This window comes from Gluconacetobacter sacchari (genome assembly GCF_014174255.1).
GTDB classification, from domain to species: domain Bacteria; phylum Pseudomonadota; class Alphaproteobacteria; order Acetobacterales; family Acetobacteraceae; genus Gluconacetobacter; species Gluconacetobacter sacchari.
Map to the genome: position 1 here is coordinate 114,183 of NZ_JABEQJ010000002.1, position 57,235 is coordinate 171,417.

The 57,235-nt window shown below is 67.0% G+C and carries 49 protein-coding genes and 2 tRNA genes (2 of these 51 only partly in view); 37 read left to right on the plus strand and 14 right to left on the minus strand.

Features of this window, described 5'->3' with window-relative positions; genetic code table 11:
- Positions 1-446, plus strand: partial view of a glycosyltransferase family 32 protein gene (locus HLH48_RS02245; protein WP_182995874.1) — the end only. 487 nt of this gene lie to the left of the window's left edge; the window shows 446 of its 933 coding nt (coding positions 488-933); the start codon falls outside the window, past its left edge; the stop codon is at positions 444-446.
- A 125-nt stretch (positions 447-571) separates the two neighbouring features.
- Here HLH48_RS02245 and HLH48_RS02250 read toward each other — a convergent pair whose 3' ends face one another.
- Positions 572-1,843, minus strand: coding sequence for a lipopolysaccharide biosynthesis protein (locus HLH48_RS02250; RefSeq protein ID WP_182995875.1), 1,272 nt, complete (start codon positions 1,841-1,843; stop codon positions 572-574).
- A 779-nt stretch (positions 1,844-2,622) separates the two neighbouring features.
- Here HLH48_RS02250 and HLH48_RS02255 point away from each other — a divergent pair.
- The 3 genes from HLH48_RS02255 (at position 2,623) to HLH48_RS02265 (ending at position 5,724) form a co-directional block, all read left to right on the plus strand.
- On the plus strand, positions 2,623-3,699 hold the full coding sequence (locus HLH48_RS02255; protein ID WP_182995876.1) for an acyltransferase family protein: 1,077 nt from the start codon (positions 2,623-2,625) through the stop codon (positions 3,697-3,699).
- 92 nt (positions 3,700-3,791) lie between these two features.
- Entirely contained in the window at positions 3,792-4,637 is an 846-nt protein-coding gene (locus tag HLH48_RS02260; RefSeq protein ID WP_182995877.1) for a WecB/TagA/CpsF family glycosyltransferase, read from the plus strand.
- Entirely contained in the window at positions 4,630-5,724 is a 1,095-nt protein-coding gene (locus HLH48_RS02265; protein WP_182995878.1) for an exopolysaccharide biosynthesis polyprenyl glycosylphosphotransferase, read from the plus strand. The genes HLH48_RS02260 and HLH48_RS02265 overlap by 8 nt, the downstream gene beginning before the upstream one ends.
- Before the next feature lie 58 nt (positions 5,725-5,782).
- Here HLH48_RS02265 and HLH48_RS02270 read toward each other — a convergent pair.
- Positions 5,783-5,856, minus strand: a tRNA-Cys gene (locus HLH48_RS02270).
- Positions 5,857-6,034: 178 nt separating this feature from the next.
- Here HLH48_RS02270 and HLH48_RS02275 point away from each other — a divergent pair.
- The 5 genes from HLH48_RS02275 to msrA all read left to right on the plus strand — a co-directional run bounded on the left by HLH48_RS02275 (position 6,035) and on the right by msrA (position 12,196).
- Positions 6,035-6,715, plus strand: coding sequence for a protein-L-isoaspartate O-methyltransferase family protein (locus tag HLH48_RS02275; RefSeq protein ID WP_182995879.1), 681 nt, complete (start codon positions 6,035-6,037; stop codon positions 6,713-6,715).
- 77 nt (positions 6,716-6,792) lie between these two features.
- Complete coding sequence (locus HLH48_RS02280; protein WP_182995880.1) at positions 6,793-8,226, plus strand: TolC family outer membrane protein; 1,434 nt, start codon at positions 6,793-6,795, stop codon at positions 8,224-8,226.
- A gap of 55 nt (positions 8,227-8,281) precedes the next feature.
- Positions 8,282-8,677, plus strand: a complete 396-nt coding sequence (locus tag HLH48_RS02285) for a hypothetical protein (protein ID WP_182995881.1) — start codon at positions 8,282-8,284, stop codon at positions 8,675-8,677.
- A gap of 115 nt (positions 8,678-8,792) precedes the next feature.
- A complete protein-coding gene (locus HLH48_RS02290; RefSeq protein ID WP_182995882.1) occupies positions 8,793-11,489 on the plus strand; it encodes a valine--tRNA ligase in 2,697 nt (898 codons plus the stop codon).
- Between the two features lie 146 nt (positions 11,490-11,635).
- Entirely contained in the window at positions 11,636-12,196 is a 561-nt protein-coding gene (msrA, locus tag HLH48_RS02295; RefSeq protein WP_182995883.1) for a peptide-methionine (S)-S-oxide reductase MsrA, read from the plus strand.
- 10 nt (positions 12,197-12,206) lie between these two features.
- On the opposite strand, the gene HLH48_RS02300 is transcribed toward msrA, so the two are convergent.
- The 5 genes from HLH48_RS02300 to HLH48_RS02320 are packed head-to-tail and all read right to left on the minus strand — an operon-like array spanning position 12,207 to position 17,840.
- A complete protein-coding gene (locus HLH48_RS02300; protein WP_182995884.1) occupies positions 12,207-13,553 on the minus strand; it encodes an ABC transporter ATP-binding protein in 1,347 nt (448 codons plus the stop codon).
- Between the two features lie 20 nt (positions 13,554-13,573).
- On the minus strand, positions 13,574-15,301 hold the full coding sequence (locus HLH48_RS02305) for an ABC transporter permease (RefSeq protein ID WP_182995885.1): 1,728 nt from the start codon (positions 15,299-15,301) through the stop codon (positions 13,574-13,576).
- 48 nt (positions 15,302-15,349) lie between these two features.
- Entirely contained in the window at positions 15,350-15,808 is a 459-nt protein-coding gene (gene dut, locus HLH48_RS02310) for a dUTP diphosphatase (protein ID WP_182995886.1), read from the minus strand.
- Positions 15,805-17,043 carry a bifunctional phosphopantothenoylcysteine decarboxylase/phosphopantothenate--cysteine ligase CoaBC gene (coaBC, locus tag HLH48_RS02315; RefSeq protein WP_182995887.1) on the minus strand — a complete coding sequence of 413 codons (1,239 nt, stop codon included), beginning with the start codon at positions 17,041-17,043 and terminating at the stop codon, positions 15,805-15,807. Before coaBC ends, dut begins: the two co-directional genes overlap by 4 nt.
- A 2-nt stretch (positions 17,044-17,045) precedes the next feature.
- Positions 17,046-17,840, minus strand: coding sequence for a class I SAM-dependent methyltransferase (locus tag HLH48_RS02320; protein WP_182995888.1), 795 nt, complete (start codon positions 17,838-17,840; stop codon positions 17,046-17,048).
- A 29-nt stretch (positions 17,841-17,869) separates the two neighbouring features.
- Between HLH48_RS02320 and mutM the strand changes: the two genes are divergently transcribed.
- From mutM to HLH48_RS02355, 7 genes are all read left to right on the plus strand, one after another.
- Positions 17,870-18,742: a bifunctional DNA-formamidopyrimidine glycosylase/DNA-(apurinic or apyrimidinic site) lyase gene (mutM, locus tag HLH48_RS02325; protein WP_182995889.1), complete on the plus strand. Its 873-nt coding sequence runs from the start codon at positions 17,870-17,872 to the stop codon at positions 18,740-18,742.
- Between the two features lie 140 nt (positions 18,743-18,882).
- Positions 18,883-19,152 carry a 30S ribosomal protein S20 gene (gene rpsT, locus HLH48_RS02330; protein WP_182995890.1) on the plus strand — a complete coding sequence of 90 codons (270 nt, stop codon included), beginning with the start codon at positions 18,883-18,885 and terminating at the stop codon, positions 19,150-19,152.
- Between the two features lie 431 nt (positions 19,153-19,583).
- Positions 19,584-21,020 carry a chromosomal replication initiator protein DnaA gene (dnaA, locus tag HLH48_RS02335; protein ID WP_182996044.1) on the plus strand — a complete coding sequence of 479 codons (1,437 nt, stop codon included), beginning with the start codon at positions 19,584-19,586 and terminating at the stop codon, positions 21,018-21,020.
- 128 nt (positions 21,021-21,148) lie between these two features.
- On the plus strand, positions 21,149-22,273 hold the full coding sequence (dnaN, locus tag HLH48_RS02340) for a DNA polymerase III subunit beta (protein ID WP_182995891.1): 1,125 nt from the start codon (positions 21,149-21,151) through the stop codon (positions 22,271-22,273).
- A gap of 23 nt (positions 22,274-22,296) precedes the next feature.
- Positions 22,297-23,460 carry a DNA replication/repair protein RecF gene (gene recF / locus HLH48_RS02345; protein WP_182995892.1) on the plus strand — a complete coding sequence of 388 codons (1,164 nt, stop codon included), beginning with the start codon at positions 22,297-22,299 and terminating at the stop codon, positions 23,458-23,460.
- An 86-nt stretch (positions 23,461-23,546) separates the two neighbouring features.
- Positions 23,547-25,976, plus strand: a complete 2,430-nt coding sequence (gene gyrB / locus HLH48_RS02350; protein ID WP_182996045.1) for a DNA topoisomerase (ATP-hydrolyzing) subunit B — start codon at positions 23,547-23,549, stop codon at positions 25,974-25,976.
- 8 nt (positions 25,977-25,984) lie between these two features.
- The gene (locus tag HLH48_RS02355; protein WP_182995893.1) at positions 25,985-26,794 is read left to right on the plus strand and encodes a DUF3108 domain-containing protein; all 810 of its coding nucleotides are present in this window, start codon (positions 25,985-25,987) and stop codon (positions 26,792-26,794) included.
- 15 nt (positions 26,795-26,809) lie between these two features.
- Here HLH48_RS02355 and gph read toward each other — a convergent pair whose 3' ends face one another.
- The gene (gph, locus tag HLH48_RS02360; protein ID WP_182996046.1) at positions 26,810-27,490 is read right to left on the minus strand and encodes a phosphoglycolate phosphatase; all 681 of its coding nucleotides are present in this window, start codon (positions 27,488-27,490) and stop codon (positions 26,810-26,812) included.
- 116 nt (positions 27,491-27,606) lie between these two features.
- Between gph and glmU the strand changes: the two genes are divergently transcribed.
- The 10 genes from glmU to HLH48_RS02410 all read left to right on the plus strand — a co-directional run bounded on the left by glmU (position 27,607) and on the right by HLH48_RS02410 (position 40,267).
- Positions 27,607-28,983: a bifunctional UDP-N-acetylglucosamine diphosphorylase/glucosamine-1-phosphate N-acetyltransferase GlmU gene (glmU, locus tag HLH48_RS02365; protein ID WP_182995894.1), complete on the plus strand. Its 1,377-nt coding sequence runs from the start codon at positions 27,607-27,609 to the stop codon at positions 28,981-28,983.
- Positions 28,983-30,806 carry a glutamine--fructose-6-phosphate transaminase (isomerizing) gene (glmS, locus tag HLH48_RS02370; protein ID WP_182995895.1) on the plus strand — a complete coding sequence of 608 codons (1,824 nt, stop codon included), beginning with the start codon at positions 28,983-28,985 and terminating at the stop codon, positions 30,804-30,806. The genes glmU and glmS overlap by 1 nt, the downstream gene beginning before the upstream one ends.
- A gap of 31 nt (positions 30,807-30,837) precedes the next feature.
- Positions 30,838-31,854: an FAD-dependent oxidoreductase gene (locus tag HLH48_RS02375; protein ID WP_246386729.1), complete on the plus strand. Its 1,017-nt coding sequence runs from the start codon at positions 30,838-30,840 to the stop codon at positions 31,852-31,854.
- Positions 31,855-31,898: 44 nt separating this feature from the next.
- Entirely contained in the window at positions 31,899-32,096 is a 198-nt protein-coding gene (thiS, locus tag HLH48_RS02380; protein ID WP_182995896.1) for a sulfur carrier protein ThiS, read from the plus strand.
- Between the two features lie 4 nt (positions 32,097-32,100).
- A complete protein-coding gene (locus HLH48_RS02385) occupies positions 32,101-32,871 on the plus strand; it encodes a thiazole synthase (protein ID WP_182995897.1) in 771 nt (256 codons plus the stop codon).
- Positions 32,868-33,500 carry a thiamine phosphate synthase gene (locus tag HLH48_RS02390; RefSeq protein ID WP_182995898.1) on the plus strand — a complete coding sequence of 211 codons (633 nt, stop codon included), beginning with the start codon at positions 32,868-32,870 and terminating at the stop codon, positions 33,498-33,500. Before HLH48_RS02385 ends, HLH48_RS02390 begins: the two co-directional genes overlap by 4 nt.
- A gap of 162 nt (positions 33,501-33,662) precedes the next feature.
- Positions 33,663-36,326 (plus strand): cation:proton antiporter, encoded by a 2,664-nt coding sequence (locus tag HLH48_RS02395; protein WP_182995899.1) that lies wholly within the window; start codon positions 33,663-33,665, stop codon positions 36,324-36,326.
- Between the two features lie 79 nt (positions 36,327-36,405).
- Complete coding sequence (locus HLH48_RS02400; RefSeq protein ID WP_182995900.1) at positions 36,406-36,861, plus strand: (2Fe-2S)-binding protein; 456 nt, start codon at positions 36,406-36,408, stop codon at positions 36,859-36,861.
- Complete coding sequence (locus HLH48_RS02405) at positions 36,861-39,011, plus strand: xanthine dehydrogenase family protein molybdopterin-binding subunit (protein WP_182995901.1); 2,151 nt, start codon at positions 36,861-36,863, stop codon at positions 39,009-39,011. The genes HLH48_RS02400 and HLH48_RS02405 overlap by 1 nt, the downstream gene beginning before the upstream one ends.
- Positions 39,008-40,267 carry a c-type cytochrome gene (locus HLH48_RS02410; RefSeq protein WP_182995902.1) on the plus strand — a complete coding sequence of 420 codons (1,260 nt, stop codon included), beginning with the start codon at positions 39,008-39,010 and terminating at the stop codon, positions 40,265-40,267. Before HLH48_RS02405 ends, HLH48_RS02410 begins: the two co-directional genes overlap by 4 nt.
- Before the next feature lie 54 nt (positions 40,268-40,321).
- On the opposite strand, the gene HLH48_RS02415 is transcribed toward HLH48_RS02410, so the two are convergent.
- Positions 40,322-40,396 (minus strand) — tRNA-Met (locus HLH48_RS02415).
- Between the two features lie 174 nt (positions 40,397-40,570).
- Here HLH48_RS02415 and HLH48_RS02420 point away from each other — a divergent pair.
- Complete coding sequence (locus tag HLH48_RS02420) at positions 40,571-41,740, plus strand: mechanosensitive ion channel family protein (protein WP_182995903.1); 1,170 nt, start codon at positions 40,571-40,573, stop codon at positions 41,738-41,740.
- Positions 41,741-41,746: 6 nt separating this feature from the next.
- Here HLH48_RS02420 and HLH48_RS02425 read toward each other — a convergent pair whose 3' ends face one another.
- From HLH48_RS02425 to HLH48_RS02435, 3 genes are all read right to left on the minus strand, one after another.
- On the minus strand, positions 41,747-43,282 hold the full coding sequence (locus HLH48_RS02425; protein WP_182995904.1) for an APC family permease: 1,536 nt from the start codon (positions 43,280-43,282) through the stop codon (positions 41,747-41,749).
- Between the two features lie 90 nt (positions 43,283-43,372).
- Positions 43,373-44,164: a GDSL-type esterase/lipase family protein gene (locus HLH48_RS02430; protein ID WP_182995905.1), complete on the minus strand. Its 792-nt coding sequence runs from the start codon at positions 44,162-44,164 to the stop codon at positions 43,373-43,375.
- 14 nt (positions 44,165-44,178) lie between these two features.
- A complete protein-coding gene (locus HLH48_RS02435) occupies positions 44,179-45,021 on the minus strand; it encodes an undecaprenyl-diphosphate phosphatase (RefSeq protein ID WP_182995906.1) in 843 nt (280 codons plus the stop codon).
- A gap of 116 nt (positions 45,022-45,137) precedes the next feature.
- Here HLH48_RS02435 and HLH48_RS02440 point away from each other — a divergent pair, with 116 nt between their 5' ends.
- Complete coding sequence (locus HLH48_RS02440) at positions 45,138-45,605, plus strand: MlaD family protein (protein WP_182996048.1); 468 nt, start codon at positions 45,138-45,140, stop codon at positions 45,603-45,605.
- Between the two features lie 23 nt (positions 45,606-45,628).
- On the opposite strand, the gene HLH48_RS02445 is transcribed toward HLH48_RS02440, so the two are convergent.
- Positions 45,629-46,729, minus strand: coding sequence for a D-alanine--D-alanine ligase (locus HLH48_RS02445; protein ID WP_182995907.1), 1,101 nt, complete (start codon positions 46,727-46,729; stop codon positions 45,629-45,631).
- The gene (locus HLH48_RS02450) at positions 46,726-47,301 is read right to left on the minus strand and encodes a DedA family protein (protein ID WP_182995908.1); all 576 of its coding nucleotides are present in this window, start codon (positions 47,299-47,301) and stop codon (positions 46,726-46,728) included. Before HLH48_RS02450 ends, HLH48_RS02445 begins: the two co-directional genes overlap by 4 nt.
- A gap of 228 nt (positions 47,302-47,529) precedes the next feature.
- On the opposite strand from HLH48_RS02450, the gene HLH48_RS02455 reads away from it, so the two are divergent.
- The 9 genes from HLH48_RS02455 to HLH48_RS02495 form a co-directional block, all read left to right on the plus strand.
- Positions 47,530-48,501, plus strand: coding sequence for a lytic murein transglycosylase (locus HLH48_RS02455; protein WP_182995909.1), 972 nt, complete (start codon positions 47,530-47,532; stop codon positions 48,499-48,501).
- Positions 48,498-49,364 (plus strand): RlpA-like double-psi beta-barrel domain-containing protein, encoded by an 867-nt coding sequence (locus HLH48_RS02460; protein ID WP_264813364.1) that lies wholly within the window; start codon positions 48,498-48,500, stop codon positions 49,362-49,364. Before HLH48_RS02455 ends, HLH48_RS02460 begins: the two co-directional genes overlap by 4 nt.
- Positions 49,365-49,366: 2 nt before the next feature.
- A complete protein-coding gene (locus tag HLH48_RS02465) occupies positions 49,367-50,623 on the plus strand; it encodes a D-alanyl-D-alanine carboxypeptidase family protein (protein ID WP_182995910.1) in 1,257 nt (418 codons plus the stop codon).
- A 5-nt stretch (positions 50,624-50,628) separates the two neighbouring features.
- Complete coding sequence (gene tmk, locus HLH48_RS02470) at positions 50,629-51,264, plus strand: dTMP kinase (protein WP_182995911.1); 636 nt, start codon at positions 50,629-50,631, stop codon at positions 51,262-51,264.
- A complete protein-coding gene (locus HLH48_RS02475; RefSeq protein ID WP_182995912.1) occupies positions 51,265-52,233 on the plus strand; it encodes a DNA polymerase III subunit delta' in 969 nt (322 codons plus the stop codon). It abuts the gene before it with no gap.
- A complete protein-coding gene (metG, locus tag HLH48_RS02480; RefSeq protein ID WP_182995913.1) occupies positions 52,230-53,768 on the plus strand; it encodes a methionine--tRNA ligase in 1,539 nt (512 codons plus the stop codon). The genes HLH48_RS02475 and metG overlap by 4 nt, the downstream gene beginning before the upstream one ends.
- A complete protein-coding gene (locus tag HLH48_RS02485) occupies positions 53,765-54,556 on the plus strand; it encodes a TatD family hydrolase (RefSeq protein WP_182995914.1) in 792 nt (263 codons plus the stop codon). Before metG ends, HLH48_RS02485 begins: the two co-directional genes overlap by 4 nt.
- 3 nt (positions 54,557-54,559) lie before the next feature.
- On the plus strand, positions 54,560-55,351 hold the full coding sequence (locus HLH48_RS02490; RefSeq protein ID WP_182995915.1) for an MBL fold metallo-hydrolase: 792 nt from the start codon (positions 54,560-54,562) through the stop codon (positions 55,349-55,351).
- A 385-nt stretch (positions 55,352-55,736) separates the two neighbouring features.
- Positions 55,737-57,235, plus strand: the 5' portion of a protein-coding gene (locus HLH48_RS02495) for a PrkA family serine protein kinase (RefSeq protein ID WP_182995916.1). It continues 448 nt past the right edge of the window; only the first 1,499 of its 1,947 coding nucleotides appear in the window; it begins with the start codon at positions 55,737-55,739; the stop codon falls past the right edge of the window.

The window sequence follows — 57,235 nt, forward strand, 5'->3', positions numbered from 1 at the left end:
AGCGCTTCCCTGTTTTTGAAAGCTGGTTGATCGCATCCCTGCCGGACGATCCATTTATTCGGGCATGGCGGGATGAGTTCAGGAAAGTCATTCCGGGTGTCGACTCGTATTTTTTGAGTTTACAAAACCGACCCGACTATAAAGAACTTCTTCAGGCTATCGAGAACCCCAGATATCTTCTGGTTTATCTGGCAGCGCAGGTGGCGATGCGTCGGATTCAATCCTGCTCCTTTCATCTCAGGGCCGCCGGGACGTCGGCGTTTCTCTATCATGAATTGTCTCGATGGGTTCCCTACAAGATCGCCTTGAAGCTATGTGCGAATAAAATGCCGCCGAATCCGCCTGCCATTATAAAAATAACGCATGCGGAACGCTATTTGATCAATACTATATGGAAATATAGTTTATTCAGTAAAAAAAGTTACTTATCTCTTTTGAAGAAGTGAATCGGTAACCTGTGCCGGCGCGCAGGAAGCGCGGCCGGGATGTTCCTGTATATTGGGGCGGGCATGGCGGCGGCTGGTGACTTTTCGAAGGAGTGAGTGGGTCGCTTCCGATGGTGCCGCTGCTTTCATGTATCCTTGCGCGGGGCGGACAGAATGCGCCGAACGACGTGTATCATGAAGAAGCATTGAACGGTCTGGCCGGCAACGGTTCCGACGATGACCATGGCCGGGTGGGAGTTCATGGCGATGAGCACCATGCATGAGGTCGTCGTCAGCGCGGCGGCCACATCGGTCAGTGCAAGGATGCGATATTGGCGCATGGACAGCAGGGTTATGGTTCCGACGGCGGACAGGCCGCCGAGGATGACATTTGCACCCCACAGGAGGACCAGCGTGCTGTTCTGCTGATAATGTCCTTTATACAGCAGATGGGACAATTCCGGCCAGCTTAACGCGATGCCGCCCGTCCAGAGGATGCTGCCGACCAGTGGCAGCGCCAGACCCGCGACGATTGTCGTCATGAAAGGATGACGATCGCGATGCGCCCACATGCGCGAAAGCTGCGGCAGGCTGATGGATGCCCATGCCGCGCTGAGCATCCACGCCGGCCTGATGACGACCTGTGTGGCCGTCAGTTCCGCGAGGGCGAGCGCCCCGTAGCGCCAGGCGCCGACAAAGTTGAACATCCGGCTTGTCAGTTCGGCCGACGCCGCGCCAAGCAGGATCCAGCCCGAACTGCCCAGATAATGGAGATGCGGGCGCATCTCGCGCCAGCGCAGCAGGGGGCGTTGCCCCTTGGTCCGGGTCAGGAGCCAGGTGAATGCCGCAGTACCATACGAACCGCCGGCCAGGAGCAGTCCGATATCGGGTGTCGGCGTATCCCCGGCCAGGGAACAGGTGGAGGCGGCGACAATAAAGAGGAACAGGGATGTCGCCGTCAGGGCCGTGGCGAAATCTGCCCGGTGATGGGCGAAGAACAGGGCGCGCGTATATTGGTAGACAAGGAACATCGGGACAAAAACGATCGCGCCCGCGGCATGGAACTTGCTGTGATGCTGACCGAGGATCGCCATGACGAGGGCTGTCGCCAGGAAGGCGGCCAGGACGAAAAGGATCTGGATCGTCAGCAGGAAACGCTCGGCCGTCGCTCTTTCTTCCCCGTCGAGCGCGGTCAGCCCCGAAAGGTGGCAGGTAATCAATGTCGACTGGGCTGTTCCCGTGATCCAGGCGACCGCAAGCCACAAGGCATAGACGCCATAGGAGTTGGGCAGCCCTTCGCGTGCCATCCACAGGTTCACGGTGAAGTTCAGCAGGGCGCCGAGTGCCTGATCGGACAGGGAAATCAGAAAGGGCAGCGGCGGAAAGGACACATGACGGAACAGGGGCGCGCGGGGCATGAAAGAAGATATAGCCTTTCGACGTCCTTTGATGAAGCGTCAAAATAGGAATTGGAAGGGCGGGGGATCCGGGTTAGAGAAAAGAGCGGCTTATTGGTTGAATGTACCCATGGACGAGCAATCGCGTTTACGTCTGTTCGATTTGTTTCGCTGTTTTTCGGGCTGCAATCCAGGTTCGACGGCTCGCGACCGATGACGTGTCGTTTCGGGCGCGCCGGCCTGTTGGTGATCGCGACCATCCTGGCCGTTCCGCTGGATGCCGGAAGAGCGTTGGCTCAGAGGGAGATCGAGCAGAATGTTGGCCGGCATCTGTGTAAGTGGAGTTGGAATTGTACGCAGGGGCGATGCAAGCATGTCGCCCAATGCGCTGACTCCTATGATCTGGTACCGCCCGAACCGCAGGAGCTTCCGCCCCTTTCTCCGGTAGATAGCGGACCATACATGGTCCCCGACACGCTTCCGACCGGAGGCAGCCATTGCCCGCCCACGAGAACGTGCGACCAGATGGGCGAATGTGTCTGGGAAGTCAAATGCGGATAGGCTCGGGCATCTGGCCGACGGCTAGTGGTGCGCATGTGCTTATGGTAGTATTGCTTTTGTCTGTTCGCCCGTGGCGAATGACGTGAACTTGCGTTATTTCATGCTCATCCGAGCCATGTTCGGCTTGGAGGTCCATTGCCGCTGTTGCGTATCAATGGAAAATCGGCAGATCATAATGTCGAAGCCGGCTTTTTTTTCAACCTCCCGGGTCGGGCACATAAGTAAGAACGAGAACAAAGATGCTCGGAACAGACGTTGCTTACTCACAAACCGTTTCCGCGCCACCGAGACCGGTTCTAAGAGGATATTATCCCTGGGTGGATTATGCCAAGGGCATGGGAATCATTCTGGTCGTCTTCGGTCATGTGCTCAGAGGCATAGAAAAGGCCGGGATCGCGCGGGGAAACGATGCTCTGGTTATTCTGGACAGCGTCATATACAGTTTCCATATGCCTTTGTTTTTCTTTGTGTCGGGATTGTTTTTTTACAATTCTCTGGAAAAGCGGCGTAGCGATGGACTTATAAGAAATAAATTTGATACGATCGTCTATCCATATATTGTATGGTCGACGATACAGGGTGTTGTTGAGATCGTATTGTCGAGCCATACAAATGGCCACTTCAGTTCCGGGGAATTGGTTTCCATTCTCTGGGCGCCGCGCGATCAGTTTTGGTTTCTGTATATATTGATGATGTGTTTTGTTGTTTTCATCATATTCGAGGTGTCATTCTCAAAAATAAACTATTTGTTTATGTCGGTCATTCTTTCATTTTTCTGTGTTTTTCGCGGCAAGCTTGATGCCCCATTTATATTTGATTTGTTTCTTGCGAATGCTGTGTTTTTTTCTGTTGGTATATTGTGCGGCAGATACATGTCCTTCTTTGAGGAAGTGTGCCGAAAATACATCATTCTGCTTCTGGTCGTCGCCGGCTGCTCGCAATATATATTTCATTTTACGTATCATTTCATTTACACGAGAATGGGATTCTCGACGCTGTTTCTGGCCATGGCGTCAATTCTGTTTTTCATCGGTGTGAGTTTGAATTTGGAAGGGAAATTGAATATAATAAAAATTATCGGCAAGTATTCCATGCCGATCTATCTTATCCATGTCATTACCGGAAGCGGTACGCGCATTGTATTGCACGGTGTCTTTCATGTGGATGACCCATACGTCCATGTGGCGTTGGGCACGGCGATGGGCGTCTTCTGTCCGATCGCACTATACAAATATGCCAATGCTCACGGGATGGGGGCGCTCTTTACCATGCCGCGCGGAAGGAAATCTCTTCTTTCGCCCTCTTCTGCCAATTGAGCGCGCGTTCGGCACGCGTGCCGATTGATCGATCGGTCAGTGATATTGCAAACCAGAGCCGCGCCTGTGGAATGCGAATAAATGAATCATAATTGGCTGTTCATTTTTCCGTAGATCGGCGATACCTTGTTTTAAACTATATTATGGTCAAGGGCTCGGACGCCATGTCGGCACGTGTGTCTCGTTTAGCTATCATGTTATTCGGCCTGCCTTTCAGCCCTTTATCCGCCGCTGATATTTCGAAACTCATTGCGGATCACATCCGAGCGCCCGACGAAAATGTGGGCCTTCTGATTACGCCCAATATCCAGCATATCGCATTGATGCGGACGAATGAGGAGTTTCGGCGGGCCTGCGAGCAGGCCGAGATTCTCACATGTGACGGTTTTCCGCTTTATTACTATGGCCGTTGCCGTGGCTTGCCATTACCCGGACGGGTGACGGGGCGCGAGATCACGGAGGATCTGATGTCGATGCCATCGGCATTGCGGAAACATCGGATTTTCGCTGTGGTCGATAGTGAACGAACGGGGAAGGCCGTTGTCGAATGGGCGCGTGCCCATGGGCTGGATGACCGATTTTCCTTTTACGTGCCGGCGGTTGGTTTTGAAAACGATCCGACCGAGGCGCGGCATCTGGCGCGACTGATCCGCGACCACGCGACAAGCTTGCTTTTCATGGGTGTCGGAGCGCCGCGAAGCGAACTGTTTGTCAGCCGGTATAAAGACGATCTGCCGCCGTGCTGGGCGCTGTGCATCGGGCAGTCGCTGATTGTGGCTCTGGGGCTGTTGCCCAAGCCTCCGGTGCTCGTCCAGCGTCTCAACCTGGAATGGCTCTGGCGGATCGCGCTGGAGCCCAGGCGCCTCGCGAAGCGATACGTTTGGGCATTGTCCGAGTTCTTGATTGCATTGTTCAAGGATCTTTCGCGCGTTGGCTGATATATCCGATCTTCATACGGAGGCGTCGTATCTCGCCGCACGTATTTCGGCGTCGCGGGCCAGAAGGACCGCGTCGTTTCTTGGTGGCGGCTTGCCGAAGCAGCGAAAGCGCGTGGTGATCGTCGGGGCCGGCGCGGATGGAGAGAAGGTGGCGCGCTGGCTCCGGCAGGCGCCGGATCGGTATGAGATCCTGGGAATCTTCGATGATCGGACCCGGGGTCTGAATGAAGTCAGGCCGTCGGCCCAGTATCTGGGAAATCTCGATGATTTGCTGGCGTTCTGTCGGCGGAGTTTGCCCGACATCATTATCCTGTCCATATTCTCCCTGAGTCGCGAGCGGTTCCTTGGGATCTTTCAAAAGATTCGGGTCTTGCCCGTCGATATTGATATCGCATTGAAAAAATCGGATTTCGATGACGAAAACGGAGCGTCGGGACCAGAGTTTTCCATCGTCCTTATAGAAAAACAGCCGCTCTCCGGATTTGATTATGTTGTCAAATTTCTGGAAGACAAAATAATTTCGATTTTACTGCTTTTATTTTTGTCTCCGATTTTTGCTCTTATTGCGATTCTGATCAAATGCGACAGTAAGGGGCCGATTTTTTTTGAACAGATGCGTTATGGGTTTAATTCGAACCCGATTCCGGTACTCAAATTCCGGACGATGTATACGACCATGTCGGATCCGACCGGCGTGCAGAAAACGGTACGGGACGATCCACGCGTCACGCGGATCGGCCGCTATCTGCGCCGCTACTCCCTGGATGAACTGCCACAGTTATGGAATGTGCTGGCGGGACAGATGTCCATTGTCGGTCCGCGCGCGCATGTCGCCTCCATGCGTGTGGGAGAGGGGATATATGAAGATGTCGTTAAGAACTACCTGCTTCGACACAAACTGCATCCGGGAATTACAGGGCTTGCGCAGGTAAAAGGGTTTCGTGGTGAAATAAAGGCAATAAAAGATGCCAGAAGACGGCTGAGTTATGATATTTTCTATATAAACCATTGGTCTTTGTGGCTTGATTTGAAAATCATTATCGAAACAGTACGTATTGTCCTCTTCAAGAACGAAGATACGTATTGAATGGAAATCGGGGTGGCCAATGCTTTGGCCGCCGGGGCCCGCTGTCGGGATTTTCGGGTGGAGGTCCGGGCGGGAATCGAACCCACATACGCGGATTTGCAGTCCGCTGCATCACCATTCTGCCACCGGACCCGACATGGTGCGTTGGCTATATCCACGCTCTGGTGGCGCTGGTCAAGCCGTTGTGTGCAACCGGCCTGCTAGGCAGATGCCGCGCGGGGACATAAAACGGGCAGGACAGTAGCGAACCGCCCCGGAGGCCCCTCCATGATGGGGTGCGTGCCGTGGGTTACAGTGCGAAGGGAACGCCATGGACCAGTCCGCGCCTGGAGAGGCCATCCTCGATTACGATGCCGCGCGGCAGCGGATGGTGGATGCCCAGATCCGCCCCGTGCAGATCAATGATCCGCGAATCGTCGCCGTGATGCGCGAACTGCCGCGCGAATGCTGCGTGCCGGCGGCGCTGCGGGCCATTGCCTATGCCGACCAGAGCCTGGAACTGGGCCGGGGACGCGTGCTGACCGAACCGCGCATCGCGGGCCGCATGGTCCAGATCGCGGAGCCCGCGGCCGGGCAGCGCGCGCTGGTGGTGGGGGCGGGGACCGGGTACATCGCGGCCTTGTTGGCGCGCCTGGGCGTGGCGGTCGTGGCGCTGGAATCGGATTCCGCCCTGAGCGCGATCGGCAAGGCCTTCTGTGCCGCGGAGGCGCCGGCCGTGGTGTGGCGCGATGGCGCGCTGGCGGCCGGCGCGGCGCCCGATTCGCCGTTCGACCTGATTTTGATCGACGGCGCCGTGCGCGCCGTGCCGCCGGCGCTGGTGGACCAGCTTGCGCCGCATGGCAGGATTGTCTGCGTGATCTGGCCCGAAGGCGGCGTGGCGGCGGCCAGCATCGGGGAAGCGTCCGAGAACGGGCTGGCGACGCGGCCCGTGTTCGATGTGGCGCTCCCGTTGCTGCCCGAACTGGAACCGGCCCCGGCCTTCGCGTTCTGAGGCCCGACATCGTTTGATATATTCTTTACCCGCGCATGCGATACCCAGTCCCGGACAGTATTTCCGGGGAGGGGCGAATGAGACGCGGACGCGGGGTTGGAGTGGGTGTGGCCGCGCTGTTATGCAGCTCGGCCGCGTGGGCCCAGCGCTATGACGGCAGCGGGTCGCCGAGCTTCGTCCCCCATACGTTGCAGGAGGCCCTGGCGGCGGCCTATCTGACCAATCCCACCTTGCAGAAGGAACGCGCGACCCTGCGCGCGACCGACGAGCAGGTGCCGACGGCGCTGGCCGGCTGGCGGCCCACCATTACCAGTTCCGTCGGCTTGACCTATTATTCCGGCGTCAGCAGCGTGGCGCGGCAGCAGGGATATGCCGGCTACGACCGCAAGTTCGAAGTGCCGGGCTATACCGGTGGCGTCACGATCTCGGAGCCGCTTTATGCGGGCGGGCGGACCACGGCCAGCACCCACAAGGCGGTCAATGCCGTCATGGCCGAGCGGGCGCAACTGATTGCGACCGAACAGCAGGTCTTCAGCGATGTCGTCAGCGCCTATGTCGGTGTGATCGAGGACGAGCAATTGCTGCAACTCAACATCAACAACGAGAAAGTGTTGCAGGAACAGCTTCGTGCGACTTCGGAGCGATTCCATGTCGGCGAGATTACACGGACCGACGTGGCCCAGGCCGAGGCCGCCCTGGCCAGCGCCCGCGCGGCCAGGCAGGAGGCGGAGGGGACGTTGCAGACCGCCCAGGCGACCTATGCCCAGGTGGTCGGCATGTCGCCGCCGCCCAACCTGGTGCCGCCGCAGCCGCTGGTGCTGCCGGCGCGGTCGCAGAACGAGGCGATCGCCCGGGCCGTGCAGAACAATCCGAACGTCATCGGCGCCCTGTTTACCGAGGCGTCGCAGAAGGACGCGGTCGGCGTGGCCATGGCGGCGATCATGCCCAAGGTCTCGGCGGAGGCGAGCTATGTGCATGATCTCAACCAGAGCAGCGGCCGTTCGCTGACGGACGAGAAATACGCCATGCTGAACGTCCAGTTTCCGCTCTACCAGGGAGGGTCGGAATATGCCGCCGTGCGCCAGGCGCGCCAGCAGGCGGCAGAGGCCCACCGCGCGGTGGATATCGCGCGCCGGGCGGCGATGCAGCTTGCCTCGTCGAACTGGCAGCAACTGGTGGCCTATACGGCGGCGATCAAGAGCGACCGGGTGGCCATCGCGTCGAACATCGTCGCGCTGGACGGGGTGGAGCGCCAGGCGATCGTCGGCACCAGTACGACGCTGGAAGTGCTGCAACAGCAACAGACGCTGTTGCAGGCGCAGGTGGCGCTGGTGCAGAGTCTGAGCAACCTCGTGACCGCGTCCTACGGGGTTGCAGCCGCCATCGGCCGGCTGACGGCGCAGGATCTGAAGCTGGACGTGCCGCGCTATGACGAGACCGCCTATTACAAGGCGGTGAAGGACCGGCTATGGGGAATCAGCGATCAGGCGGAGAACCAGCCGGGACGGTGAGGGGTGCCTGATCCGGCGGGGGCCGGACAGCGCGGCGAAGGACGGAATGGCGAAAATGGCGCGCCGAGGCATGGTGATGCTGTTGCCGGCGATGCTGGTGGCCCCCGGCGCGATTGGCGCCGGGCCCGCGCATCGGCCGATCGATACCAGTCTCCCGGTCGCCCTCTCCGCGCAGGCCACGCCGCCGCCAGCGACCGCCACGCGGTCGCTGGACGGGGGGACGGAGCGGCTGGAGGTCGTGGCGAGGCGGACGGTCTATGCCGAGGCGCCGGTGCCGGACCATCGGGTCCGGCCGCCGCCGGGGGATGACGACCTGGGACTTCCGCTGGGCCCCTTGGGGAAATTCCGCCTTGGCGGAAGCCCGGACCCGGATCATGACCCGGTGACCGGCACCTATCTGGCGCCGTTTGGCGCGGCGTACGAAGGATCGAGCCCCCTGATGACCCGCTGAGAGCCGTTGCCGCCCGCGTGGCGTTTCTTTCGGGAGGAAGTCCGCTATAAGCGGCGGACCGGTGGGGGTGGCCCTGTCCGGCCGGTCTTCCTTCATGATCAGGTCTGGTTTTGCGATGCTGAACAAGTCTTTCTCGCCCGGCGAGATCGAACCCGCCCTCTATGCGGAATGGGAGCGCGCGGGCGCGTTCTCGGCCGCGCCGGGCAGCAACGCGCAGCCTTATACGATCATGATTCCGCCGCCCAACGTAACCGGTACGCTGCATGTCGGGCACGCGCTGACCATGACGTTGCAGGACACGCTGATCCGCTGGCGGCGGATGCAGGGCCGCGACACCCTTTGGCAGCCGGGCACCGACCATGCGGGCATCGCCACCCAGATGGTGGTCGAGCGCACGTTGCAGAAGGAAGGGACCAGCCGCCAGGCGCTGGGGCGCGAGGCCTTCGAAGAACGGGTGTGGCAGTGGAAGGCGGAATCCGGTGGCGGCATCACCACCCAGCTTCGCCGTCTGGGCGCCTCGCTGGACTGGCCGCGCGAGCGGTTTACCATGGATGACGGCCTGTCCAAGGCGGTGCTGGAGGTGTTCGTCACCCTGTATCGCGAGGGGCTGATCTATCGCGATCGGCGGCTGGTGAACTGGGACCCGGCCTTCCGTTCGGCGATTTCGGACCTGGAGGTCGATAATCGCGAGGTCCAGGGCAGCCTGTGGTATATTCGCTACCCCGTCGCCGACGACGCGGAAGGCCGCACCATCACGGTTGCGACCACGCGCCCCGAGACGCTGCTGGGCGACATGGCGGTGGCGGTGCATCCCGAGGACGAGCGCTATGCCGGGCTGGTGGGGCGCTTCGTCGTGCTGCCGCTGACCGGGCGGCGGATCCCGATCGTGGCCGACAGCCATTCCGACCCCGAGAAGGGCAGCGGCGCGGTCAAGATCACGCCCGCCCATGATTTCAACGATTTCGAGGTCGGCCGCCGGCACGATCTGGCGATGCCGAGCGTGCTGGACGAAGATGCCCGGGTGACCCTGGTCGAGATCGCCGACGACCTGCGCGCGGTGGAGGGGCTGGCCGACCCGGTCTTTACGCGCGGACTGGAAGGGCTGGGGCGCGACGAGGCGCGCAAGGCGGTGGTGGCCGAGCTGGAGCGGCTGGGCTGGCTGGAGAAGATCGAGCCGCATCGCAACCAGGTGCCGCATGCCGAGCGGAGCGGGGCGGTGGTCGAGCCGCGCCTGACCACGCAATGGTATTGCGACGCCGCGACCCTGGCCGGACCGGCCATCGCGGCGGTGGAGACCGGACAGGTGCGTTTCGTGCCCCAGCAGTGGGAGAACACGTTCTTCGCCTGGATGCGCGATATCCAGCCCTGGTGCATCAGCCGGCAGCTCTGGTGGGGGCACCGTATTCCGGCCTGGTACGGGCCGGACGGGCATGTCTTCGTGGCGCATGACGAGGCGCGGGCGCATGCGGAGGCACGGGCGCATTACGGGCGGGACGAGGTGCTGACGCGCGACGAGGATGTGCTGGATACCTGGTTCTCATCCGCGCTGTGGCCCTTCTCGACGCTCGGCTGGCCGGAAAAGACGGACGACCTGGCGCGCTATTATCCGACCGACGTGCTGGTGACGGGTTTCGACATCATTTTCTTCTGGGTGGCCCGGATGATGATGATGGGGCTGCATTTCATGAAGGATGTGCCCTTCCGCACCGTCTTCATCCACGGGCTGGTCCGCGACGAGCGCGGGCAGAAGATGTCCAAGAGCAAGGGCAACGGCATCGACCCGCTGGACATGGTCGATCAGTACGGCGCCGATGCGCTGCGCTTTACCGTCTGCGCGCTGACCGGGCTGGGGCGGGACCTCAAGCTGGGGCAGAAGCGGATCGAGGAATATCGGTCGTTCGTGACCAAGATCTGGAATGCCGCGCGGTTCTGCGAGATGAACGGCGTGGCGCCGGTCGCGGATTTCCGGATCGAAAGCGTGACCTCGCCGCTGGGGCGCTGGCTGCTGGACGAGGCCGCGCGAGCGGTGGCCGATGCCGATGCGGCGCTGGAAGCCTATCGGTTCGATGAGTATGCGGCCGTCTGCTATCGGTTTGTCTGGAACTGTTTCTGCGACTGGTTTCTGGAATTCGCCAAGCCGATCTTCACCGGGTCCGACGATGCCCTGGCGGTGGAGATCCGGGCGGTGGCGGCGCATGTGCTGGGGCTGATCCTGCGCCTGGTGCAGCCGGTGATGCCGTTCGTGACCGACGAATTGTGGGTGCAGTTCGGCTTTGGCGCGCCGGGTAGCCTGATGACCGCGCCCTGGCCGATGCCCGAGCGCCCGGCGGATGCGGCCGGGGCGGTGGCGGAACTGGACTGGGTGGTGCGCTTCATCTCCGCGATCCGGACTGTGCGGGCGGAAATGAACGTGCCGCCGTCGCGCCTGGCGCCGGTGCTGCTGCGCGAGGCCGACGACCGGACCGTCGAGCGTGCCGGCCGGTGGGCGGAGGCGATCGGCCGTATGGCGCGCGTCTCGGCGGTCGAGCGCCTGAGCGGGGAAATGCCGCGCGGGGCTGCGCAACTGGTGGTGGACGAGGCGACGCTGGTGATTCCGCTGGCCGGCATCATCGATCTGGACCAGGAGCGGCAGCGGCTGGAGAAGGAGCGCGCGCGGCTGGACGGCGAGATCGCGAAGGTCGAGCGCAAGCTGGGCAACGCGGATTTCGTCGCCCGCGCCAAGCCGGAGGTGGTCGAGGAAAATCGCGAGCGCCTGGCGCAGTTCCGCGACGAGCGGGTGCGTGTGGCGGCGGCGCTTGGATATCTCGCCTGAGCGCCGGGCCGGCATCCGGACCGGGAGGAGCCGGGAGCGGTCACGTTCGCTCCATCATGATCGCTTCTCTTTTCAATTCGTGTCCGGACACCACATTCTTGCGACAGAGGGTGCGAATCCGACGCGGGGTGATGATGACGAACGGGATGAAGGGGCGTGACCCATCGTGGCAGACCGCCTATCTGGGTGGTGGCTGCTTCTGGTGTACCGAGGCGGCGCTGCGGGAATTGGCTGGCATCAAGGATGTGGTGCCCGGCTATGCCGGCGGGGATGTGGCCGATCCGACCTATGAGCAGGTCTGTACCGGACGGACCGGCCATGCCGAACTTGTCCGCGTGACGTTCGACCCGGGAATTCTATCCTATGCCGATCTGTTGCGGATCTTCTTCTCCATCCACGACCCGACGACGCCGGACCGGCAGGGAGGGGATGTCGGCACGCAATATCGATCGGTCATCTTCTACGCCTCGCCGGAGCAGGAGCGGGTGGCGCATGAGGTGCGGGACGAGATCGCGGCGGCGGGGCTGTGGCCCGATCCGATCGTGACCGAGATCCAGCCGCTGACGGCGTTTTACGAGGCCGAGGCGTATCACCACGATTATTTCGCCAAGCACCCGGAGCGCGGCTATTGCGCGGCGGTGATCGCGCCCAAGGTGGCGAAGGTGCGGCGGCTGTTCTACGACCGACTGGCGCTGGCGCGCTCGTGAACGCGGGAGGTCACTCGGTTTCGTCGTCCAGGAAAAGCTGGTCCGCGTCTTCGTCGTAATCGAACAGTTCGGCGTAGCGGGCCCAGCCGATCAGGGTTTGCAGGGTCTGCTTGGCATAGTCGGGGGACATGCTGTCCTCCAGTTCCTCGCGGAACCGCTCGGCGCTGGCGCGATGGTTCGGTCGCTCGTCCAGCACCGCGCGGATCACGCGGACCAGGGGCACGTTATGCAGCAGGCTGTGCCAGAGGATCTGGCGCCGTTCGTCGTGGCTGCTTTGGACGAAGCGCGAGCCTTCGGCCGTCAGCAGGATGTCGCCATCCTCCAGTTCGGCGAATTCCAGCAATTGCAGCGATTCGCCCAGCGGGAACAGGTCGTCCAGCGCCATTTGCAGGCGTGAGGCCAGGAGCGGCAGGTCGGCGCGGCCGTCCAGCGGATCGGCGGCCAGGGTTTCCATCATGCCCACCATCGTATTCATCGGCAGGTCGGGCAGGGCGATCTGGACGGGGGCCGCGGGCTGCGGCGGGGTCTCGCCGAGGGGAAGCTCGGCTTCGGACACGATCGGGGCCCGGCGCGTCATCAGCGCGTAGATCTGGTCGACCAGTTGCCGGAAGGCCGGGTCCTCGCGGTTGCGGGGATGGGCGAAGGGGACCGCCAGTTCATGCGCCACCCGGCCCGGATTGGAGGAAAAGACCAGGATGCGGTCGCACATCAGGACCGCCTCCTCGATATTGTGGGTGACCAGCAGCATCGATTTGACCGGCAGCCTGCGCTCGGCCCACAGCTCGATCAGGTCGGTGCGCAGATTTTCCGCCGTCAGCACGTCCAGGGCCGAGAACGGCTCGTCCATCAGCAGCAGGTCGGGCTGGACCACCAGGGCCCGCGCCAGGCCCACGCGCTGGCGCATGCCGCCCGACAATTCCTTGGGGTAGGCGTTTTCGTAGCCGCCGAGGCCGATCAGGTCGATCGCGCCCTCGGCCAGCCGGTCGCGCTCGGCGGCGGCGATGCCCTTGGCCTCCAGCCCCAACTCCACGTTCTTCTGCACCGTCAGCCACGGGAACAGGGCGAAGGACTGGAAGACCATCGCGATGCCGGGGACCGGGCCGGCGACGGGGCGGCCTTTCCACAGGATGCTGCCCTCGGTGGGGGGGAGCAGGCCGGCCACGATGCGTAGCAGGGTCGATTTGCCCGATCCCGACCGCCCCAGAAGGCCGACGATCTCTCCCGACCGCAGGGTCAGGTTCACGTCGTCGAGCACGACCAGGTCGGCGGCGCCGCCCTTGTGATAGGCCTGGCGGCAGCCGACGACGCGGATCAGGTCCTCGTCATCCGCGACCTGGAGGGGGGGCGAGAGGGTCATGGCGCGGTCCCGAACGGTGATCAGACGAAGGCGAAGTGGCGGCGGGCGTAATCGGCCAGCGGGCGCCACACCGCGCGATTGAACAGCAGCACGAACATCGCCATGACCGTCATGCCCAGCCCGACATGGGCAGTGTCGCCCGCGACCGTGGCGTGGGCGATATAGGCCCCCAGCCCGTGGGCGGACAGATGGTCGTCGCCCCAGCTTGCCACCTCGGCGGCGATGGCGGCGTTCCACGCGCCACCGGAGGCGGTGATCGCCCCGGTGATGTAGTGCGGCAGGATGCCCGGCAGGGCGACCCGCAGCCACCAGAGCGGGCCGCGCACTTGCAGGCTGCGCGCGACCTCAAGCAGGTCGGCCGGGAAAGACGACGCGGCGGCGACCACGTTGAACAGGATATACCATTGCGTGCCCAGGATCATCAGCGGGGTCAGCCAGATATCGCTGCTGAGGCGGAAATGGACGATCAGGACGACGAAGATCGGGAAGAACAGATTGGCCGGGAAGGCGGCCATGAACTGGGCCACGAACTGCGTGCGCCGGGCGCGGACCGGGTCGAGCCCCAGCCAGATCCCGGCCGGCACCCAGACCAGCGAGGCCAGCAGCACCATGGCCACGACCCTGAGCAGCGTCAGCCCGCCCAGCCCCACGACATGCAGCAGTTCGGACAGCGAGAAGGTGGCGCGCGCATAGAGCCACACCTGCCACAGCGCGAGCAGGCTCGCCACCGCCAGCAGGGCGCTCCATCCCAGATCGAGCAGGCGGGGCGGGAGGGCGTGCCGCTGCCGTGCCTCGTGCGGGCGGCGGCCCAGGGGCAGGCCGCCGATGGCGGTCAGGCCCTCGCCGATCGCATCGGTGACGCGGCGGAGCAGGGCCGTGCGGCGCAGCAGCACCAGCATCCAGGGGTCGGAGGCCGGCGTGCTGTCCGACGACGCGGTGCCGAAGCGCGCGGACCAGGCGACCAACGGGCGGAAGAGCAGCTGGTCATAGGCCAGGATGACCACCAGCATGGCCAGGATGGCGTACAGCACGGCCCACAGGTCGCGCTGGGCGATCGCGGTGCCGACATAGGAGCCGATGCCGGGCAGCAGGATATCGGTGTTCCCGACCGTGATCGTCTCGGAATAGACCACCATGAACCAGCCGCCGGACATCGAGACCATGGCGTTCCAGACCAGGCCGGGCACGGCGAAGGGCACGTCCAGCCGCCAGAATTTCTGCCACGCGGTGAGGCCGAAGCCGCGCGCCACTTCCTCCAGGTCCGGCGGGACGGCGCGCAGCGACTGGTACATGCTGAAGGCCATGTTCCAGGCCTGGCTGGTGAAGATGGTGAAGATCGCCGCCAGTTCCGCCCCCAGGATGCGCCCGGGGAACAGGCCCATGAAGAACACGACCGTGAAGGTCAGGAAGCCCAGGATCGGCACCGATTGCAGCACGTCCAGCACCGGCACCAGGATCAGCGCGGCGCGGCGGCTCTTGGCGGCCCAGACCGCGTAGGTGAAGGTGAACAGCAGCGACGCGCCCAGGGCGGCGAACATGCGCAGGGTGGTACGCACCGCGTAGCCGGGCAGCCAGGCGGGATCGAGATGGATCACGGCGGCATTGGGCGCCGTGACGGGGGCCAGCATGTGGCGCCCGGCGGAGGCCAGCAGCACGGCCAGCCCCAGCATGCACAGCAGGGCCGCCAGATCGAACATGTTGGGCCGGCTGTCGCGGGAGAGCAGGGCGGGAAGCGAACGCGCCGTCATGGACCTCATTTCCTGTCTGCCCGGTCCTCCCGGGCCCTTGGCGGGACGTCAGGCGGTGCCGGTGCTGCCGAAGCCGCCCGTGGCGCGGGCGGTCTGGTCCAGGCTTTCCGTTTCCTGCCACGCGACGCGGACCACCGGGGCCAGCACGGCCTGCGCGATGCGCATGCCGCGCGTGATCGCCAGCGGCGCATCGCCCGTGTTCAGCAGGATGACGCCGATTTCGCCGCGATAATCCTCGTCGATCGTGCCGGGCGTGTTGGGCAGGGTGATCCCGTGTTTCAGCGCCAGCCCGGACCGGGGGCGGATCTGCAATTCGTAGCCGGGGGGGAGCGCGACGCACAGGCCGGTGGGCACCAGCAGCCGCCCGCCGGGCGGCAGGTCGACCGGATCGCGCACCGCCGCCAGCAGGTCCATGCCCGCGGCGCCCGCCGTGGCGTAGCCGGGCAGGGGCAGGTCGGCCGCGTGGGGCAGGCGGCGGACGGCGACGGAAACGATGGGGGCAGTCATGCAATGCTCCGCTGGGCGGTGAAGAAGGCGGCGATCCGTCCGGCCAGATGCGTGGCCACGGCCCGCTTGTCCATGCGGGGCCACTGCTCGGCGCCATCGGCGGTGATCAGGATGACTTCGTTTTCCATCCCGCCCATGATGCCGGTCTCGGGTCGGACGTCATTGGCGACGATCCAGTCGCAGCCCTTGCGCGCGCGCTTGGCCGCCGCGTGCTGGGCGACCGAGTCGGTCTCGGCGGCGAAGCCGACCACCAGGGCGGGGCGATCGGGGCCGGGAGTGGAGAGTTCGGCCAGGATATCGGGGTTGGGCACCAGCGCCAGCACCGGAGGCGGGGCACCCTGGGCCTTCTTGATCTTGCGCGTGGCTTCCTGCGCCACGCGCCAGTCGGCGACGGCGGCGGCGCAGACGGCGATGTCGGCCGGCAGGGCGTCGCGGCAGGCCGCCAGCATCTGGCTGGCCGTCTCCACGCGCCGCAGGGCGACGCCGGGCGGGGCGGGCAGGTCCACCGGGCCGCTGACCAGCGTCACCCGGGCGCCGAGAGCGGCGAGCGCGCCCGCGATCTCGTAGCCCTGGCGGCCGGAGGAGCGGTTGGCCAGATAGCGCACCGGATCGATCGGCTCGTGGGTCGGGCCGGCGGTGACCAGCGCATGCCGGCCGGCGAGCGGCGTGGCGCGGGGGGCAAGATGGCGGAAGATCGCCTCGGCGATCGCCGGGGGCTCGGCGAGGCGGCCGGGACCGGTCTCGTTGCAGGCCATCAGCCCGATCTCCGGCCCGACCATCGCGACGCCGCGGGCGCGCAGGGTGGCCAGGTTGGCCTGGGTGGCCGGATGGTCCCACATGCGGACATTCATCGCCGGCGCGACCAGCACCGGCTTGTCGGTGGCCAGCAGCAGCGTGCTGGCCAGGTCGTCGGCCAGTCCGACGGCCATGCGGGCCATGATGTCGGCGGTGGCGGGGCAGACCACCAGCAGGTCGCCCGACCGCGAGAGGGCGATATGGCCCATCTCGTTCTCGTCGGTCAGGGAAAACAGGTCCTCGTATACCTTTTCGCCGGTCAGGGCCTGGAGGCTGAGCGGGGTGACGAACTGCCGCCCGGCCGCCGTGAGGACCGTGCGGACGCGCACGCCCGCGCCGGTGAGCAGGCGGATCAGTTCCAGGGTTTTGTAGGCGGCGATTCCCCCGCAGACGATCAGCAGGACCGTGCGGCCGCCGGCCGGGGCGGGCGCGGCGGCCATCGTCAGATCCGCCAGCCGGAATGGATGGCCGCGATGCCGCCCGACAGGTTGCGGACCGTCACATGCTCCAGCCCCGCGTCGCGCATCATGGCGGCCAGGGTTTCCTGGTCGGGGAACATGCGGATGCTTTCGGCCAGGTACTGGTAGCTCTCGCGGTCGCCGGCGATGGCCGCCCCCATGCGCGGCAGGACGTGGAACGACCAGGCGTCATAGATCGGCGACAGGGCCGCGACCCGCACCCGGGAAAATTCGAGGCACAGGAAGCGCCCGCCGGGGCGCAGCACGCGCCTGGCCTCGCGCAGCACCGCGTCCTTGTCGGTGCAGTTGCGCAGGCCGAAGGCGATCGACACCCGGTCCACCGAGCGGTCGGGCAGGGGAATCGCCTCGGCATCCACCACCGCGAAGGCCAGGCTGGAAATCAGCCCGCGCTCCAGCGCCCGGCCGCGCCCGACCGACAGCATGCTGGCATTGATGTCGGACAGGATGGCCCGGCCGCCGCCGGCACGCAGCCAGCCGAACGAAATGTCGCCCGTGCCGCCCGCGAGGTCCAGCAGCGTCAGGTCGGGATGCGCGCCCAGTTCGGCGACGAAAATCTTCTTCCAGGCCCGGTGGATGCCGAGCGACATCACGTCGTTCATGATGTCGTAGCGGGTGGCGACGCTGTCGAACACGGCGCGCACCATCGGCTTCTTTTCGGCGCGGGGCACGTCGCGGAAGCCGAAATCGGCCGTCTCCCCGCCGGAGGAAGGGGCGAACGCGGCGGCGTCGAAGGCGGGGGGCGTGGTATTGTCGGTCATGGTTCACGGATATAACCTCAGATCCACTCATGCCGGAACTCCCTGAAGTCGAAACAGTGATGCGTGGGATGCGGTTGCATCTCGATGGCAAGACGATCGCCCGGGTCACGGTGCGTCGGGACGGCATGCGCGCGCCCTTTCCGCCCGACCTGGCGAAGCGGCTGGACGGCGCGCGGATCAGCGGTTTCGCCCGCCGCGGGAAATATATCCTGATGCGGCTGGACCGCGGCGAGACCATGCTCCTGCACCTGGGCATGTCCGGGCGCGTGCGGCTGTCCCCGCCCGGCCGGGCCCCCGAGACCGACCGGCACGAGCACCTGTCGTTCGAAACCACCGACGGTACCCATTTCGGCCTGATCGATCCGCGGCGCTTCGGCACCGTGGACCTGATGGCGACGGCGGACGAGGCGAAGCATCGCCTGCTGGCCCGACTCGGGCCGGAGCCGCTTGGCAACGGTTTTTCGCCCGATTGGCTGCATCGGGCGATCGGGCGGCGGCGGACATCGGTCAAGGCGGCGTTGATGGACCAGTCGGTGGTGGCGGGAATCGGGAACATCTACGCCTCGGAGGCGCTGTTCCGGGCCGGGATTCATCCCGCGCGGATGGCGTGCGGGCTGGACGCGGCCGAGATGGGGCGGCTGGTCGCGGCGATCCGCGCCGTGCTGGAGGACGCGATCGCGGCCGGCGGGTCGAGCCTGCGCGACTACGTTCAGCCCGACGGGGAACTGGGCTACTTCCAGCATGCCTGGCGCGTGTATGGCCGCGCGGGGCAGATGTGCCCGGATTGCCCCGGCGGCACGGCCTGCGGCGGAGTGGTGCGGATCGAGCAGGCCGGGCGGTCGACCTTCTTCTGCCCCTTGCGGCAGGTCCTTCCGCCCGGCGCGCCCGTGGCGGCGGGTTGATCGGCGTGGGGGTATTTGCTGCCGTGCGGAAGAGTTGTCTTGACGGCGGTGGAAGGCTTGGACTAGATCGCCACCCTGATCTGGATGTCCGAGGCCTGCTGGCGACGGACCTCGCAACCGTAATTTTTGAACTGAGAACAATGGCGAACACTGCTTCCGCGCGCAAGCGCATCCGACAGAACGAGCGCCGCAACGCGCGCAACACGGCGCGCGTTTCGCGCATGCGGACCTTTGTGAAGAAGGTCGAGGCGGCGATCGCCTCCGGCAACAAGGAAGAGGCGACCGTCGCCCTGCGCGCGGCGCAGCCGGAAATGCAGCGCGCGTCGGGCAAGGGTGTGGTGCATGCCAACACCGTTTCCCGCAAGATCTCGCGTCTGTCGGCCCGTATCAAGGCCCTCGTCGCGGCGTGATCTGGGTGTCGTTGGCCGGTATTGTTTAAGTTTCGGCAAATAGACGCGCAGAACTAGGTAAAAGGCCGCCTCTTTCCTTTAAGGAAAGGGGCGGCCTTTGCTTTTGTCGTGAAGGTTCCGGCAGACTGCTTCAGGTTTCGGTGACTGGTCGTGTTGGGCGTGATGCGGGATTTTCCCGTCGGGCCGACCCAGTTTTCCGTTGCCTCGGTCGGGCTGGTGACCTATCTTCAGCTTCTTCATTTCGTGACGACTGAGCAGGACATGGTGGCCGCGCCTTTTTCGGTGTCGGGCAAGGGGAGATCTGTTTTCCTTGCGTGGCGGGCGGGCGGTGGCTGCGTTGCGCGGGCGGATCGGCATGAGGGGGACGGAAAACGCAGGGACGGATCTTCCGCATGCCGGAAGGGTACCGTCTCCAGGGGCCGGGATTGAACATGACGGGCGAATTGAGTGGATATGATGCCGTCGCGGAAGCCCGGTCTGTCCGGCACGTCCTGGACATCCACTGGTCGCGGATCTGTTCACGTCTTCAGACCGAGGTCGGCGAGGTCGAGTATCGGACCTGGCTGAAGCAGATCAGCATCGGTCCGGTCGATGGCGACGAAATCACGCTGAACCTGCCCACGCGCTTTCTGCGCGACTGGGTGCGCACCCAATATGGCGACCGGCTGAGCGCGCTGTGGAATGCCGAGCTGCCGGCGATCCGCCGCGTGGAATTGCAGGTCGGCAGGCCCGATCCGGTCGCGGAACCGGCGGGTGACGAGGCCGGAGCGGCCGAGGCCGCGCCCGCCGCCGCGCCGGTCGAGGAACGGGTGGCCGAGGCGCGCGGCGAGCTGAGCCGCCACGACATGGCCGCGCCGCTGGACCCGCGCTTCACCTTCGATACGTTCGTGGTCGGCAAGCCGAACGAGTTCGCCTATGCCTGCGCCCGGCGGGTGGCGGAGCGGCCGTCCAGCCCCGGGTTCAATCCGCTGTTCCTGTATGGCGGGGTCGGGCTGGGCAAGACGCATCTGATGCATGCCATCGGGTCGGAACTGACGCGGGGCGGTCAGGTCTCGGTCGCCTATATGTCGGCCGAGAAATTCATGTACCGTTTCATCGCCGCCATCCGCTCGCAATCGACGATGGAATTCAAGGAGCAGCTCCGGTCGGTCGACGTGCTGATGATCGACGATCTGCAGTTCCTGATCGGCAAGGACAATACGCAGGAAGAATTCTTCCATACCTTCAACGCGCTGGTCGATGCCGGGCGGCAGATCGTGGTGTCGGCCGACAAGTCGCCGTCCGACCTGTCGGGGCTGGAGGACCGGCTGCGCACGCGGCTGGGATGCGGCATGGTGGCCGATATCCATGCCACCACCTTCGAACTGCGGATTTCGATCCTGGAATCGAAGGCGGCGGCCTCGGGGGTCGCGGTGCCGGCCAAGGTGCTGGAATTCCTGGCGCACAAGATCACCTCGAACGTGCGGGAACTGGAGGGCGCGCTGAACCGCCTGATCGCCCATGCCAACCTGTTCGGCCGGCCGGTCACGCTGGAAGCGACGCAGGACGTGCTGCACGATATCCTCAAGGCCCATGACCGGCGGGTGACGATCGAGGAAATCCAGCGCAAGGTGGCGGAGCACTGGAATATCCGCCTGACCGACATGTCGTCGGCCCGGCGCGCGCGCGCCGTGGCGCGGCCCCGGCAGGTCGCGATGTATCTGGCCAAGCAGTTGACCAGCCGCTCGCTGCCGGAAATCGGCCGCAAGTTCGGCAATCGCGACCATACCACCGTCATGCATGCCGTGGCGCGGGTCACCGAGCTGATGGAGCGGGACAGCGCGTTCGCCGAGGATGTCGAGCTGCTTCGCCGCATGCTCGAAAGCTGACGGGCCTTTGCGCCCCCGCCGGGGGCTGCTAGAATCGCGGGACCGAAGGTCATATCCGGCGATCCGGGCGCATGGCCGGGGCGGCCATGATCCCGGTGTCACATGCCGGGCAAGGAGAGACTGTACCCATGAAGCTGAAGGCTGACCGCGCGACGTTGCTGAAAGCTCTGGCGCATATCCAGAGCGTCGCCGAGAAGCGGAATACCATTCCGATTCTGGCCAATGTCCTGATCGATGTCGCGGATGGTCGGCTGACGCTGACGGCGACCGACATGGAAATCGCGGTGGTCGAGGAAATCGGTGCCGAAACCGTCCGCAACGGCGCCGTGACCGCCCCCGCCGCCGTGCTGCATGAAATCGTCCGCAAGCTGCCCGACGGGGTGACGGTCGAACTGGACCATGCGGGTGGCGACGCACCGCTGGCGCTGCGGGCCGGGCGCTATACCACCAGCCTGAACGTGCTGGACGTGGACGATTTCCCGTCGATGACGGCGGGCGCGCTGCCCAGCCGCTTCACCGTTCCGGTGTCGGTGCTGCGGGGGCTGATCGACCGCACGCGCTTCGCGATCTCGACCGAGGAGACGCGCTACTACCTCAACGGCATCTATCTGCATGTCGCCGCCGGCGATGCCGGCCCGATGCTGCGCGCGGCGGCGACCGACGGGCATCGTCTGGCGCGGGTCGAGACCGAGCTTCCGTCGGGCGCCGAGGAGATGCCGGGCGTGATCGTGCCGCGCAAGACCATCGCCGAACTGCGCAAGCTGCTCGACGAGGGGGCCGATGACGTGGTGGTCGGGCTGTCGGATACCCGCATCCAGTTCTCGGTCGGTCCCGTCACGCTGACGTCGAAACTGATCGACGGCACGTTCCCCGAATATGAGCGAGTGATCCCGCGCGGCAACGACCGGGTCCTGCGCGTGGGCAAGCGCGATTTCTCCGATGCCGTCGCGCGTGTCGCGGCCATCAGCCAGGAGCGCTCGCGCCCCATCAAGCTGTCGCTGGGCCGGAACCTGCTGACGCTTTCGGCCATCAGCCCCGACCAGGGAACGGCGAAGGAGGAGCTGGACGAGAACCATGTGACCTACGACGCCGAACCGATGGAGATCGGCTTCCAGGCCCGCTATCTGAACGACATCACCGACCAGATCGAGCGCGACGTGGAATTCCTGTTTTCGGACAGTTCCGCCCCGACCATCGTGCGTGATGTCGCCAGCCCGTCGGCGCTTTACGTGCTGATGCCGATGCGGGTCTGATCGCGCGGGATTCCATCCGTGTCATGGCGCGTCTGGAGCGGCTGGCGCTGACGGATTTCAGGAACTACGCGCGTCTGGTCTGGCGGCCGGAGGCCCCGGTCAACGTCATGACCGGCGAGAACGGCACCGGGAAGACCAACCTGCTGGAGGCGCTGTCGCTTCTCGTGCCCGGGCGCGGGCTGCGCGGCGCGCGGGGCGCCGAGATGGCGCGGCACGGGGCGGGGTCGTGGGGGGTTGCCGCGCGCTTCGTCGCGCCGGATGGCGTGGCCTCCGACCTGTCTACCGGCAGCGACCCCGCGCGGCCCGAGCGCCGGGCCTTTCGGCGCGACGGGGACGTCGTGCGGGGCCGGGACGCGCTGGCCGATTCGCTGTCGGCCGTCTGGCTGACGCCGCAGATGGACCGGCTGTTCCTCGACGGCCTGCCCGGGCGCAGGCGGTTTCTGGACCGGCTGGTCCTGGCGCTGGAGCCCGGCCATGCGCGGGAGCTTGCGGCGCATGACCAGGCCATGACCCAGCGCAACCGGCTGCTGGCCGGCGGGGGCGCCGACCCGGCGTGGCTCGCGGCGCTGGAGGATTCGATGGCGCGCCATGCCGTGGCCGCCACGGCGGCGCGTCTGGTCCTGACGGACCGGCTGAACGACGAGGGGGCGCGGGAGGCGCCCGAGGGGTTTCCGTCCGCGCGGCTGGAGCTGCTCTGTCCGATCGCGGAGCAGGTGCGCGCCCGCCCGGCGCTGGCGGCCGAGGACTGGCTGCGTGACCGGCTGGCGGCGGGACGGGGCGCGGATGCGGCGCGCGGCGGCGCCGGCATGGGCGCGCATCGGGCCGACATGGCGCTGTCGGACCTGGCCAGCGGCCGGCCGGCCGCGCAGGCCAGCACCGGCCAGCAGAAGGCGCTGCTGCTGGGGGTGGTGCTGGCCCATGCGGCGCTGATGACCCGGCATCGGGGCGAGGCGCCGATGATCCTGCTGGACGAGCCGCTGGTGCATCTGGACGAGCGGCGGCGGGCGGCGCTGTTTCGCAGCCTGGCGGGATTCGATGCCACGGTCCTGATGACCGGGACCGACGCCGACCTGTTCCACCCGCTGCGCGGTCGCGCGGCGTTCCATACGCTGTCGGACGGAGCGCTTCGGCCCGCGGGGGGAATTCCCCCGGGCGACGCTGGTTCGATGGACCCGAAGCCTGTATGATCGCGGCGTTCGACCACGATCCCTGTCTGGAGACTCTGTCCGGTATGTCCGATCCATCCAATCCCGTTCAGAAGCCCGATGTGGAGATGAGCGGGACCCTGCCCGACGATTCGGACTATGATGCCGCCTCCATCTCCGTCCTGAAGGGGCTGGATGCCGTCCGCAAGCGGCCCGGCATGTATATCGGCGATACCGATGACGGGTCGGGCCTGCATCACATGGCCTTCGAGATCATCGACAATGCCGTCGACGAGGCCCAGGCGGGATTCGCCAGCAGTTGCGTCGTGACGCTGAATGGCGACGGCAGCGTGACGGTGCGCGACAACGGGCGCGGCATCCCGACCGACATGCATGCCGAGGAAGGGGTCAGCGCGGCCGAAGTGGTGCTGACGAAGCTGCATGCCGGCGGCAAGTTCAACCAGAATTCCTACAAGGTGTCGGGCGGCCTGCACGGCGTGGGCGCCGCCGTGGTCAATGCCCTGTCCGAGTGGATGGAGGTGCGGATCTGGCGCGGCGGGCATGAGCATGTGATCCGCTTCCAGCATGGCGAGCGCGACGCCCCGTTGGCCGTGGTCGGGCCGAGCGACGAGCCGCGCGGTACCCAGGTGACCTTCAAGCCCAGCACCGGGACGTTCAAGCTGGTCGAGTTCGACTTCGCCATTCTGGAACGCCGGATGCGCGAACTCGCCTTCCTGAATTCCGGGCTGGAGATCATCCTGCGCGACGAGCGCCATACGCCGACGCGCGAGGAGAATTTCCATTACGAGGGCGGCCTGTCGGCCTTCGTGTCGTGGCTGGATCGCGGCAAGACGGCGATCGTCGATCCGCCGATCACCGGCAGCCTGCAAAACGAGGATAACGGCATCAAGGTCGAGTTCGCCCTGTCGTGGAACGACAGCTTCCACGAGACCATGCTGTGCTTCACCAACAACATCCCGCAGCGGGATGGCGGATCGCATCTCGCCGGTTTCCGGCAGGCGCTGACCCGGGTGGTGGGCAAATATGCCGAAAGCAACGCCAGCAAGAAGGACAACCAGTCCCTGGTGGGCGAGGACATGCGCGAGGGCATGACGGCCGTGCTGTCGGTCAAGGTGCCGGACCCGAAATTCTCGTCGCAGACCAAGGACAAGCTGGTTTCCTCCGAAGTGCAGCCGGTGGTGCATGCGGCGGCGGCGGATATGATCGCCCACTGGTTCGAGACCCATCCGAAAGAGGCGAGGAGCATCGTCGCGAAGGTGATGGATGCGGCGGCGGCGCGCGAGGCGGCGCGGCGCGCGCGCGAGCTGACCCGGCGCAAGGGGGTTTTGGATGTCTCGTCGCTGCCGGGCAAGCTGGCGGACTGCCAGGAGCGCGATCCGGCGAAGTCGGAACTGTTCATCGTCGAGGGCGATTCGGCGGGCGGCACCGCCAAGCAGGGGCGCGACCGGCGTTTCCAGGCGATCCTGCCGCTGAAGGGCAAGATCCTGAACGTGGAGCGCGCGCGCTTCGACCGCATGCTGGGCTCGGCCGAGGTCGGCACGCTGATTACCGCGCTGGGGACCGGGATCGGGCGTGGCGAGGTCGACCAGGGCGGGTTTTCGATCGACAAGCTGCGCTATCACCGCGTCGTCATCATGACCGACGCGGATGTCGACGGCTCGCATATCCGCACGCTGCTGCTGACCTTCTTCTTCCGCCAGATGCCCGAGTTGATCGAGCGCGGGCATCTGTATATCGCCCAGCCGCCGCTGTACCGCGCCAAGCGCGGCAATGACGAGCGCTATCTGAAGGATGACGCGGCGCTGGAGCAGTATCTGCTGGACAAGGCGCTGGCCAACGCCGCGCTGCGCTATGACGACGGGCGCGTGCTCCAGGGGGCGGAGCTGGCGGCCGAGGTGATCTTTATCCGTGACGTGACGCGGGCGATCCAGCGCCTGTCGGTTCGCGCGCCGATCTGGATCCTGGAGCAGGCGGCGGTGACGGGGGCGCTGAGCGCCGATACGCGGATCGTCCAGGGGCGGGTCCCTGCCTTGCAGGCGCGGCTGGATACGGTCTCGCTGCCCAACGAACGGGGCTGGAAGGTGACCGCCACCGCCGAATCCGGGTTGGAAATGGCGCGCAGCGTGCGCGGGGTGGGCGAGATCTATCGCCTGGATCCGGCGGCGCTGCGCAGCGCCGAAGTCCGCTGGCTGGCCGAGCGCGCGGAGCGGCTGGGGGCCGATTTCCCGGGCCCGGCCGAGCTGACTCTGGACGGGACGGTTCGTTCCGCCGCGGGCCCCGCGTCGCTGTACGAGCGGATCCTGGCGCAGGGACGGCGTGGCCTGTCGATCAATCGCTTCAAGGGACTGGGCGAGATGAACGACGCCCAGCTCTGGGAAACGACGCTGGACCCGGCCATGCGGACGCTGTTGCAGGTGAAGGTGGGGGATGTCGAGAGTGCCGAACAGGTCTTTTCGACCCTGATGGGCGATGTCGTCGAGCCGCGCCGCGATTTCATCGTCGGCAACGCGCTCAAGGTCGCGAACCTGGACGTCTGAGGGGCTGCATGGGTCTGACACGCAAGGGTTTCGCGCGCGGATTGGCGGCGCTCGCGCTGGCGGCCACGCTTGGAGCCCCGGTGCCTGGGGCGCGGGCGGCTGACGATCCCGCGCAGATCGTCCATGTCTATGGCGTGTACAATCACGGGTTCCGCGCGCTGACGATTGCCGCGCGGTACGCGGTGACGCCGGATGGCTACGCGGTGCGGTCGACCACCCGTAGCGGAGGGCTGCTGGGGCTGCTGGTGCGGATGAACATCACGGCCCAGGCCACCGGGCGGTTCGTGCCGGACGGGGTTCAGCCGCTGACCTTCGACAGCGCGGGCTATTCGCGCGGGGCGGACCGGCATGTCGTGCTGGATTACAGCGGCGGGCAGACCCGCATCGCGCTCCAAACCCCGCCGGAGCCCAGTCGCGACCCGATTCCCGCCACCGACCTGGCGCCGGCGATGGATTCGCTGAGCGCGTTGATGCGCTTGCAGCAGACGGTGCGGGCGCACCATCAATGCGACGGTTCGGCCACCGTGTTCGACGGGGCGCGCCTGCTGCGGATGAGCGCCCATACGATCGGCACCCAGGACATGGATGCCGACTCCCGCCAGCCCTACAAGGGGCCGGCCCTGCGCTGCGATTTCAATGACCTTCAGATCGCCGGATTCCGCAAGAGCGATGGTCCGGATGCGGCGGCGCGCAAGCCGGTCAACGGCTCGGTCTGGTTTCAGGACGTGCCGGGCGACGGGCTGACGATCGTGCGCATCGCCTTCGACCATCCGAAGCTCGGACACATGACGGTGCTGTTGCTGCCGGACGCGGCATAAGGCGCCGGCCGCGTGTCAGGCGGGAAGCAACTGGTCGGCAAGATGGGGGATTTCGGTCATCGAATCCCCGCCGGCGGTGGCGCCGGCCTCCATGTCCGGGCGGCCGTAGCCCCAGCGGGCGAAGATGGCGCGGACGCCGGCGCCTTCGGCCGCCGCGATGTCGTTGTGATGGTCGCCGACCATGACGGCGCGGGGCGGCGTGCCGTGCGCCTGCCGGATCGTGCCGAGCAGGTGGATGGGGTCGGGCTTGCGCGCGGGGAAACTGTCGCCGCCGCCGATCGCGTCGAACACGCCCTCCAGCCCCAGCGCGTCGATGATGCGCCGGGCGGCGGCGACCGGCTTGTTGGTGCAGACAGCCAGACGCCAGCCCCGCGCCCGCAGGGTCTCAAGCGCATGATCGGTGCCGGGGAACAGGCGGGATTGTTCGGTAGAGCGGGGCGTGTAGTCCGCCATGTAGCGCGCCACGGCCTGCTGCGCGTCGATATGCGCCGCCGCCGGGCCGGCATGGTCTAGCAGCCGGCGCACCAGGGCCGCCACGCCGTCGCCGACCATGGCGCGCACCAGGTCCGGCGCGATGCCGGGCAGGCCGTAGCCCGTCAGCAGCCGGTCGGCGCTGGCGGCAAGGTCCGGCAGGCTGTCGAGAAGCGTGCCGTCCATGTCGAAAACGGCGAGGCGGGGGAGGGTCTCTGTGGGCATGGGCATCTCGTGGGGCCTTTCCTGTCGGGGCGGGTGCAGTAATTGGTAAACCTAAGTGATGGCCTGCGATCACCCTTTATTTGACAGGGCCGATCCCCGCCCGCTACCCGCATGACATGAATGCCCCGCCTCTGTCCGCCGCGCCGGCGGACCCGCTCGCCCCGCGCCCCAGCACCGCCGTCATCCTGGCGGCGGGGATGGGGACGCGCATGAAATCCGACCAGCCGAAGGTGATGCATCCGTTGGCCGGGCGGCCGATGCTGCGCTACCTGCTGGATCATGCGGCCACGGTCTTCGACCGCATCGTCGTCGTCGTCGGGCCCGGCATGGAGCAGGTTGCCGCCCTGGCCGCGCCGCACCAGGTGGTGGTGCAGACGGAACGGCTGGGCACCGCGCATGCCGCCGCCCAGGCGGCCGACCTGTTCGGCTCCGGCGATGTCGCGGTCCTGTATGGCGACAATCCGCTGATCACTCCCGAAAGCATGCGCGACCTGCTGGCCTGCCGGGCGATGCCGGATGTCGGACTGGCGTTGATGGCGATGCGGCCGCGCGACCCCGGCCGCTATGGCCGGATCGTCAGCGAGGGCGGGCTGGTGCGCCGGATCGTGGAATGGGCGGATGCGAGCGAGCAGGAGCGTGCGATCGGGCTGTGCAATGCCGGCGTGCTGTGCGCCGATGCAGCCAGCTTCCGCCGTTGGCTGTCGATGGTGCGCAACGACAACGCGCAGGGCGAATATTATCTGGGCGACGTGGTGGCCCTGGCGGTCGCCGAGGGGCGGCAGGTCCGCGCGGTGGAAGCGCCCGAGGACGAATTGCGCGGCATCAATTCCCGTGCCGAACTGGCGGACGCCGAGGCGTGCGTGCAGTGGCGGCTGCGCAGGGCGGCGATGGAGGCGGGGGTGACGCTGGTGGCGCCGGAGACGGTCTTTCTCTCCGCCGATACCGTCTTCGCGCCCGATGTGGTGGTCCAGCCTCATGTGGTGTTCGGGCCCGGGGTGAGCGTGCATCGCGGGGCGGAGATCCGCGCGTTCAGTCATCTCGAAGGCTGCGTGGTGGGGGTGGGGGCGTTGATCGGCCCCTATGCGCGGCTACGGCCGGGCAGCGATGTCGGGTCGGGGGCCCATGTCGGCAATTTCGTCGAATTGAAGGCCACCACGCTTGGCACCGGAGCCAAGGCCAACCATTTGACCTATCTGGGGGATGCGGCGATCGGGGCCGGAACGAATATCGGTGCCGGCACCATCACCTGCAATTACGACGGTGTGTTCAAGCATCGGACGGAGATCGGCAGCGACTGTTTCATCGGTTCGGACGCGATCCTGGTGGCGCCGGTGGCGATTGGCGACGCGGCGCTGGTGGCGGCGGGCAGCGTGATTACCGAGGACGTGCCGGCTGGCGCGCTGGCCTTCGGTCGCGCCCGCCAGGACAACAAGGACGGACGGGGGGTGGCGATGCGCGAGGCCCTGCGCCGCAAGAAGAAGGAGCAGGGGTGATGTGCGGCATAGTCGGCGTCGTCGGCGGCAGGGATGCCACTCCGATCATCTTCGATGCCTTGCGGCGGCTGGAATATCGCGGATACGATTCCGCCGGCATCGCGACGCTGGTGGACGGGCGGATCGAACGGCGCCGCGCCGCCGGCAAGCTGGACAATCTGGCCGCCCTGCTGGCGCGCGCCCCGCTGCCCGGGGTGACGGGGATCGGGCATACGCGCTGGGCCACCCACGGCGCGCCGACCGAGAACAACGCCCACCCGCACGGCACCGACCGCGTGTCGGTGGTGCATAACGGCATCATCGAGAATTTCGAGACATTGCGGCGGGAGTTGGAGCAGGCCGGCCACGTCTTCGTGACCGAGACCGACACCGAGACCGTGGCGCAACTGGTCGATTACCACATGGCGCGGGGCCTGCCGCCGCGCGAGGCGGCGTTCGCGACGCTGCGCCGCCTGGAAGGCGCCTATGCGCTGGCAATGATCTTTGCCGGGCATGACGATCTGATGATCGGCGCGCGGCATGGGGCGCCGCTGGTGGTGGGCTATGGCGAGAACGAGATGTTCCTCGGCTCCGACAGTCTGGCCCTGGCGCCGCTGACGCGGCGCATCGCCTATCTGGACGATGGCGACTGGGTGATGGTGACGCCGGAGGGCGCGGAATTCTTCGACGCGTCGGGCGAGCGGGTGGAGCGCGCGGTGCGCACCACCGCGCTGATTGCCGGTTCGGTCGGCAAGGACGGCTATCGCCATTACATGGACAAGGAACTGCACGAGCACCCGGTGGTGATCGGGCAGACCCTTCAGCGGCTAATCGATCCCGCGACCAGGCGGGTGGTGATGCCGGACCTGCCGTTCGACCTGGCCGCGCTGCCGCGCGCGGTGATCACGGCATGCGGGTCGGCCTTCTATGCCGGGCTGATCGGCCGCTACTGGCTGGAAGCGGTGGCGGGGCTGCCGGTCGATATCGATGTGGCGAGCGAACTGCGCTATCGCGACCCGCCGCTGACGCCGGGGGGGCTGGGGCTGCTGATCTCGCAATCCGGCGAGACGGCGGATACGCTGGCGGCCCTGCGCGGCATGCGGGCGCGCGGACAGCATATCCTGTCGGTCCTGAACGTGGAACAGAGCACGATGGCGCGCGAGAGCGATGTCGTGCTGGGGACGGTGGCCGGTCCGGAGATCTCGGTGGCGAGCACCAAGGCCTTCACCGCGCAGCTTTCGGTGCTGGCATGCCTGACGATCGCGATCGGGCGGGCGCGCGGCACGGTGTCGCGCGCGCTGGAACAGGAACTGGTGGCCGAACTGCTGGACCTGCCCAGCCGCGCGAACGAGGTCTTCGACCAGGCGCCGGCGATCCGCGCGATGGCGGCGATCGTCGCGGAGGCGCGCGACGTGCTGTATCTGGGGCGCGGATCGTCCTTTCCGGTGGCCATGGAAGGGGCGCTGAAGCTGAAGGAGGTCTCGTATATCCATGCCGAGGCCTATGCGGCGGGGGAGATGAAGCATGGACCGATCTCGCTGATCGACAGCACCGTGCCGATCGTGGCCACGCTGCCGTCCGGCCGGCTGTTCGAGAAGACGCTCTCCAACCTCCAGGAAGCGCGAGCGCGGGGCGGGCGCCTGCTGGTCTTTACCGACACGGCGGGAGCGGACCGCCTGCGCGACCTGGCCGAAATCGTGGTCGTGCTGCCGACGGTGAGCGAATTCACCGCCCCGGTCCTCCAGACGATTCCGGTGCAGATGCTGGCCTATGAAGTGGCCCTGCTGAAGGGGACGGACGTGGACCAGCCGCGCAACCTGGCCAAGTCCGTTACCGTCGAATAGCCACCAGGTTCCCGGCTGCGGGAAGGGAGCGATGTCCATGATGAAGGGAGAGGGCGATGCGCGGCCCCGCGTGCTGGTGCGCGGTGCCGGCGTGGCGGGCCTGACCAGCGCGGTGACGCTGGCCGAGCGCGGCGCCGACGTGGTCCTGCAGGAGATCGGCAACCGGGAAGGGGCCGGCGCGTCATGGATGGCGGGCGGCATGCTCGCGTCGTGGTGCGAGGCTGAATCCGCGCCGCCCGAGGTCACGCGCGATTCGCTCGAATCGGTCGATTGGTGGGCGGGCCATGTGCCGGATGTCGCGCGCAACGGCACGCTGGTGCTGGCGCCGCCGCGCGATGGCGCCGAGATCGCGCGATTCGCCCGGCGGACCAGCCATTTCCAGACCGTGGACGGCGCGGGGATCGGCGCGTTGGAACCCGATCTGGAGGGACGGTTCGACAAGGGGCTGTTCTTTCCCGAAGAGGGGCATCTGGACCCGCGCAAGGCGCTGGGGGCGTTGCGCGACCGGCTGGTCGCATTGGGGGGGACGATGAGCGTCCACGCGCCGGCCGATGGCGTACAGGGCGATCCATGGCATGGCGCGCGGCCGGACTGGGTGGTGGATTGCACCGGGATCGCCGCTGAAAACCAGTTGACCGGCCTGCGGGGGGTGCGGGGCGAGATGGTGCTGCTGCGCTGCCACGAGGTGACGCTGAGCCGCCCGGTGCGCATGCTGCATCCGCGCATCCCGGTTTACATCGTGCCGCGGGAGGACCATCTGTTCATGGTGGGGGCGACGATGGTCGAGAGCGAAAGCCTCGCCAGCATGACCCTGCGGTCGATGGTGGAATTGCTGACCGCCGCCTACGTGCTGCATCCGGCCTTCGGCGAGGCGGAGATCGTCGAGACCGGCGTGGGCGTGCGGCCGGCTTATCCGGACAATGTGCCGGCCGTGACGGTTCACGGGCGCACGGTCTATGTGAACGGAATGTATCGCCATGGCTTCCTGCTGTCGCCGTCGCGGGCGCGACGGGTCGGCGAGATCGTGTTCGGCGGCCCCGCCGCCTGACGCCCCGCGCGGGCCATGTGCCGCACGGGGCTGGGAGGAATGACGTGAGGGTACTGGTGAACGAGGAGCCGCGCGAGGTCGCGACGGCGACGCTGGCCGCGCTGCTGGACGAGTTGGGCTATGGCGATGCCAGGGTGGCGACGGCGGTGGACGGCGCGTTTGTCCCGGCATCGCGTCGTGCGTCGTGGACGCTGGACGAGGGGGCGCGGATCGAGATCCTGGCGCCGATGCAGGGAGGATAGGCCGATGCTGTTCTATGGTACCGAACTGTCGTCCCGCCTGATGCTGGGCACCGCCCAGTATCCGTCGCCCGAGATCCTGGCCGATGCCGTGCGCGAAGCCCGGGCGGGCGTGGTGACGGTGTCGCTGCGCCGCGAATCGATCGGCAGCCGGGCGGGGCAGGCCTTCTGGTCGCTGATCCGCGAGTTGCGCGTGCCCGTGCTGCCCAATACCGCCGGCTGCCACACGGTGAAGGAGGCGGTGACGACCGCCCACATGGCGCGCGAGGTGTTCGAGACCGACTGGATCAAGCTGGAGGTCATCGGGGAATCGGACACGTTGCAGCCCGACATGTTCGCGCTGGTCGAGGCGGCGCGGATCCTGACCGACGACGGGTTCAAGGTCTTTCCCTACATGACCGAGGACCTGGTCGGGGCCGAGCGCCTGCTGCGGGCCGGGTGCCGGGTGCTGATGCCCTGGGGGGCGCCGATCGGGTCCGGCCGGGGGTTGAACAACCTGTTCGGCCTGCGGGCGCTGCGCGCGCATTTTCCCGACGTGCCGCTGGTGGTGGATGCGGGAATCGGCCTGCCGTCGCACGCGGCGCAGGCTATGGAACTGGGCTATGACGCGGTGCTGATCAATACCGCCGTGGCGCAGGCCGGCGATCCGGCCCGGATGGCGGCCGCATTCCGCCTGGCGGTGGAGGCCGGGCTGATCGCCCGCGCCGCCGACCCGATGGAGCAGCGCGACATGGCCGCGCCCTCGACCCCCGTCCTTGGCCGGGCGGTGCTGGCATGAGGCTGCCGTCGCGGATCTATCCGGTCGTCGATCGGGCCGCCTGGGTCGATCGCCTGGGCGGGGCCGGGGCGCGGCTGATCCAGTTACGGGTCAAGGATCTGGAAGGGGCCTCGCTTCTGGCCGAGATCCGGGCCGCGCGTGACCATGCCGCGCGGCATGGCGTGTGCCTGGTGGTGAACGATTACTGGCGCCTGGCGCTGGATGAGGGGATCGATTTCGTTCATCTGGGGCAGGAGGATCTGGACGATGCCGACCTGGGGGCGATTCGGGCGGGCGGGGTGCGCCTGGGGGTCAGCACCCATTCGCCGGGCGAACTCGACCGGGCGCTGTCGGTCGGCCCCGATTATGTGGCCCTTGGCCCGGTCTGGCCGACCAAGCTGAAGAAAATGCCCTGGGGACCGCAGGGGGTGGAACGGCTGGGGGAATGGAAGCGTCTGGTCGGGGCGGTTCCGCTGGTCGCCATCGGCGGAATCACGCTGGCGCGCGCGGCGTCCTGCATCGCGGCGGGGGCCGACTGCGTTTCCGCCGTATCCGACTTCATCGGCCAGCCGGCCCCCGAGGCCCAGGTCCGGGCCTGGCTGGCGGCGACCGCGGACGGCGCCGTATTTCAGCGCGGCAGCATAACGTGACCGGCCGGAGCCGTTGCCGGTAACCGGCCGGTATGCTTTTTCGGGGCACGAACGGGGGAAGGGAGCCGGCGCCGCGTCGCCGGGCCGAACGGCCATGGGAATGTCATACTCCCATGTCATGATAAGAGGGCTGGATGTGGGGCGACAGGGAGGCGTTGAGGAATGGCGGTGACAGGTCTGGCTGCGGTTCTTCTGGCGATCGCCGCTCTTCTGGTGGTCGTCAGCGCGGTACAGCCGGTCGCCCGGCGCCTGGAAATCTCCGAGACCGTCTTGCTGGCGCTGGCGGGAATCGTGCTGGGCGGCAGCGCCGACCTGATCCTGCGTTCGTCCTATACCGAACTGTTCAACGGCGCCGCCGAGACGCTGCTGGATTTTCCGCTGAACAGCGAGGCGTTCCTGCTGATCTTCCTGCCGGCGCTGGTGTTCCAGGGGGCGCTGGCGATCGATGTCCGCCGCCTGGCGCACGAGACGGCGACCGTGCTGCTGCTGGCCGTGGTGGCGGTCGTGGTGTCGACCGCGACCATCGGCCTGGCGCTGTTTCCCTTTGCCGGGCTGCCGCTTTCGGTCTGCCTGCTGCTGGGGGCGATCGTTGCGACCACCGATCCGTCGGCGGTGGCGGGGATCTTCCGCGATATCGGGGCCAGCAGCCGGCTGACCCGGCTGGTCGAGGGCGAAGCGCTGCTGAACGACGCGGCGGCGATTTCGATCTTCTCGCTGCTGCTGGCCGCGGTGACGTCGCATCATCGCATCGCGCCGGGCAGCGCGCTGGTGGAGTTTCTGGTCTCGTTCATCGGGGCCATCGTCATGGGCGTGCTGTTCGGCCGGCTGACGCTGCTGATGATCACCACCATCGGCGCGGCGCCGGCGGCCGAAATCACCCTGACCGTGGCGCTGCCCTATATCGTCTATATCCTGTGCGATGAATTCCTGGGCTTTTCCGGCGTCGTCGCCGCCGCGTCGGCGGGGCTGACGCTGTCGGTCTATGGTCCGTCGACCTTTCGGCCGCAGACATGGCGCTTTCTCAACGAACTGTGGCAGCAACTGGTCTTCTGGGCGGGGTCGCTGGTGTTCGTGCTGGCTTCCATGCTGGTGCCCCGGCTGCTGGTGGGCATGACGCGCTGGGATTGCGTGCTGATCCTGCTGGCCACCGGCGCCGGGCTGCTGGCGCGCGGCGCGGTGGTCTTCGGCCTGCTGCCGCTGCTGGCGGCCACCCGCCTGTCGCCGCCGGTGCCCACGCCCTTCAAGATCACGATGGTCTGGGGCGGCCTGCGGGGCGCGATCACCCTCGCGCTGGCGCTGGCGGTGACCGAGAACGAGCGTGTCTCGACCCCGGTCGCGCACTTCATCGGCATCATCGCCACCGGGTTCGTCCTGATTACCCTGTTCGTCAACGGCACGACGCTGCGGTATCTGGTGCTGTTCCTGAAGCTCGACCAGCTTTCGCCGATCGACCAGGCGCTGCGGCACCAGGTGCTGGGCCTGGGGCTGGGAGAGGTGCGCGACCGCACCCGCGAGGTCGCCGAGGAACTGGGCTTCTCCCCCGGCGTGTCGGACACCGTCATCACCCAGCTGGGGCGCCAGGTGGAGGAGGAGGAACAGGCCAATACGTTCGACACCGCGCTGGGCGACCGGCAGCGGGTGACCCTGGCGCTGATCGTGATCGCGAATCGCGAGCGGTCGATCCTGCTGGACCTGTTCCGCATCCAGGGCCTGTCACGGCCGGTGATGGAGACGCTGCTGCGCTCGGCCGAGGCGATGGTCGACGGCGCCCGGCTGGAAGGCCGCTTCGGCTATGTCCGCGCCCTGCGCCGCCGCCTGCGGCCGTCGCTGCGGTTCCGGCTGGCGCAGGCGATCCATCATCGCTTTCATTTCGACCAGCCGCTGATGTCGTGCATGACCGAGCGCTTCGAGATGCTGATGATCAGCTACTTCGTCTCGCTGTCGCTGATCCGCTTCATGCGTACCCGCATGGAGCCGACGCTGGGCGCGCGCATCGGCGAGATCGTGGGCGAGGTGCTGGACCGGCAGCGCAAGCTGCTGAACGAGGCGTTGCAAACTCTGCGGCTGCATTACCAGGGCTATTCGGAAGCGCTGGAGATCCGCCTGCTGCAACAGGTCTCGCTGCGGCTGGAGGGGGAGGAATATGACTCCCTGCTGTCGGAATCGCTGATCAGCGAGGAGCTGCATCGGGAATTGCACCGCGATGTCGAACGGCGGCGCGGGCATCTGGGCGCGCCGCTGATCTTCAACATCAAGGCCGGGATCGAGGCCCGGATGCGGGCGCTGCCGGTGTTCCGTGGCCTGTCGGACGAGGTGCTGCATGCGCTGGTGCCGCAATTGTCGATCCATTTCACCTCGCCGGGCGAGCGGCTGTACCGGCGCGGACGCCGGGTCCGGAGCGTCTATTTCATCAGCGCGGGCCTGGCGGAGACCCATTTTCCCGAACATGACGTCCGCTTCGGGGCTGGGGATGTGATCGGCGCCGAGGAGGCGTTGTCGCGCATGCCGGCGCGGGCGGTCACGCGGTCGTTGCAGTTCGGCCAGTTCCTGAGCATGAGCACGCGCCGTTTCCGCCGGCTGGTGGCGGATTATCCGGAAATCCTGGCCAATATCGACGAGCTGACGCGCACGCGGCATATGGCGGAGCGGTCGGGCGTGACGCTTCTGCCGGGCGACAGTGCGGTCCTGGCCCCGTCGGACGATGCGATCGCGCTGGCGACGGCCGATCTGAGCGACGCGCTGCCGACATCGGCCGAGGACCAGGACCAGGACCAGGACCAGGACCAGGACCAGGGTAGGGGCCAGGAGCCCGCGCGGTCTTCCTGACCGTGGGGATGGCGGGGGCGTGGTCGGTTCGATCCTGTTCTGATATCGGTCATACCGGAGTGTGGCCCGGAGGATTTCTATGCTGACATTGCAGGTCAACGGCGCGGCGCATCAGGTGGATGTTCCCGATGACATGCCGCTATTGTGGGTCCTGCGGGATGTCCTGGGGCTGCCGGGCACGAAATTCGGCTGCGGGATCGGCGAATGCGGAGCCTGTACGGTCCATGTCGATGGCCGCGCCGTGCGGGCCTGTTCGCTGCCCGTCGTGCTGGTGGGCGACCGGCCGGTCACGACGATCGAGGGGCTGGCCGACGACCAGGTGGCGACCGAGGTCAGCAAGGCCTGGCTGGAGATCGATGTCGTGCAATGCGGCTATTGCCAGCCGGGGCAGATCATGGCGGCCGTGGCGCTGCTGAAGAGCAACCTTCACCCGTCGGACGACGAGGTAGACCAGGCGATGGCGGGCAATATCTGCCGCTGCGGCACCTATCGGCGCATTCGCGCGGCCATCCGCAACGTGGCCGGAGCGGTCTGATGGAGATCGGGAGGATCGCGCTGTCGCGCCGCCATGCGCTGGCCGGGGCTGGCGGCCTGCTGCTGGCGGCGATGCTGCCGCGCGGACCGGCGCGGGCCGGCACGCGCATCGTCGAGGACCAGACCGGCCCCTTCGCCCCCAACGCCTTCGTGCGGATCGCGCCGGATGACGGTATCACGCTGATCCTGCCGAATGTCGAGATGGGGCAGGGGATCTATACCGGCGAGGCGATGCTGATCGCCGAGGAACTGGATGTCGGGCTGGAGCAGATCCAGATCGAGGCCGCGCCGCCGGACGACGCCTATGTGACCAAGTTGATCGGGATCCAGGCCACCGGAGGCTCGACCTCGACGATCGCGACCTGGACCAGCCTGCGCGAGGCCGGCGCCGTGGCCCGGACCTTGCTGGTTCGCGCGGCCGCCGACCGGTGGCAGGTCGATCCGGCATCGTGCCAGACCGAGGCCGGCATGGTGCGTCATGTACCCACCGGGCGGACCCTGTCGTATGGCGAGCTGGCGGTGGAGGCCGCCGCCCTGCCGCTTCCCGCCGGGCCGGTCGCCTTGCGCGACCCGTCGACGTTCCGCCTGATCGGTCATGCCCAGCATCGGCTGGACGGACCGGCCAAGGTCGACGGGACGGCGGTTTTCGGTATCGATATCCAGCAGCCGGGCATGAAGATCGGCACCGTCGCGGCCTGTCCGGTCATGGGGGGTGTGCTGCTGCATGTCGATGACAGCGCGGCGCGGCGGGTGCCCGGTGTGCGGGACGTGCTGACGATCGGCAACGCGGTCTGCGTGGTGGGCGACCATTACTGGGCCGCGCGCAAGGGGCTGGAGGCCCTGACGATCACCTGGGACGAGGGCGTGAATGCCACCGTGTCCACGGGGACGGTCTACAACCAGTTGCATGAGGCGCTGCAAGGGCCGGCGGTCGTCGCGCATGCCAAGGGCGACGCCAAGGGGGCAATCGCCCGGGCGGCGATCCGGGTCGAGGCGGTGTACCAGCAGCCGCTGCTGGCGCATGCGACGATGGAGCCGATCAACTGCACGATCCATGTGACGCCGGAGCGGTGCGACATCTGGGTAGGGACGCAGGTGCCGATGCGGGCCCGCGATTCGGCGGCCGAGGTGACGGGCCTGCCGAAGGAAAAGGTCTTCCTGCACAACCAGTATATCGGCGGTGGCTTCGGCCGGCGGCTGGAGCATGAATATGTGACGCAGGCGGCGCAGTTCGCCCGCCAGGTGTCCTATCCGCTCAAGATTATCTGGAGCCGCGAGGAGGATTTGACGCTGGACCGGTACCGGCCGGCCTATGTCGATCGTCTGGTCGGCGGGCTGGACGCGCATGGCAATCTGGTCGCGCTGTCGCACCGTATCGTCGGACCGGCCGTGGTGGCCCGCTGGGCGCCCGAAGCCTTGTTGCCCAACGGGGTTGACGACGACCTGCTGCTGGCGGCGGTCGAGACGCCTTATGCCATTCCGGCGATGTTCCTGGATTATGCGCGGCGCGAGGCGCCCGGGGTGGTGACCGCATGGTGGCGCGGGGTCGGCGGCACGCGGGGGGTTTTCGTGATCGAGAGTTTCATCGACGAGCTGGCGGCTGCCGCCAAAGCCGATCCGGTGGCGTTCCGCCGCCGCATGACGGGCGACCATCCCCGGGCGCGGGCGGTGCTGGACCTTGCGGCCGAGAAGGCGGAGTGGGGCAGCAAGCTGCCGCCGGGGGGCGGGCGCGGGGTCGCGCTGCAATATGTCTTCGGCTCGTACCTGGCCACGGTGATGGAAGTCGAGATGTCCGATGGCGGCACCGTGCTGGTCCGGCGGGCGGTCGTCGCTGCCGATTGCGGGCGGGTGGTCAATCCCGACCAGGTGGTGGCCCAGATCGAAGGAGGCCTGATCTTCGGCCTGAGCGCGGCCCTGTTCAACGAGGTGACGCTGGAGAACGGGCGGGTGCGGGAGAAGAACTTCAACACGTACAGGGTTCTGCGGATGAACGAATCCCCGGCCATCGAGGTGCATCTGATCGACAGCGCCGAGGATCCGGGCGGGATCGGCGAGACCGGCACGGCGGCGGCCGCCGCGGCGGCGGCGAATGCGATGGCCGCCACCGGCCGGCGCTATCGCCGCTTGCCGCTGACGGGGACGCAGGCATGATCGGGCGGAGCGTGGCGCGGCGCCGCCGGGCCGCCGGCATGGCCGTCCTGGCCGCGATCATGCTCGGCGGGGGGACGGCGCGGGCGCAGGACGCCGATCTGGTGCGGCGCGGCGCTTATCTGGAGCAGGCGGCGGATTGCGAGGTCTGCCACACGAAGCCGGGGGGCGTGCCCTTTGCCGGAGGCCGCGCGTTCGACCTGCCGGGGATCGGCACCGTCTATGCCCCCAACATCACCCCCGACATGGAAACGGGGATCGGGCGCTATAGCGACGCGCAGTTCGATTCGGCCGTGCGGCGCGGCGTGGGGCCGGGATGGCGGCACCTCTATCCCGTCATGCCCTACGCGTCCTATGCCAGGATGACGGCGGAGGATGTCCGGGCCATCCATGCCTATCTGGCGAGCCTGCGCCCGGTCCATGCGCCGACGCCCGCCAACCAGGTGCGGTTTCCCTATAATATCCGCCTCGCGATGATCGGGTGGAATCTGCTCTATCGGCCCTCCGGGCCGCTGGCGGACGAGCCGGGGCGCTCGGCGGCGTGGAACCGGGGGCGCTATCTGGTGGAGGCGGCGGGCCATTGCGGCGAATGCCACACGCCCCGCACCATGATGCAGGCGCTCTCGGTGACGAAATCCTATGCCGGTTCGGTGGTGGATGGCTGGCTGGCGTATAACATCTCGTCGGATGTCGATAGCGGCATCGGTGCCTGGGGCGACGCGCAGCTATCGGCGTATCTGTCCACCGGCCATGCCGACGGACGGGGGACGGCGGTGGGGCCGATGGCCGACGTGGTCAGCCACAGCCTGCGGTACCTGACGCCGGAGGATATCGCGGCGATGGTGACCTATCTGCGCGGCCTGCCGGCGCGGCGCTCGGACGAGACCACCGCCCTGGTCACGCCGGCGGCGCTGAGGCAGGCGGCGCCCAGTCAAAGCAATGGCGGGCGGCTGTTCGCCAGCGCCTGTGCCGGATGCCATCTGACGGACGGGCAGGGGCGGCAGGTCGATCATGCCGCGATCTGGGGCGCGCGCAGCCTTGGCGAGACCGATGGGCGGAACCTGGTGCGGACGATGGTGGAAGGCGCGACGTTGCAGACCGCGCAGGGTACGATGTCGATGCCGGCGTTCGGGCCCGAATATCGCAACCAGGATCTGGCGGACATCGCGAATTATGCCATCGGCCATTTCGGCAACCGGGTCGGCCATGTGACGGCGGGGGATGTCGCGGCGGCGCGGGCGGGCGTTCCGCCATCCTGAGAGGGATGTTGCTGTCCTGCGGGCCGCCTTTAGGGAAATGGGAAGACCGACCGATGGTAGCGGCGGACGGATTTGAACCGCCGACCAAGGGATTATGATTCCCCTGCTCTACCGCTGAGCTACGCCGCCATCGCGTCGGTGAGGTGGGAGATATCGCTCCGTCCTGGCAAAGTCAACCCACCGATGCGGTTTGAGGCGAAGGCTCATATTATGGTTAAAGAAGTGCCTTGTCCCCCTTGATATGACGCCATTCGTGCCATCGGCATGATGCGTTAGGCCACGGAATAGAGTGAAGCTGGATTCGTGAAAAACGCCTTTCTCGACCTTCTGACGCGGATTCGTGTCTCCTTCGACTGGTTGCCGGGTACCCTGGCCTCGGTGGTGGTGCTGTGCGCGGCTGCGCTGATGGCCGAGATTTGCAGCCGGATCATGACCAAGCTGGTCCTGCGCGTTCCGGGCCAGAAGAGGGGGGCGTTCTTCCGCTCCTTCACCACCGCGATGCAGCGGCCGGCGCGGGTGATCCTGGCGATCGTCTTCGTGGCGACCGCGCTGCCGGCCACGGGGTTTTCCTATCGCACGACGCAGATGGGCAGGCACGGGCTGCTGGTGCTGTTCGTGCTGATGATGGGGTATGCCGCGATCGTGGCGATGCGGGTGCTGTCCGACGCCTATCTGGTGCGGATTACCGGCAAGGACGATCGCGACGATATCCTGCTGCGGACCCACATGACGCAGGTGCGCCTGCTGCGGCGCATGGCGGATATCCTGGTGGGACTGCTGACCGTGGGGTCGGCGTTGATGACCTTCGAATCGGTGCGGGAATACGGGCTGAGCCTGTTCGCGTCGGCGGGGGCGGCGTCGGTGGTGGTCGGCCTGGCGGCGCGACCGCTGCTGACCAACCTGATCGCCGGCATGCAGATCGCGATGACGCAGCCGATCCGCATGGAAGACCTGATCATCATCAATGGCGACTGGGCGTGGGTGGAGGAAATCACCGCCACCTATGTCGTGCTGCGGGTATGGGACTGGCGAAGGCATATCGTGCCGATTTCGTGGTTTCTGGAAAATCCGTTCCAGAACTGGACCCACAATTCGGCGGCGCTGATCGGGGTGGTGTTCCTGTATGTCGATTTCCATGCGCCGATGGACCGTATCCGCGCGCGGCTGCGCGAGATCGTGCATGGCAGCGCGTTGTGGGACGGCAAGGTGTTCGACGTGCAGGTGGCCGATTGCAGCGCCCACATGATGACGGTGCGGATCATCGCCAGCGCGCGTTCGGCGCTGGTGAGCTGGGACCTGCGGTGCGAGATCCGCGAAAAGATCATCGTCTTTCTGCGTGACGAATGCCCCGAGGCCCTGCCGCGCGAGCGGCTGGCGCATGTCGCGTCCGTGGACGGCCGCGAGGCGCTGATGGTGGCGCCGTCGATCGATCGGCCGCCGCCCGGGGCCTATACCGGGCCGCCGGGAGCATGAGGCGGGTCAGACGGTCGCAGTGCCTTCGCGCCCGAGACGCGAATGGGCATGGCCGTAGAACATGTAGCTGAGCACGCCCAGCGCGACGTAGGTAGCCAGCAGGATCATCGGCAGCGGATTGCCGTTGAACAGCGCGCCGACCATGTCCACGAACAGCGGGCCGGCCATGACCAGGCAGAATAGGATCCCGAGCGCGGGCACCACGCCGATCCATACCCCGCCGATCCGGATGCCGCCCAGCGGCACGCTGAAGGGACGCGGCAGGTCGGGCCGGGCGTTGCGCTGCCAGATGACGGTGAAGCAGACGATGCCGAACGCGGCGGCCGTGCCCAGGCTGACCAGGTCGCTGATGATGTCGATCGGCAGGGTCGCGGTCGCCACCGCCACGATCGCCCCCAGCACGATGGTGCCGATCCACGGGGTGCGGAAGGTCGGGTGCAGGCGGCAGAAGATCGGCGGCAGCAGCCCGTCGCGGGCGATGGTGAAGAAGACGCGCGTCTGGCCGTAGAGCAGGCCCAGGATGACCGAGCAGAGGCCGATCACCGCCCCGATCTTGATGAGCAGCGCCAGCCAGGGCTGGCCGATCGCGTCGACCGCGATGGCCAGGGGATCGGCCACGTTCAACTGGCGAAAGGGCACGACGCCGATCAGCACCGTGGCGACGCATATATAGACCACCGTGCAGAACGCCAGCGAGCCGATGATGCCCAGCGGCACGTCCCGCCGCGGATTGCGCGCCTCGGCCGAGGCGGTCGAGACGGTCTCGAACCCCACATAGGCGAAGAAGATCACCGACGCGGCGCGGAAGATGCCCGGAACGCCGAAATGAAACCCGCCTTCGCTGGGCGGGATGAACGGCAGGAGGTTCGCGGGGTGGATATAGCGGATGCCGAACGCCAGGAAGAGCATCAGCACGCCGACCTTGACGAACACGATCAGCGTGTTGATCCGCGCGGAATCCTCGATACCCAGCACCAGCAGGCCGGTGACCACGGCCACCGACAGGGCGCCCACCAGATCGATCCGGGGGGCGACCAGCAGGCTGGCGCCCTGCGCCGTCGGCAGGGTCTGGACCAGGGTGGTGCTCAGGAAAGCGGGGATATGAACGCCCAGATCGTGCAGCAGGCTGGTCGCATAGCCGGAAAAACCCGCCGCGACGCCGGCGCAGGACACGCCGTATTCCAGCAGCAGCAGCCACCCCACCGCCCAGGCGGCGCCTTCGCCCATCGAGACATAGGCGTAGCTGTAGGCCGAGCCGGAGACCGGCATCGTCGAGGCCAGTTCGCCATACGACAGCGCGGTGAACAGGCACGCGAGGCCGGCGACGAGGAACGAGAGCAGGATGGCCGGACCCGCGTAATTGGCGGCGGCGGTGCCGGTCATGACGTATATGCCGGCGCCGATGGTCGAGCCGATGCCCAGCATCATCAACTGGATGGGGCCAAGGGTGCGCCGCAGCCCATGATTCTGGCTCTCGGTTTCGATCTGCTGGATGGTCTTGCGGAGCCGCAGGCGACTGGTAGGCGCTGGAGGGAGAGGCATAAAATTCACAATATCAGAACGGGAGAAGCCTGTATCGTTGCAAAAGGGGTCTGTATGCAAGACGGCGAGGTGCGCGTGCTGCCGGTCGCGTCATTTGTGACGGTGATCGCCCAGGATCGCCGCGACCGTCGGCTCGATCATCCGTGCGATCTCTTCCTGGGCTGCCGCCGTCGGGTGGAGCGGCGGATCGGGTGGGGTCAGGTGCGGGTCCAGGAAGCGTGACGGGTCGGGCGCGCCGTGTGTTTCCACGGCCGCGCCGACATCCTGCACGTGCAGCCACGGGCGACCCTGGCGGATATCCGCCTCCAGCATGGTGTTCAACTGCCGCGTGTTGGCGCTGACCCAGGCCGAGCGGATCGAGGGCAGGACTGCCAGCAGCAGGACCTGTGTGGTCGGGAAGCGGGTGTGGATCGCGTCGACGATGCGGGTGATGCCGGGATAGGTCCGGGCCGCGTCGGTGTGGACATGGCCGAAATTATTGGCGCCGATCATGATCACGAACAGGCGGGGGGGCGTGCGGAAATCCAGCTCGCCATGCGCCAGGCGCCACAGGACATGGCAGGTGCTGTCGCCCTTGAAGCCCAGATTGATGGCGTGGCGGTCGCCGTAGAACCGCTGCCAGACCGGCGCGAAATCGCGCCAGGGCTCGGGGCCTGTGCGCTCCCAGTTCTGGGTGATCGAATCTCCCAGCCAGACGAGATCGTAGCGGCCGGCGGCGATGGCCGCCTGCTTTTCGGCAAAGCGCCGGTGCCACCAGGGCGTGTCCATGCGCGAGACTTGCTGGACCGCCAGGTTGGCCGGCGCGGCCGAGGCGGCGGCGGGCGCGGCCAGGGTGAGCAGGGTGGTGATCGCCAGGAGAGGGCGACGGATGGACTGTCTCATGGGATCCGGTATCTTCAGTGGCCGAGGGCGATATAACAGACGGCGCCGGCGACGATGCAGTAATAGCCGAACGGACGCAGCGCCCATTGCTCATGCTTGCGGAAATAGCGCATCAGGAAGGCGGTGCTGGCCAGCGCGGTCACCGCCGCCACCAGGGCGGCCAGCGTGGCCATCTTCATCTGCCCGGGCGCGAGGGGGACGTGGCGCATGTGCGCGGCCTCGCGCACCGCCGCGCCGATGATGACGGGCTGGGCCATCAGGAACGAGAAATGCGCGGCACCCTCGTGATTGAGCCTGCGGAACAGGCCGCCGACCATCGTCGCGCCCGAACGCGAGATGCCGGGGAAGAAGGCGAGGCACTGCCACAGGCCGATGACCAGCGCGTCGGCATAGGTCAGCGACGCGATGGGACGGCCGGGCTGGACGGCGCGGTTGCCGCGCAGCCGATCGGCCAGCATCAGCAGGATGCCGTTGAGGGTGAGGAAGATGGCGGCATAGCGCGGGCTGCCGAACAGCGACCGCAGCCAATGTTCCAGCGCCGCGCCGATGATGACGGCGGGAATCGTCGCCACGACCAGCAGGGCGAGGATATGGATGCTCTCGGCCTGTCGCTGGCTGCCACCGCGCCCGGTCATGCCCTGGAAGATGGCGATCCAGTCGCTGCGGAAGAAATAGAGCAGGGCCGCGGCCGTCCCCAGATGCAGCATGACCAGGAACGGGAGGAAGATTTCCCCCCCAGGGTCGATGACCCAGCCGAGCAGGGCGGGGACAATGACGGCGTGTCCCAGGCTGCTGACCGGAAAGAGTTCGGTCGCGCCCTGGAGGATCGCGATCATGATGGCTTGGAAAACTGTCATTGTCCGGCTGTCCATGGCGATTTAGACTGGCGTGGTGCCCATTTTTCACCCGCACGGCAAGGACTTGCCGGGCATTGTGGCGAATTGGGGGCCGAAGGGATGAAGGAGTGAGGCATTTGGTGCGGGAAAAAGGAAGCGCGACCGTCTTCAGCAGTCTGGTCCTGCTGGTCGCGGTCGGATTCTATATCTATGCCCGGGCCTCGCAGACCGACCTGAGCCATGATCGCTATGCGCTGACGGCCCGGTTCATTTCGGCCAACGGCCTGCATGTGGGGGCCGACGTGCAACTGGCCGGCGTGCCCGTGGGGCGCGTGACCGCCATCGTGCTGGACCCGGTGATGGCGATGGCGAATGTCCACTTCACCGTCGATCGGGCGCTGTCCCTGCCGGCCGATAGCGGGGTGACGATCGGCAGCGCGACGATGACGAGCGACGACTCGCTGATGATTCGTCCGGGGACGGCGAAGGCGCGGATGGCACCCGGCACGGTGATCGCCAACGCGCAGGAAGCCGTCAGCCTGGAGCAGCAGGTGAGCAATTACATCTTCGGTAATGGTGGCCTGTCCTCCGGTTCGGCGCCGTAGCCCGCGCCGAATGGCCCGGTCGGTCAATCGTTAAGCGGGTAGGATGCCAGAAGTTTCTTCTGGCGGCGCCAGTAACGGAGCATCGTGAAGGCGCCGGCCGAGCGCCAGCCCGCCTTCTTCTTTTTCGCGCCGATGCGGAACGTCTCGCGGTAATGCATGAACTGCGCCTCATACGCCTCGCGCAACGTCGTGCGGGAATCCCAGATATGGGTCGCTTCCGACCCCACGCCGTTGATTTCGATGATCTCGAACCCCCGACCGAGTCGCAGGGACGCGACCGATTCGAATTTCAGGTCGATCCGGCCGAAATGGAAATCCGGGATGTCGTGCATGATGCGGTCGATCCGCTCGGTCAGGGCCGGGGTGATGTCGTCGGCGCCGTTGCGGAAGATCGAGCCCTTGCAGTGATTGCCGGCGAAGACCAGGCGCATGGTCTCGCCCGCCGGCAGGATATCGTGGACCCGCGCGCCGAGCCGGGGCAGGTAGAGATGCGGCACCAGGCGGGTGCGGGCATCGGCGTCGATCAACTGGCGGACGGTCGACCGGCCGTCACCGACCAACAGCGGCGCCTCCTTGTAGGTCAGCGAGGTGAGGCGGCCGCGTTCTTCGTCCGGGTGGCGGATGTAGAACACGCCGGCCTCGTGCTCGAACGGGATCAGGCGTTGCATCACCAGCCGGATTCCCGCCGGAAACAGCACCACTGCCGCAGCCAGTTCGTCAGGCGTGGTGACCAGCTTCACGCCGGTTCCGTTGCATCCGATATCCGGCTTCAGCACCACCGGCAGCGCCAGCCCGGCGCGCGCCAGGGCCGCGATCGCGGCGACCGGGTCGTCGGACGATCCGGTGGTGATGGTCGTATACGGCGCGATCCACTGGCGGGCGGTCTCGCCCGCCATGTCCAGGATGCCCGTCTTGCTTTCGCCGCACAGGCCGCCGGTTTCGATCCGTGGGTTGGCGGCCGTGGGCAGGCTGAGGTCGCCATGGCGCAGCCCCATCGCGATCCAGTACAGCACGACGGGGGTATAGAAGGCCCAGCCCGGCCAGAATTCGAACATCGACAGCGGCGACGGCGGCCGGGATGGGCCGATGCGCGACGTCGCGGGCGCGGTGGAGGCATGGGTCATCGGGACGGACTCCGCAGATTGGCCACGATCCGGCCGACGAGGATGATGGTCAGGGCGAAACCGCCCATTCCGGCCCATTTCCATGCCCCCAGATGGGTGATCAGGAAATGGCCGACCTGTAGCGATACCGTGAACAGCAGCGTTGTCCAGATCAGGGTCGCCGCGACGGCCGCCAGGGCGAAGCGCCGCACCGGGGCGGCGAAGAATCCGCAGGCGGTATAGAGGGGTAGCCGCGCGCCGGGGATGAAGCGGCTGATGAACACGATGCGGAACACGTTCCGGCCGAACCAGTTCTGCCCGTCGTCATTGCCGGGGACCTTGACCCAGCGCCGGGCCGCCGGCCACAGGGCGGCCAGCCGGCCCAGGCCGTACAGCCCCAGGTCGCCCGCCACGATCCCGACATAAAGTGCGAGTAAGGCCACCAAAAGGGCGACCTGGCCGGTCTGGACCTCCATCGCGGTGAGGATGGTCGCGGCGTCTTCGAGAATGAAGGTGCCGAGGATGATGACCAGCGCCTGCACGGCGGGGACGGCGCCGGCCTTGGCGAACAGTGTGGTGAGTGAGGGATACATGACCGGGGTGACGCCGTTCAATCCTGGAACGGCTGAAAGAATCGGGTCGGAATCCTCACGTCGTGAACCTCTTGCCCATGGAATCCGGTCCGCGCGGTCGCCGGACGGCCCGGCCTGGGCCGTGCCCGGATTGCCGACCTTGTGGCATGCTTCGCCACCACCGCCAAATCGCTCGCCGCCGGCGGCGAGGATTGAAAGCCCGTGGCGGATTGTGGCACAGCTTCGATCATGATCGGACGCCGTGGATTCCTGCTGTCGGCCTCGGCCGCTTTCGCCGCCGGCTTGCCCGTGGCGCGCGCGGCCACGCAATCCTATCCCGCGTTCCTGGCCGGCGTGCGGGCCGAGGCCGTGGGGCGTGGCCTGTCGGCCGCGATCATCGACCGGGCCCTGGCGCTGCGGGCGCCTAACGAGCGGGTCCTGCAACTGGATCGCCACCAGCCCGAATTCACCCTGACCTGGGCGCAATATCGCCAGAAGGTGCTGACGCCCAAGAAGATTGCCGACGGGCGCGCCGCCGCCGCGAGCCGCGCCGCACTGCTGGCGGCGGTCAGCGGACGCTACGGCGTCGACCGCCAGCCGCTGGTGGGGATCTGGGGCCTGGAATCGGCCTATGGTACGCGGATGGGGACCTTCCATGTCGCCGATGCGCTGGCGACGCTGGCCTATGACGGGCGGCGGGCCGCGTTCTTCCGGACCGAGCTGATGAATGCGTTGCGCATTCTCGACCATGGGGATGTCGAGCCCGAGTCCATGCTGGGCAGCTATGCCGGCGCGATGGGCCAGCCCCAGTTCATGCCCAGCGCCTATCTGCGCTATGCCGTCGACTTTACCGGCACCGGCCGCCGCGACATCTGGAACAGCGAGCCCGATGTCATGGCCTCGATCGCCAATTATCTGGCGCGCTGCGGCTGGGTGGGCGGCGAGCCCTGGGGGCAGGAGATCATGGTGCCGGCGTCGCTGGCGCAGGCCGAACTGGGACGCGGCGCCGTCCATACCCTGGAAGACTGGATGGCGCGGGGCGTGCGCCGGGCCGATGGGCGCCCGTTTTCGCGCGCCGACATTCGCGGGGCGGTGCTTCGCCCGGATGGACCCGGGGGGGAGGCCTTCATGGTGTATCGCAATTTCTCGGTCATCCGCCGCTACAACCCCTCGGATTTTTATGCGCTGGCCGTCGGGCTGCTGGGTCGCGACGTCACGTGACTCGCCGCGCCCTTCCCGTGACGCTGGCCGTGCTGGGGCTGGCGGGCTGTCACAGGGCCGAACCCGGGTTGCCGCCGGCCGATCCGCATTATGTCGTGGGCGCGCCGTACCAGATGGACGGCGTATGGCAGTATCCGCGCGAGGCGTTTGCCTACCGGCAGACCGGGCTGGCGGTCGCGGACCCCGACCAGACGCCCTATGTCACCGCCGATGGCGAGCATTACGATCCGCAATCGCTGACCGGCCGCCATGCGACGCTGCAACTGCCGGCCATCGTGACGGTGCGTAATCTGGAAAACGGGCGCGAACTGACCATCCGGGTGAACGACCGTGGGCCGGAAGCCCCCGGGCGCCTGATCGGCCTGACGCCGCGCGCGGCCGCCCTGCTGGGCATCGGCGCCAACCCGGTGCAGGTCGAGGTGATCGGGCACGAGGCCGAGAACGAACAATTGGCCGAGGCCCTGCCGGGCGGCCAGCATCTGGATGTCTCGGCCGCGCCGGTCGACCAGATCCGCGCGGAATCGCTCGATCGTCCGGGCAGCGGCGGCATGGTCGTGTCGGCGCCGGTCGGCGCAGTGGGGACGACCGATATTTCGGCCCTGATGGGCAGCCTGCCGCCGGCGGTGCGGCAGGGATATGTCCAGGGCGGGACGTTGTGGGTGGATGCCGGGACGTTTTCCACCCTGCGCTATGCGCAGGTCGCCGCGGCGCGGACCGGCGGCCGGGTGATTCCGGTGCGGGATCGCGGTCGCGCGGCCTGGAGGGTCCATGTCGGGCCCTTCATGAATGTCGCCGGGGCGGACAGGGCGCTGGACCAGATCCTGGGTTCCGGTATGACCGGCGCCCGGATCGTCGTCGAATAAGGATGAACGTGCAAACCCGAAGGTTTCTTCTGGCTGGGACGGCCGTGCTGGCCGCCACCGGCTCCCTGGCCGCCGCCGCGCCGCGCCGGCGCCACGCGCATGCAGGCGGCCACGCCCCGGCCGCCGGGCAGTCGGACGACGAATCCGGCACCGACCAGGCCGCGGCACCGGCCGGGCCACCCGCCGCCAGCCTGATCGGGCCGGTCGATACCGTTGCCCGCTGGGCCTGCATCGTGGATGTCACCACCGGCACGACGCTGCTGGAAAAGGCTGCGGACGAGCGCATGCCGCCATCCTCGCTGACCAAGATGATGACGGCCTATATCGTTTTCGGCATGCTGAAATCCGGCCGCCTGAAGTTGGACCAGGCGCTGCCGGTCAGCGAGAAGGCGTGGCGCATGCAGGGCTCGAAGATGTTCGTGCCCCTGGGCGAGAGCGTGCCGGTGCAGGACCTGATCCAGGGCATGGTCATCCAGTCCGGCAACGATGCCTGCATCGTGCTGGCAGAGGGGATCTCCGGCTCGGAGGAGCAGTTCGTCGCCCTGATGAACGAAATGGGCGGCAAGATCGGGCTGATCAACTCGCACTTCATGAACGCCACCGGCTGGCCGGCCGACAATCATTACATGTGCGCCCGGGACGTGGCGACGGTGGCGGTGCGGCTGATCCGGGACTTCCCGGAATATTATCACTTCTTCTCGGAGAAGGATTTCCGCTTCAACAAGATCGCCCAGGGCAACCGCAACGTGCTGGTGGACAAGGGGCTGGCCGACGGGCTGAAGACCGGCCACACCGATGCCGGCGGCTTCGGGCTGTGCGCCAGCGCCGATCGGGGTGGCAATCGCGTGGTGCTGGCGCTGAACGGCATGCCGTCGAGCAACGCACGCGCGCATGAGGGCGAGCGGATGCTGGAATGGGCGTTCGCGAATTTCGAGAACGCGACCCTGTTCCGCAAGGGCGACGTGGTGGACCAGGCGGCCGTCTGGCTGGGCAGCCAGCCGACCGTGCCGCTGGTGGCCACCCGGGATGTCGTGATGACGCTGCCGCATGGATGGCGGACGCGGGTGCATGTCGGCGTGGATTATGTCGCGCCGGTCGCGGCGCCGGTGGCGGCGGGGCAGGCGCTGGGCAACCTGGTGCTGACGACGCCCGGCCTGCCGGATGTCCGCATGCCGCTGGTGGCGGGGCAGTCCGTGCCGCGGCTGGGGCTGCTGGCCAGGGCCTCGACGGTACTGGGCCAGAAACTGGGCCGGCACTGAAGCCGGTGCCGGGCCTGTTCATCACCTTCGAGGGCGGCGAGGGCGCCGGCAAATCCACCCAGGTCGGGCTGTTGGAGGCGCATCTGCGCGCGCTGGGGCGCGACGTGGTGCGGACGCGCGAACCGGGTGGGACGCCGGGGGCGGAGGCGCTGCGCGATTTCCTGCTGTTCGGCGGCCATGACCTGTCGCCGCGCGCCGAGATCCTGGCCCATTTCGCCGCGCGGTGCGAGCATGTGGACCGGCTGATCCGGCCGGCGCTGGCGCGTGGGGCCGTGGTGATCTGCGACCGGTTCGCGGATTCGACCATGGCCTATCAGGGCTATGGGGCCGGGCGGGGCGACCCCGCGACGGTCGGGCTGATCGAGGTGCTGACCGCCCAGGTCGGGCTGACGCCGGACCTGACGCTGGTCCTGGCCCTGGACCGGGCGCTGGCGCTGCCGCGCCTGCGGGCGCGCGGCGGCCGGTCCGACCGGTACGAGGCGGCCGACGAGGCCTTTCACGCCCGCGTGGCCGAGGGATTCGAGACGATCGCCCGGACCCATGCGGGGCGTTGCGTCAGGCTCGCCGCCGACCGGCCGGTCGAGGTGGTGGCGGCGGAGGTTGCCCGGCTGGTCGATGCGCGTCTGGCGGGGGGGGGCTGAATGGCGGCCGCCACGCCGCGCGACGGGCCGGAGCCGGTGGGGCATGACGACGCCCGCCGTGCGTTCGAGGAGGCGTGGGGCGCGGGCCGGTTGCATCATGCCTGGCTGCTGACCGGCCCCGAGGGGATCGGCAAGGCGAGTTTCGCCTTCTGGATGGCGCGGGTGCTGCTGAAGGCGACCGGGGCGGACAGTACCGCCGCGCGCAGGATCGCGGCCGGCAGCCATGCCGACCTGCTGTATATCGCGCGGGGCGTGGACGAGAAGCGCCAGCGCATGCGGGCCGAGATCGTGGCCGACGATGTGCGCCCGATCGGCCAGTTCCTGCACCGGACGGCGGCCGAGGACGGGTGGCGCGTGGTGATCGTGGATGGCGCGGACTTCATGAATCGCAGCGCCGCCAATGCGATCCTGAAGATCCTGGAGGAGCCGCCGCCGCGCGCGATCCTGATCCTGACCTGTGCCGCGCCGGGCCGCCTGCTGCCGACCATCCGCAGCCGGTGCCGCACCCTGCGGCTGGAGCCGCTGCCGGCGGCGCGGATGCAGGAGGTTCTGGCCCGCGTCGCGGAGGATGTGGCGCCCGAGGAGATCGCGCGGGTGGCGCCGCTGGCCCATGGATCGCCCGGCCGTGCCCTGGCGCTGCTGGCGGGCGACGGCGCCGCGCTGGGCGCGCTGGTGGCGCGGGTGCTGGAGACGCCGCCGGATGCGGGGGCGATGTATGACATCGCCGAGAGCGTGCTGAAGCGGGAAAATGGCTTTCCGGTCTTCTTCGATTTGTTGTGTGATGCCATATCGAAACACGCGCGTACCCTCGCCCTGCGCGGCGGAGGGAGCGCGGACGGGGCGTCGTCGGCGCGCCGCATGGCGGAGCTGTGGCGTCGCCTGGCCGACCTGCGGGCCGAGACGGAACGGTTCAACCTGGATAAACAACAGGCCCTGCTGAACGGCCTGACTTTGGTGAGTGGAAGATGACTGGGCGCTATTACGTCACGACACCGATCTATTATGTGAACGGGGCGCCGCATATCGGGCATGCCTATACATCCGTCGCCGCCGACGTGATGGCGCGTTTCAAGCGGCTGGCGGGGCATGACGTCTTCTTCCTGACCGGTACCGACGAGCACGGGCAGAAGGTCGAGCAGGCAGCCCTGGCCGCCGGCGTGGCGCCGATCGTCTTCGCCGACCAGGTTTCGGCCGATTTTCGGGCAATGTACGACGTGATGAATATCTCGTACGACGATTTCATCCGCACGACGGAGCCACGGCACGTCGCCGGAGCCACGGCGCTGTGGGAACGGATCGCCGCCAACGGGCATATCTATCTGGGCGCGTATGAAGGCTGGTACGCGCTGCGCGACGAGAGCTTCTACAACGAGGACGAACTGGTCACCCGCCCCGACGGCACGAAGGTGGCGCCGACCGGCGCGCCGGTCGAATGGGTGCGCGAGCCGTCCTATTTCTTCCGGCTGTCGGCGTTCGCCGACCGGCTGCTGGCGCTGTACGAGACGCGGCCCGGTTTCATAGAGCCCGCGTCGCGGCGCAACGAGGTCGCCAGCTTCGTCCGGCAGGGGTTGCGCGACCTGTCGGTCAGCCGCACCAGCTTCCGCTGGGGCATCCCCGTGCCGGGCGACCCGGATCATGTGATGTATGTGTGGGTGGATGCGCTGGCCAACTACCTGTCGGCCATCGGCTTTCCCGATGCCGGCGACCCGCGCGCCGGGTTCTGGCCCGCCAGCCTGCATCTGGTCGGCAAGGATATCGTCCGTTTCCACGCGGTCTACTGGCCCGCGCTGCTGATGGCCGCCGGGCTGGAGCTGCCGGACTGCGTGTTCTCGCATGGATGGTGGACCATCGAGGGCGAGAAGATGAGCAAGTCGCTGGGCAATGTCGTCGACCCGCGCGACCTGGTGGCGGAGTTCGGCGTCGATCCGCTGCGCTTCTTCCTGATGCGCGAGATGCCGTTCGGCGGGGACAGCGACCTGAGCCGCCGCGCCATCATCAACCGGCTGAATGTGGAACTGGCGAACGACCTTGGCAATCTGGCCCAGCGCACGCTGAGCCTGGTGGCGCGCAATTGCGGCGGCGTGCTGCCGGCGCGGGGCGAGCGCGCGGACGCCGATAACGCGCTGCTGGCGCAGGCGGCGCTGTTGCCGGCGCTGATGGGTGACCATCTGGACCGCCATGCGCTGACCGACGCGCTGGAGGATGTGTGGCGGGTGATCCGCGCCTGCAACGCTTATATCGATCATCAGGCCCCCTGGGCGCTGCGCAAGACCGACCCCGCGCGGATGGCGGTGGTGCTGCGCGTGCTGGTGGATGCGCTGCGCGTGATCGGCACCGTGCTCCAGCCCTACATGCCCGGCAGCATGGGCGCGCTGCTGACCCAGTTGGGCGTGGCGGAGGACGAGCGCGATTTCGCGGCGCTGGAACGCCCGCTGCCCGAGGGGCGGGCGCTGCCCGCGCCGCAGGGGATCTTTCCGCGCTACGTGGAGGACGCGGCGCAATGAGTGCGCTGATCGATTCGCACTGTCATCTCGACCATTTCACCGATGAGGAGATTCCGGGCCTGCTGGAGCGGGCGCGCGCGGCCGGCGTCGGCGGCATGGTGACGATCGGCACCCGCCTGTCGCGCGCGTGGCAGCAGAAGGACCTGACCCGCTTCGACCGGCCGGACGTGCGGGTGTGGTGTACGGTCGGCACCCATCCCGACCATGTCGAGGAATGCGTGGTGGCCGATGCCGACGGCATCGTGGCCGTGGCCGACGATCCGCGCGTGATCGGCATCGGCGAGAGCGGCCTGGATTATTTCCATGGCGCCGAGGCCGTGCGCCCTTTGCAGCAGGCGCGCTTTCGCGCCCATATCGCGGCGGCGCGGCGCATGGACCTGCCGCTGGTGATCCATGCGCGCGAGGCCGACGCGGATGTCGCCGCGATCCTGCGCGACGAGGTCGAGACGAACGGGGCGTTTCGCTTCGTGCTGCACTGCTTCGCCTCCGGGCCGGACCTGGCGCGGGCGGGGTTGGAACTGGGGGGGTATATCAGCTTCTCGGGTATCCTGACCTTTCCGCGTTCCGACGCGCTGCGGGCGATCGCGCGGGATATTCCGCAGGAGCGGCTGCTGGTCGAGACCGATTCGCCCTATCTGGCGCCGGTGCCCCGGCGCGGCAAGCGCAACGAACCGGCGCTGGTTGCCCATACCGCGCTGCGGCTGGCCGAGGAGCGCGGCATGACGCCCGGCCATCTGGCGGAACGCACCACGGAAAACTTCACCCGCCTGTTCAGCCGGGCGGCCTGAGCGATGGAACTGGTCGTCCTGGGATGCGGAGGATCCGCCGGGGTGCCGATGATCGGCGGCCCGGACGGCCGGGGCGACTGGGGGGTCTGCGATCCGGCGGAATCGCGGAACTGCCGGACCCGGGCCTCGGTGCTGCTGCGGGGCGATGACGGGCGGGCGGTGCTGATCGATACCGGGCCCGACCTGCGCGCGCAGTTGCTGGCGCAGGGCATCGAGCGGTTCGATGCGGTTCTCTACACCCATGCCCATGCCGATCATATCGCGGGATTGGACGAGGTTCGGGCGATCAACCGGGCGATCGACCGCCCGCTGCCGGTCCTGGCCACGCCGCCGGTGCTGGAGGAACTGGAGACGCGGTTCAGCTATGCCTTCCGCCCGTGGTCGCCGCCCGGTTTCTATCGGCCCGTGGTGGTGCCGCGCGCGGTGCATGCGGGCGAGACGGTGGACGTGGCCGGGCTGCGCCTGACCCTGTTCGAACAGATCCACGGGCGCACGCTGTCGCTGGGCGTGCGGTGCGGGCCGCTCGCCTATTCCACCGACGTGGTCGACCTGCCCGATGAGGCGTTCGCGGCCCTGGCGGGAGTCGAGACCTGGCTGGTGGATTGCTTCCAGCGATCAGGGCCCCACAACGCCCATGCCTGGCTGGACCGGGTATTGGCATGGCGCGCCCGTCTGGCGCCGCGCCGGGTGATCCTGACGCATATGGGCGCGGATATGGACTGGGCCTGGATGCGCGACGCGCTGCCGGAGGGCGTGGAGCCTGCCTTCGACGGTATGCGAATCGCCTTTCGCTGAGCCGTGATCGGCGGGGAGCGGCCCCCGCCGTTGCGAAAATCCCTTGCCGTTCGGGCGGGTGTTCGCGGAGCGTCACGCGATTTAGGTTGAATCCCGAACGCGGGGGGCGATAGCCTTCGGTGTGATGGCCCGGGATTTCGCAGCGCGATCGCCGACTGCGATTCCACCACCGCAAGCCGCTCTTGTCCGGGGCGGCAGCGTGCCTATCTGCCTGTAAATGGGCCAGACAGCAAGGGGGAATGTGTATTGAATACCCGATTGCAGAGCGAACAGGACTGACGGTTCTTCCCGCCCCCGGGGGCATTTCCCCGGAGGAGATGCGTATCCATGCATGGTCGTCCAGACGGCGTGACGGTTTCTGGCGACGGTTCGGAGACTTCCCAGGATGGTTTCTGATTTTAATGTGTTTTCTATGGCCACCGCGATGCGCGACCAGCGTCGCGAAATCGAGATGAGTCTGCCCGACTACCTTGAAGCCTGCCGCACCGACCCGTCGTGCCATGCAACCGCGGCCGAGCGGATGCTGAAGGCGATCGGCGAGCCCAGGAGCGTGGATACATCGCGCGACCCGCGCCTGTCGCGCATCTTCATGAACCGTACCCTGCGGATCTATCCCGCGTTTTCGGACTTCTTCGGCATGGAGGAGACGATCGAGCAGATCGTGGGCTTCTTCCGCCATGCCGCGCAGGGGCTGGAGGAACGCAAGCAGATCCTTTACCTGCTCGGCCCCGTGGGGGGCGGCAAATCGTCCCTGGGCGAGCGGCTGAAGGCGCTGATGGAAAAGGAGCCCATCTACGTGCTGAAGGCCGGGCGGCATGTCAGCCCCGTCTTCGAAAGCCCGCTGGGCCTGTTCGACCCCGAGCGCATGGGCGCGGCGCTGGAGGAGCAATATGGCATTCCGCGCCGGTTGCTGACCGGCGTTGCCAGCCCGTGGGCGCTGAAGCGGCTGGAGGAATTCGACGGGGACCTGTCGCGCTTTTCCGTCATCAAGGTGCATCCGTCGCGGCTGCGCCAGATCGCGATCGCGAAGACCGAGCCGGGCGACGACAACAACCAGGACGTATCGGCCCTGGTGGGCAAGGTCGATATCCGGCAACTGGAGCATTTCAGCCAGAACGATCCCGATGCCTACAGCTTCTCGGGCGGGTTGAACCGCGCGAACCAGGGGCTGCTGGAATTCGTCGAGATGTTCAAGGCGCCGATCAAGATGCTGCACCCGCTGCTGACGGCGACGCAGGAGGGCAATTATGTCGGCACCGAGAATATCGGCAGCATTCCCTTTACCGGCGTGATCCTGGCCCATTCGAACGAAGCCGAATGGCAGACCTTTCGCAACAACCGCACCAACGAGGCGTTTCTGGACCGCGTCTGCGTCATCAAGGTACCCTATTGCCTGCGGGTGACGGAGGAGACGAAAATTTATGAGAAGCTGGTCCAGTCCTCCAGCCTGGCGAATGCGCCCTGCGCGCCCAACACGCTGGAAATGCTGGCCCGTTTCGCGGTCCTGTCGCGGCTGAAGGCGCATCCGAACTCTACCCAGTTCGCCAAGATGCGGGTCTATGACGGCGAGAATATCCGCGAGACCGACCCCAAGGCGCGCACGATGCAGGAATATCGCGACGCCGCCGGGGTGGATGAGGGGATGGACGGGATTTCCACCCGGTTCGCCTACAAGGTGCTGTCCGCGACCTTCAACCATGATTCGGCCGAGATTTCGGCCGATCCGGTGCATCTGATGTACGTGCTGGAACAGGCGGTGCGGCGCGAGCAGTTTCCGGCGGAAATCGAGGCGAATTACCTGGCGACCCTGAAATCGGAACTGGCCGGCCGCTATGCCGAATTCCTGGGCCATGAAATCCAGAAGGCCTATCTGGAGAGCTACAA

What these genes read in the sequence shown, in the direction of transcription:
- dut (WP_182995886.1), bottom strand. Translation starts at nt 15,808, where the DNA reads ATGACTGCCCCCATCGTTTCCGTCGCCGTCCGCCGCCTGCCCCACGCG.
- HLH48_RS02355 (WP_182995893.1), top strand. Translation starts at nt 25,985, where the DNA reads ATGGGTCTGACACGCAAGGGTTTCGCGCGCGGATTGGCGGCGCTCGCG.
- HLH48_RS02385 (WP_182995897.1), top strand. Translation starts at nt 32,101, where the DNA reads ATGCTGTTCTATGGTACCGAACTGTCGTCCCGCCTGATGCTGGGCACC.
- HLH48_RS02450 (WP_182995908.1), bottom strand. Translation starts at nt 47,301, where the DNA reads ATGTATCCCTCACTCACCACACTGTTCGCCAAGGCCGGCGCCGTCCCC.
- HLH48_RS02455 (WP_182995909.1), top strand. Translation starts at nt 47,530, where the DNA reads ATGATCGGACGCCGTGGATTCCTGCTGTCGGCCTCGGCCGCTTTCGCC.
- HLH48_RS02410 (WP_182995902.1), top strand. Translation starts at nt 39,008, where the DNA reads ATGATCGGGCGGAGCGTGGCGCGGCGCCGCCGGGCCGCCGGCATGGCC.
- HLH48_RS02445 (WP_182995907.1), bottom strand. Translation starts at nt 46,729, where the DNA reads ATGACCCATGCCTCCACCGCGCCCGCGACGTCGCGCATCGGCCCATCC.
- HLH48_RS02400 (WP_182995900.1), top strand. Translation starts at nt 36,406, where the DNA reads ATGCTGACATTGCAGGTCAACGGCGCGGCGCATCAGGTGGATGTTCCC.
- HLH48_RS02405 (WP_182995901.1), top strand. Translation starts at nt 36,861, where the DNA reads ATGGAGATCGGGAGGATCGCGCTGTCGCGCCGCCATGCGCTGGCCGGG.
- HLH48_RS02250 (WP_182995875.1), bottom strand. Translation starts at nt 1,843, where the DNA reads ATGCCCCGCGCGCCCCTGTTCCGTCATGTGTCCTTTCCGCCGCTGCCC.
- HLH48_RS02255 (WP_182995876.1), top strand. Translation starts at nt 2,623, where the DNA reads ATGCTCGGAACAGACGTTGCTTACTCACAAACCGTTTCCGCGCCACCG.
- HLH48_RS02290 (WP_182995882.1), top strand. Translation starts at nt 8,793, where the DNA reads ATGCTGAACAAGTCTTTCTCGCCCGGCGAGATCGAACCCGCCCTCTAT.
- HLH48_RS02320 (WP_182995888.1), bottom strand. Translation starts at nt 17,840, where the DNA reads ATGACCGACAATACCACGCCCCCCGCCTTCGACGCCGCCGCGTTCGCC.
- msrA (WP_182995883.1), top strand. Translation starts at nt 11,636, where the DNA reads ATGAAGGGGCGTGACCCATCGTGGCAGACCGCCTATCTGGGTGGTGGC.
- HLH48_RS02465 (WP_182995910.1), top strand. Translation starts at nt 49,367, where the DNA reads ATGAACGTGCAAACCCGAAGGTTTCTTCTGGCTGGGACGGCCGTGCTG.
- HLH48_RS02395 (WP_182995899.1), top strand. Translation starts at nt 33,663, where the DNA reads ATGGCGGTGACAGGTCTGGCTGCGGTTCTTCTGGCGATCGCCGCTCTT.
- gyrB (WP_182996045.1), top strand. Translation starts at nt 23,547, where the DNA reads ATGAGCGGGACCCTGCCCGACGATTCGGACTATGATGCCGCCTCCATC.
- HLH48_RS02285 (WP_182995881.1), top strand. Translation starts at nt 8,282, where the DNA reads ATGGCGCGCCGAGGCATGGTGATGCTGTTGCCGGCGATGCTGGTGGCC.
- HLH48_RS02430 (WP_182995905.1), bottom strand. Translation starts at nt 44,164, where the DNA reads ATGAGACAGTCCATCCGTCGCCCTCTCCTGGCGATCACCACCCTGCTC.
- mutM (WP_182995889.1), top strand. Translation starts at nt 17,870, where the DNA reads ATGCCGGAACTCCCTGAAGTCGAAACAGTGATGCGTGGGATGCGGTTG.
- HLH48_RS02375 (WP_246386729.1), top strand. Translation starts at nt 30,838, where the DNA reads ATGTCCATGATGAAGGGAGAGGGCGATGCGCGGCCCCGCGTGCTGGTG.
- dnaN (WP_182995891.1), top strand. Translation starts at nt 21,149, where the DNA reads ATGAAGCTGAAGGCTGACCGCGCGACGTTGCTGAAAGCTCTGGCGCAT.
- dnaA (WP_182996044.1), top strand. Translation starts at nt 19,584, where the DNA reads ATGACGGGCGAATTGAGTGGATATGATGCCGTCGCGGAAGCCCGGTCT.
- HLH48_RS02305 (WP_182995885.1), bottom strand. Translation starts at nt 15,301, where the DNA reads ATGACGGCGCGTTCGCTTCCCGCCCTGCTCTCCCGCGACAGCCGGCCC.
- HLH48_RS02490 (WP_182995915.1), top strand. Translation starts at nt 54,560, where the DNA reads ATGGAACTGGTCGTCCTGGGATGCGGAGGATCCGCCGGGGTGCCGATG.
- HLH48_RS02300 (WP_182995884.1), bottom strand. Translation starts at nt 13,553, where the DNA reads ATGACCCTCTCGCCCCCCCTCCAGGTCGCGGATGACGAGGACCTGATC.
- coaBC (WP_182995887.1), bottom strand. Translation starts at nt 17,043, where the DNA reads ATGGCCGCCGCGCCCGCCCCGGCCGGCGGCCGCACGGTCCTGCTGATC.
- HLH48_RS02390 (WP_182995898.1), top strand. Translation starts at nt 32,868, where the DNA reads ATGAGGCTGCCGTCGCGGATCTATCCGGTCGTCGATCGGGCCGCCTGG.
- recF (WP_182995892.1), top strand. Translation starts at nt 22,297, where the DNA reads ATGGCGCGTCTGGAGCGGCTGGCGCTGACGGATTTCAGGAACTACGCG.
- HLH48_RS02275 (WP_182995879.1), top strand. Translation starts at nt 6,035, where the DNA reads ATGGACCAGTCCGCGCCTGGAGAGGCCATCCTCGATTACGATGCCGCG.
- HLH48_RS02485 (WP_182995914.1), top strand. Translation starts at nt 53,765, where the DNA reads ATGAGTGCGCTGATCGATTCGCACTGTCATCTCGACCATTTCACCGAT.
- HLH48_RS02435 (WP_182995906.1), bottom strand. Translation starts at nt 45,021, where the DNA reads ATGACAGTTTTCCAAGCCATCATGATCGCGATCCTCCAGGGCGCGACC.
- HLH48_RS02475 (WP_182995912.1), top strand. Translation starts at nt 51,265, where the DNA reads ATGGCGGCCGCCACGCCGCGCGACGGGCCGGAGCCGGTGGGGCATGAC.
- rpsT (WP_182995890.1), top strand. Translation starts at nt 18,883, where the DNA reads ATGGCGAACACTGCTTCCGCGCGCAAGCGCATCCGACAGAACGAGCGC.
- HLH48_RS02280 (WP_182995880.1), top strand. Translation starts at nt 6,793, where the DNA reads ATGAGACGCGGACGCGGGGTTGGAGTGGGTGTGGCCGCGCTGTTATGC.
- glmS (WP_182995895.1), top strand. Translation starts at nt 28,983, where the DNA reads ATGTGCGGCATAGTCGGCGTCGTCGGCGGCAGGGATGCCACTCCGATC.
- HLH48_RS02425 (WP_182995904.1), bottom strand. Translation starts at nt 43,282, where the DNA reads ATGCCTCTCCCTCCAGCGCCTACCAGTCGCCTGCGGCTCCGCAAGACC.
- metG (WP_182995913.1), top strand. Translation starts at nt 52,230, where the DNA reads ATGACTGGGCGCTATTACGTCACGACACCGATCTATTATGTGAACGGG.
- gph (WP_182996046.1), bottom strand. Translation starts at nt 27,490, where the DNA reads ATGCCCACAGAGACCCTCCCCCGCCTCGCCGTTTTCGACATGGACGGC.
- glmU (WP_182995894.1), top strand. Translation starts at nt 27,607, where the DNA reads ATGAATGCCCCGCCTCTGTCCGCCGCGCCGGCGGACCCGCTCGCCCCG.